This is a genomic window from Acinetobacter zhairuonensis, from assembly GCF_022601715.1.
In the GTDB taxonomy this organism is placed as follows: domain Bacteria; phylum Pseudomonadota; class Gammaproteobacteria; order Pseudomonadales; family Moraxellaceae; genus Acinetobacter.
The window spans coordinates 1-57,671 of record NZ_JAKVIM010000014.1 but is presented as its reverse complement, the minus strand read 5'-3'; the positions used below and the strand labels follow the sequence as shown (position 1 = coordinate 57,671).

The following is a 57,671-nucleotide window of genomic DNA, read 5'->3' as shown; positions in this document are numbered from 1 at the left end:
TAATTGCATACTTATTTTTAGGTTTAGATGCTTTAAGCTCACAGATTGAAGAACCATTTGGACTACAAGACAATGATCTACCTCTCAATTCGATCGTGCGATTAATTGAGCGGGAAATGTCTGAGTCGCTTGAAGTTAAGTTACCACCAGCCATTCAACCAACACATAATAATTTAACTTAATTCTGATTCAGTTAAGCTTTTAATAACCTTACTGAATGTTCTATCAAAAAACTCAGCCATAAAAAAAGCACAATTTTATGTTGTGCTTTTTCTCTATTAGTAGGACTGCATAATTACACAAGCTGTGCCAAAGTCACACGATCATTACCACCATAATCTTTGACGGTTTTTACTTCTTTGAAACCTGCAGATTTAAAGATATTACGTACCGCCTCACCTTGATCATATCCATGTTCAAGTACAATCCAACCCTGTGCAGCTAACCACTTTTTGCCCTGCTGAATAATATGTTCAATATCAGCTAAGCCTTGCTTGTCTGCAACCAAAGCCCGTTCAGGTTCAGAAGCTAAATTCAACATATGCTCATCTTTTGCATCAATATAAGGTGGATTAGAAACTATCACATCAAAATATTGACGATTTAACGCATCAAACCAACTTCCCAAAAAGAACTTAACCTGTGTTAAATCATGCTTTTCTGCATTATGAAGTGCCACTTCTAAAGTCGGCTCGTATATATCCGTCGCAATCACAGACCAGTTCGGACGCTCACTTGCCAGTGATAATGCAATAGCACCCGTGCCTGTTCCCAAATCCACAACGCGAGAGTCTTCAGGCAAATCAAGACGCAAAACCGTTTCAACCAGCACTTCTGTATCTGGTCGTGGGACTAACGTATCTTTAGTCACAGTAAGGTCTAAAGTCCAAAAGGGTTGTGAACCAGTAACATAGGCCAAAGGCTCACCCGCTGCGATACGGGCTAGACCATCCACATATGCGCGCTCTTGCTCATCTGTGAGCTCTTGTGCAGATTTGAGTGACAAATCAAAAGCGTCAATTTTTAGAATATGCTCAAGTAACCAAGCATTTTCTTGACGCTCATAACTCTCAACCTCACCACGTAAGGCTAAAGCCTGTGCAATATTCATTAGCCACCATTTTGCTGTGCAAGCATCGCCAATTGATCCGCTTGATATTCACGATGCAAGCTATCTAGCAACTCATTCAAATCACCTTCCATCACGGCATCTAACTTATACAAAGTTAAGTTAATGCGATGATCAGTCATACGACCTTGTGGATAGTTATAAGTACGAATTCGTTCCGAACGGTCACCAGAACCGACCAAATCACGACGCATTTCCGATGTCGCAGCATCAGCAGCTGCACGTTTTGCATTTTCTAAACGTGAAGCAAGTAACGCCATGGCTTTGGCTTTGTTCTTGTGCTGCGAACGTTCTTCCTGACACTCCACCACGGTACCCGTTGGAATATGGGTAATACGTACGGCTGAATCTGTTTTGTTGACGTGCTGACCACCCGCACCTGATGCGCGGTAAGTATCAATACGTAAATCTGATGGATTAATGTCGACAGTAGTATCTACATCAATCTCAGGTAAAATTGCTACGGTACATGCTGAGGTATGCACACGACCTTGCGACTCAGTTGCAGGGACACGTTGTACACGATGCGCACCACTTTCAAATTTCAAGCGACCGTAAACACCTTCACCATTGACCAAGCAAATCACTTCTTTAAAGCCACCGTGCTCGCCTTCATTTTCTGAAAGCACTTCAATACGCCAACCTTTCGATTCAGCATATTTACTATACATACGGAATAAATCACCCGAGAAAATTGCAGCTTCATCACCACCTGTTCCAGCGCGGATTTCTAAATAGGCAGAATTGGCATCGTTAGGATCTTTAGGAATCATCAGGATATTTAAATCAGCTTCAAGCTGTTCAATGATCGCCTTGTTTTCCTTAATTTCTTCTTGTGCCATTTCTTTAAAATCTGGATCAGGCAACATGGCTTCAGCAGTCTCAATGTCTTCTTCTGCTTGTCTATATTTTAACCAAACTTCTGTAATTTCTGTTAAATCATTATGTTCGCGCGATAATTGACGAAAACGCTTGTTATCTGAAATAACTTCAGCATCTGCTAATAATGCAGTTAACTCTTCATGACGGTCAGAAAGTTGATCTAATCGTAAACGTAACGATTCTTTCATTGTTTAATCTATCTCAATAGCCAAAGCAGCCCAAATCAAGCTGCACAATTTCAAAATTGCGCATAGTTTACCGATTCTGCCCTTTAATTGACATATTTATATGCGGTGAAATCTGGTTTCTATTATTTCTGAATATTGAACTTGAAAGGTCTAAAATTCAGCACAATCATTTGATCTAAATTCAACCAATCAACTCAAAACAAGTCATAAAATAGACGATTTTAATCAAACTTATACAAAGCACTCACTTAACAGTACAACTTGAAGCTCCAATCTCCATATTTACCTAGATGCCTTTTGTTACATTTGCCGCATCAAAAATATATTACGTCCGTAGTTTGGACATGGAGAACACCATGAAACTGAATGTTGTTTTATTGAGTACTGCATTGGCAGCCTCTTCACTCATGACGATCAATGCTCACGCAGACAGCACAACTCGTGTTGCTGCAGCAAGTGCGCTAGGTAGTGTTGCAGGAACAGCAGTTGGTAAAAGCATGGGCGGAAATACAGGTGCAACCATTGGTGCAGCACTAGGTGGTGCTGGTGGTGCTGCTGTTGCAAGTGACCGTCGTAACCGTACCGAATCTGCTATTGGTGGTGCTATCGGTGGTGGTACTGGCTACACAGTAGGTAAAAGTATGGGTGGTACCAGTGGTGGTTATGTCGGTTCTGCCTTAGGTGCTGCTGGCGGTGCTGCTTTAGGGAATAAAATTTCTAAAGATAGAGCTGAAGAAAAAGCCAAATCATCTCGTAAATGGAAAAAGCGCCACCGTCACTACCATTGATTAATCAATAATAATACAAGACTCAAGCACCTTAAGGTGCTTGTTTTGTGTGTGGGTAAATAGTTTGGTTTTAAAAAATCGAAAGGAAAAAGATTGTTGAAATGTAATTATGAATTTTTTATGAAGATCAGACACAAAGCAGTGACAAAACCTTCATTCATAAATACAAAGCCTTTCATTTTAAACCATCACCATTGTTTTAAATTGGACTTAAGCGTAAAGCACTATTAAAAATGGAGTTTGTAATGAAACTTAATCAGTTTATCTATGCCTCTCTTGTTGCCACTACCATGATTGGTACGGCACATGCTGACAATGGCACACGTGTTGCAGCAGCAAGCGCTTTAGGTAGCGTTGCAGGTACCGCAGTGGGTAAAAGCATAGGTGGGACTACAGGTGCCACAATCGGTGCTGCACTTGGTGGTGCAGGTGGTGCTGCTGCTGCTAGTGATCGACGTAATCGTACCGAAGCTGCTATTGGTGGCGGATTAGGTGGTGCAGGTGGATATACTGTAGGTAAAAATGTTGCAGGAACCACAGGTGGTTATGCTGGTGCAGCATTGGGAGCTGCTGGTGGCTCAGCTTTAGGTCGTAAAGTCGCTGAAGATCGTCGTGATGATAACCGTTATGATGATCGCTACGACAATCGTGGCTATCGCTCTGACCGCAATTATCGCTACAACGATGATCGTTATAGTAGCCGCAATTACCGACATGACAATGGTAGACATCTCGGTCATTACAAAAATAAGAAAAAACGTTGGGATGACTAACGTATCAAGATACAAAGCATCTTCGGATGCTTTTATTATATTTAATCTCAATATATCGAAAATTAACGATATACAAAAACTCTATCATATCGTATTATCTCGATATGACATTTTTGAGTTTGGATATGCACACACTTCAGAACACCAAATTTTCAATTCTAGAGCTCGCCCCTGTCCGTGATGATAAGACTATCGCTTTTTCATTACATCATGCATTAGAACTGGCTCAACATGCAGAAAAACTTGGATATGAACGTTTTTGGCTAGCTGAACATCACAATATGGATGGAATTGCCAGTTCAGCGACAGCAGTTTTACTGGGCTATATTCTTGCCAACACTGAAACACTCAAAGTCGGTTCTGGCGGGATTATGCTTCCCAATCATGCCCCACTAGTGGTTGCAGAACAGTTTGGAACCTTAGCGACACTTTACCCGAATCGAATCGAACTTGGCTTAGGACGTGCACCAGGGACAGATCAAGTCACCATGCGTGCTTTACGTCGCGGACGTCAAGAAACAGAAGATCAATTTCCTCAAGATGTCGCCGAAATTTTACAATATTTCAATGATCCTACAGAAAATCAGAAAATCGTCGCAACACCAGGACAATCGACCCATGTACCAGTTTGGCTTTTGGGTTCGAGCCTATTCAGTGCACAATTAGCAGCTCGCTTGGGACTTCCTTACTCTTTCGCATCACACTTTGCGCCAAGAATGCTGGGACAAGCCATTCAACTCTATCGTGATAATTTTCAACCTTCCGAATATCTTGAAAAACCTTATGTTTCTATGGGGGTTCCGACGGTAATCGCGGAAACTGATGATGAGGCGCAATATCTAGCGACAAGCGCATTTCAACGTGTACTGGCATTAATGCGTGGTCATAGCCTAAAACTCAAACCCCCAGTGCAAAGTATGCAAAATTTATGGTCACCTGTAGAGAAAATGTCGGTGAATAATTTCTTTGCATTGGCACAAATCGGTTCTATGCAAACTGTGAAAGAAGGTCTCGAAGATTTACTCAAAACATATCAAGTCGATGAGTTTATTTTCACTTGTGATATTTATGACACTGAAAAACGTTTAGAAAACTTTAGCTACTTAATGGATCTTAAAAACAGCTAACAGTAATTTACTCACTCTTTGATTAACTAAAGCCCAAGTATTCATCTTGGGCTTTTTTATACAACAAATTTTATAACTAAAATGACTCCCGAGTAGCTGAATCAGCTTTACCCCTTGCATGAATTGCGATTCAATTTCAATCCATAAAATCCTGACAATAAAAATGATGAAGGAACAATCATGCAACAGCAGAGTAAGCTCAATATCTCCAGTCACATCTTCCAACATCGCGCCCAAGATTATGCTGCTTTTACTGGGCAACTATTCACCTCTAAACAATTCAGCCCTGAACTTGCTATTGAAAAAAATATCGCAATTATTGGACTGGACCAGAAAATTGTCGCTTCTCTTGAAAAATTAAGAAAAATAGCGAAATCCATTCAGGTTTTTCAAATCCAACCAGCGTTTATCCTGCCTCAGAGTGAAATGAAATATAGTCGCGCTGTACAACATCCCCTATTGATGAAAAATAAACGTCTTTTAAACACTCGCATTAAAAGTATCTTGGCACTGAGATTTTTAGACCATCAAATTCAGGACAACTGGCTCAAACGACAATTGACACCCAATATTGCACTAGAAAATAAAGTATTTCTTAAATCGGATGATTATTATCACGCTTTACAACAAGCTAATTGTCAACTGATCACATGGCCAATCAAAAAAATTACGTCAAACACTATTGAATGTGTTGATGGGTCTATTTTCCCTGTAGATTTGATTATCACTTCTGCGATGCACACAACTTAACATGAGCTTTCATTTAGATTTGATTATTCATAATTCAAACACTAAGCGTTAAAAAAACCTAATCAAATTTCAAGATTAGGTTTTTTGTTTGGAACAATTAAGTGATTAATAAGCTATTGGTTATCCAATTCTGCGTTTCAGACCTGTCATTTGTAAAACGCGAGTAGAAATCTCTTCAATCGACATTTCTGACACATTCAGGTATTTAATCCCCTCTGAAATATAAATCCCTTCAATTGCACGTAGTTCCATTTGGCACTGGCTAAAACTTGCATAGCGACTATTGGCTTTACGCTCAGAACGAATCGCAACAAGACGCTCGGCATCAATCATCAAACCAAACAATTTATGCTTATGTGCTTTTAATACAGAAGGCAAACGATTGTCATCCAGATCTTCTTCAGTCAGTGGATAATTCGCCACACGAATACCGAATTGTAATGACAAATAAATTGAGGTTGGTGTCTTCCCTGAACGAGACACACCAATCAGGATTAAGTCCGCTTTGTCATAATGTCGTGTACGTGCGCCATCATCATTATCCAGCGCAAAATGTACTGCATCAATACGTGCTTTATATGACTCAGAATCGGTGACGGCATGGGTCTGACCCACGAGAGTTGTTGGCGGTGTGCCAAGCTCTTCAGATAGCTTACTAATCAGACCTTCAAACACATCCAAGTTCACTGCATTAGCCGTATTTATGATGTCACGCACATAAGGATCGACCAAGGTATCAAACACCAATGGCTGTTGACCATCACGTTCAGCTCGTTGATTAATTTCAGAAACCACATTCATTGCAGCTTCTTCAGAGGAAATATACGGAATAATATGAATGTCAAAATCTACATTTGGAAACTGAGCCAGCAAAGAGTGTCCAAGTGTTTCTGCTGTAATTGCAGTTCCATCCGAAACAAAAAACACGCTCCGCTTTATTTGTTTACCTTCTGACATTAAAATTCCCCTCGAATATTTGTCTAAGTACTATATAATCATTATAGTAAACTGATCTTACATGACTGTCGCTTAGTAAAATTAAAAAGCTGAGCAGATTTGTCTTAAATTCATGCCAAGATAGTGATTAATACTGCAAAAGTGGAGTAACAACTTTGGAAGCGCGCGTAATTGGTCTAGAAAAATTAGGGAAACACGACGTTGAGCTCGTGGGTGGTAAAAACTCATCTCTTGGCGAGATGATTAGCCACCTAGCAAATGCAGGTGTATCTGTACCTGGGGGCTTTGCTACTACAGCTGCTGCGTATCGTGAATTTCTCGAGCAAAGTGGACTCAACGCTAAAATTAACGCGGAACTTGCAGCATTAAATGTTGATGATGTAATTGCACTGGCTGAAACTGGTGCAAAAATCCGTAAATGGATTGTAGACACGCCGCTCACAGCGGAATTGGAAAAGGAAGTTCGCGACGCTTTCGCTACTCTTTCAAACGGCAACCCTGATATCGCGGTTGCCGTTCGCTCATCTGCAACTGCAGAAGATTTACCAGATGCTTCATTTGCGGGTCAACAAGAAACATTCTTGAACATTCGTGGCATCGACAATGTTCTAATTGCAATCAAAGAAGTATTCGCTTCACTTTATAATGACCGCGCCATTGCTTACCGTGTTCACCAAAACTTTGCTCACGACATCGTTGCCCTCTCTGCAGGTATTCAACGTATGGTGCGCTCTGAGACTGGTGCAGCTGGTGTAATGTTTACGCTTGATACAGAATCCGGCTTCCGTGACGCTGTATTTATTACTGCTTCTTATGGTCTAGGTGAAATGGTCGTACAAGGTGCAGTAAACCCTGACGAATTCTATATTTCAAAGCCATTACTGAAAGCGGGCAAACACGCGATCTTACGCCGCAACCTCGGTTCTAAACACCAAAAAATGGTGTATGGTGAAGAAGGTGCTGCAGGTAAATCTGTTGTCGTGGTTGATGTTGAAAAAGCTGAACGTCAACAATTTGCATTAAATGATCATGAGCTTCAAGAACTTGCTAAACAAGCATTGATTATTGAAGAACACTATCAAGCACCAATGGACATTGAGTGGGCAAAAGATGGTGATGACGGTCAAATTTATATCGTTCAAGCACGTCCTGAAACAGTAAAAAGCCGTGAAAATGTCGGCACCATGGAGCGCTACCTACTTAAGCAAAAAGGTACTGTAATCTGTGAAGGTCGCTCAATCGGTCAACGTATCGGTTCTGGTAAAGTACGTATTGTGACGTCCATTAAAGAAATGGACAAAGTACAAGAAGGTGACGTACTTGTTTCTGACATGACTGACCCAGACTGGGAACCAGTAATGAAACGCGCTGCTGCAATTGTGACTAACCGTGGCGGTCGTACTTGTCACGCGGCAATTATTGCACGTGAGCTTGGTGTTCCAGCGATTGTAGGCTGTGGTAATGCAACAGAAGTTTTAACTGATGGACAAGAAGTCACTGTTTCATGTGCTGAAGGTGACACAGGGTTTATCTATGAAGGTGCGTTAGATTTCGAAATTCAACGCAACTCAATTAATTCTATGCCAAAGCTACCGTTCAAAATTATGATGAACGTAGGCAACCCTGACCGTGCATTTGACTTTGCTCAAATTCCTAACGAAGGTATCGGTCTTGCTCGTTTAGAGTTCATCATCAACCGTATGATTGGTGTACACCCTAAGGCACTGTTGAACATTGATAGCTTACCGCGTGAAACTCGTGCAGCAGTCATGGCACGTACCGCAGGTTATTCTTCTCCTATCGAATTCTACGTTGAAAAGTTAGTTGAAGGTATTTCTACGCTTGCTGCAGCATTTGCAGACAAACCTGTGATTGTTCGTATGTCTGACTTCAAGTCAAACGAATATGCGAATTTGATCGGTGGTAAACTTTACGAGCCAGAAGAAGAAAACCCAATGTTGGGTTTCCGTGGCGCAAGTCGCTATGTTTCTGACAACTTCCGTGACTGCTTCGAATTAGAATGCCGTGCATTGAAGAAAGCTCGTGATGAAATGGGTTTAACCAATATCCAAATCATGATTCCGTTTGTACGTACAGTACATGAAGCGAAACGTGTAATTGAATTACTCGCTCAAAATGGTCTTAAACGCGGTGAAAATGGTCTTAAAGTGATCATGATGTGTGAATTACCAACCAATGCATTATTGGCTGAACAATTCCTTGAGCATTTTGATGGCTTCTCAATTGGTTCAAATGACTTGACTCAGTTAACGCTTGGTCTCGACCGTGACTCAGGCATTGTTTCTCACCTATTTGACGAACGTGATGCGGCAGTTAAAGCATTACTTTCAATGGCTATTCATGCATGCCGTAAAGCGGGCAAATATGTTGGTATTTGTGGTCAAGGTCCTTCTGATCATCCAGACCTTGCAAAATGGTTAATGGAGCAAGGAATTGAGTCAGTTTCACTGAATCCAGACTCAGTTTTAGACACTTGGTTCTTCCTTGCAGAAGAAAAAGCTCAACAAGCTTAAGAAAACATGTTAAAAAAAGACCCATTAGTTGGGTCTTTTTTTCTCTTTTCATTTTTGAGATTTTATTTTTATGCAAATTTACTTGGCACGTAATAATCAACAAGCTGGTCCATATACGTTAGAACAGTTGAATCAAATGCTTGCCAGCCAACAAGTACTCCTTACAGATTTGGCTTGGCATGAAGGTATGACCGAATGGAAAGCTTTAGGTGAATTAACCCAAGGGAAACTTGTATACACTCCAACAGGTTATGTACCACCTGCACATACACCTATACAAAACCCTGCCATTAGCCAAATGAAAGTTGAAAGCAAGGCTCCGCAACAAGAGCTTGCTTCAATTAATATTCGTGCTTTAGCCAAAATTATTGATCTGTTACTCTGGCTCCCTGCTGCTGCCATTCCTTCTTTCTTCTTGAATGCTGATCAGGTGAATGAACTCTCCAGCATTCAACAAAAGATGCAAACTGCAGATTCATCCACTCAAGCCATGCAACTCCAGCATCAGCTTTTCACACTCATCCCTGTTGAAGCTTGGCAAACCATGTTTGCATATATCATTATTATGCTCGCAATTCAGGCTTTCTTTCTCGCCAAATCAGGTCAAAGTATTGGTAAGAAACTGACCCGAATTAAAATTGTAGATGCAGAAAATGGTGAAAAAGTAAATTTAACTCGAATTTTTCTGCTTCGCAGCATCGTATTTATCATCTTAAATATGCTATTTATGCCGTTTATTACCATTGCTGATTATTTATTCGCTTTAGGAAAAAATCGCCAGACATTGCACGATAAACTAGCAAAAACCACTGTGATAAAACAATAACTGTCACTCAAATTAAGGGATGATCCATTCATCCCTTTTTTTATTCATAAGACTGATATTTCAATAAAAAAAATATTCAGAACTCTAATTCCGACCCCCAAAATCAGGTTTTATAACAGCTATTTAAAGCGACTTTATATATAGCTTAGTTGGACGATATCAGGCATAATGCCCTACAACGTAGCGGTGCCACATGATTGAGAAGTTTTTTTTAAGCAAAAAATCAAAATTCTCAATCATGCGACACTTTAATCGCTATCCCATATTATTTATGGAATGGGACTCTTCACCGAGGTTGTAAAATGAGACAAACGATTTTAGCTGTATTGTCTTTATCAACGATTGCTGCGCTCTTAACTGGGTGTGGTGGTGATATGGTACTTCTAAACTCTAAAGGTCCAGTTGCTCAAGGTCAAAGTGACTTGATGATGACTGCGATCTATTTAATGCTATTGGTGGTAATTCCATCAATCTTAATGGCATTATGGTTTGGTTGGAAATATCGCTCGTCTAATAAAGATGCAGACTATAAACCTACTTGGGCACACTCAACTGCTATTGAAATTGTAGTATGGGGTGTTCCAGTTATTATTATTGGTATTTTAGCCTGGTTAACTTGGTGGGGTTCACACAAGTATGACCCGTACCGTCCGATCGATTCCGATAAAGCTCCTTTAACTGTTCAGGTTATTGCTGAACAATTCAAATGGGTATTTATCTACCCTGAACAAGAAATTGCAACAGTTAACGAAATTCGCTTCCCAGAGAAAACTCCTGTGAGCTTGCGTTTAACGTCTAACTTCACAATGAACTCGTTCTTCATTCCTGCACTTTCTGGCCAGATTTATACAATGGCTGGTATGCAAACTCACCTGCATTTGTTAGCAAATGAAACTAGCCCAGCTGAAGGCTACCGCGGTTTCTCTTCTAACTACTCAGGTTACGGCTTCTCGCAAATGCGTTTCCGTGCGCATTCAGTGACTGAAGCTCAGTTTGCTGAATGGGTAGCAGCGGTGAAAGCAGGCAACGGCACTTCAATTAACCCTGAAGCAGTTCAGAAAGGTATTTTAGACCAAGCTGAATTCGCAACCTTGCGTGATGGCAACCGTTCGCATCATCAGATCGAAGTTCTTATCGCTAAAGCGACTACTCCTGAAGAAAAGGCTGCTGCTGAAGCAATGAAGCCTTATCCAACTAAGCCACATCCAGTGACTTACTACTCTTCTGTTGAGAAAGGCTTATTTGAATCAGTGATCAACAAATACATGAGTAACTATCACGGTGCTGATCATTCAGCTACTGCGGGTGCTCACGGGGCTGCTGCTGACGCACATGCCGCAGTTGAACCTGCTTCATCGGCTGTAGGGGAATAAGACATGAGCTTCTTAGGTAAGTTAGGTCCAGACTCGATTCCACACGATCCAATCGTGTTGGTAACGGTTGCATTAATGGTTTTAGGTGGTATTGCTGCAGTAGCAGGTATTACCTACTTCAAAAAATGGGGCTACTTGTGGAACGAATGGTTCACATCTGTAGACCATAAAAAAATTGGTATCATGTATATCTTGGTATCTGTAGTCATGTTACTTCGTGGCTTCGCAGATGCAATCATGATGCGTTTACAACTTTTCCTCGCTCGTGGTGGCGGTGAAGGTTACTTACACCCTGAACACTATGACCAGATCTTCACCGCTCACGGTGTAATCATGATCTTCTTCGTAGCGATGGGTCTTGTTGTCGGCTTAATGAACATCTCTGTACCATTACAGATTGGTGCTCGTGACGTTGCCTTCCCATTATTAAACTCTTTAAGTTTCTGGTTATTTGCTGGTGCTGCGGGCTTAATGATGGTTTCACTTGCTTTAGGTGAATTCGCTGCTACTGGTTGGATGGCTTACCCTCCTCTTTCTGGCATTGAATACTCTCCTGGTGTTGGTGTTGACTACTATATCTGGGCACTTCAGATTTCTGGTCTAGGTACGCTTTTAACTGGTGTTAACTTCTTTGTTACCATCATCAAGATGCGTGCACCTGGCATGAAACTTATGGATATGCCAATTTTCACTTGGACTGCACTTTGTACAGCGGTTCTGATTATTGCTGCATTCCCAGTGTTAACTGCAACAATTGCAATGTTATCTCTAGATCGTTACTTCGGTTTCCACTTCTTTACTAATGAGCTTGGCGGTAGCCCAATGCTTTACGTAAACTTGATTTGGACTTGGGGTCACCCAGAAGTATATATCTTGGTATTACCAGCATTTGGTATTTACTCTGAAGTTGTATCAACTTTTGCACGCAAAACGTTGTTCGGCTACAAATCAATGGTGTATGCAACAGTAGCAATTACAGTATTGTCATTCGTTGTATGGCTTCACCACTTCTTTACCATGGGTGCAGGTGCCAACGTTAACGCGTTCTTCGGTATCATGACTATGGTTATTGCGATCCCGACTGGTGTGAAAATCTTCTCTTGGTTATTCACCATGTACAAAGGTCGCATTACGTACACAACTCCAATGCTATGGACACTTGGCTTCCTTGTGACTTTCGGTATCGGTGGTTTGACTGGTGTATTAATGGCTGTTCCACCTGCGGACTTCCTTGTACACAACTCTTTATTCCTTATCGCTCACTTCCATAACGTAATTATTGGTGGTGTTGTATTCGCTATGTTTGCGGGTATCATTTTCTACTGGCCAAAAATGTTTGGTTGGAAGCTTAATGAAGCTTGGGGTAAAGCAGCATTCTGGTTCTGGTTCTTCGGTTTCTACTTTGCATTCATGCCACTTTATATCCTTGGTTTCATGGGTATGACTCGTCGTTTGAATACATATGACAACCCAGAATGGGATCCGTACATCACAATCGCATTGTTTGGTGCTGTATTAATCGCAATCGGTATTGCATGTTTCTTAATGCAAATCATCGTTGGTTTCTTACAACGTCATGACAACATGGACCTTACAGGCGATCCATGGGATGGTCGTGTACTTGAATGGTCTACATCATCACCTGCTCCGTTCTATAACTTTGCTCACCTTCCAAAAATCAGCGGTATCGATACTTTCTGGAATGACAAAGAGAATGGTGTTGCTTATGCACGTCCAGCGTCTTATGAAGATATTCATATGCCGACAAACCGTGCTGCTGGCTTTGTAATCGCAATGCTCATTACTGTTATGGGCTTCGGTTTAATCTGGCACATTTGGTGGTTAGTTGTCGTAAGCTTTGTTGCTGCAATCATCAGCTTCATCGTAAGCTCTTTCACTAAGGAAGTTGATTACTATGTTCCAGCTGCTGAAGTTGAGCGCATTGAAAACGAACGCTATGCGATTCTTGAAAAACACTTGAAGAAGGACTAGGACAATGGCTGAAGTACTTCATCACGATAACCACGGACACGATGAACATCATCATCACGATGATACAGACATCACTGTCTTTGGTTTCTGGTCATACTTGATGAGTGACTTGATCCTATTCGGTACACTCTTCATTGCTTTCGTTGTATTAAGTGGTCACGTTCCACCAGGTACGCCAAGTGCAAAAGATCTTTTCAGTGAGTCTTTAGGTTTCGTATTAACAGAAACTTTTGCTCTCTTGATTTCTTCTGTGACTTTTGGTTTTGCTGTTCTTGCATCATACAAAAAGAATGTTAGCCAAGTATTATTGTGGTTAGCGATTACTTGGGTATTTGGTGCTGCCTTCATTGGCATGGAACTGTACGAGTTTAATCACCTTGTACACGCTGGTCATGGTCCAAGCACAAGTGCGTTCTTATCTGCGTTCTTTACTTTAGTTGGTACGCACGGTATTCACGTAACTTCTGGTTTGGTATGGATGATCGTGTTAATGGTTCAAATCAAGAAAAATGGTTTGACATTACCGAATACACGTCGTCTTGCTTGCTTGAGCTTGTTCTGGCACTTCCTTGACATCGTTTGGATCTGTGTATTCAGCGTAGTTTATTTGGCGGGAGTTCTCTAATGGGTCATGATAATCATGCTTCTGATGCAGCTCACGGTACCGTGAAGCAATATACCATCGGTTTTATTGTTTCTGTGTTATTAACCATTGTTCCATTCTATATGGCAATGAACCCAGAAAACTTTGGCCGTGGTGCAACGCTTGCAGTAATTGGTATTACTGCTGTTGCTCAGGTTCTTGTACAGTTGATTTTCTTCTTGCACATGAACTCTTCTGCAGAGCAACGTTGGAACGTAATTGCATTCATTTATACAATTCTTACAATTGCCGTTCTTTTGATCGGTTCTGTATGGGTTATGAATTACCTTCACTTCAACATGATGCTCTAAACTGGTTGTCATGTTGAAAAAGTATTTATTCCTGACTAAGCCAGGAATTCTCTTTGGTAACTTCGTTACCACTTTGGGCGGCTTCTTCTTAGCCGCCCAAGGTTCTGTAGATTTCCTTTTACTTCTGATTACGCTTCTGGCTACAACTTTGGTTGTTGCATCAGGATGTGTAGTTAACAATGTCATCGATCAAGACATTGACCAGAAGATGCAACGTACTCAAAACCGCGCACTTGTCAAAAAAACTATTAGTCCAACTGTTGCACTTGTTTTTGCAACTGTATTGGGTCTATTAGGTTTTGGCATGTTATGGTTTTTTGTTAATGCTTATGCTTTTGGTTTTGCTGTCCTTGGTTTTGTTGTTTATGTTGGGTTTTATAGTCTTTGGAGCAAACGCACCACCATTCACCAAACCGTGATTGGCAGTATTTCAGGAGCAAGTCCTCCTGTGATCGGATATACGGCTGTTTCAAATGAATTCGATGTTGCTGCATTGCTGATCTTTTTAGCATATGCACTTTGGCAAATGCCTCATTCATGGGGAATTGCAATTTATCGTTTTGATGACTATAAAAATGCAGGTATTCCAATTTTACCTGTTGCACGTTCAATTTTACGTACCAAGGTCGAAAGCCTGATTTACGTACTTTTGTTTGCCGCAGTTTTAAATGGTTTATATTGCTTTGGTTATACAAACCTATTCTTCTTAATCACTTTTAATGCTTTATGTGCTTATTGGGTATATTTATCTATTATTGGATTTAAGGCTGAAAATGATCAAGTTTGGGCTAAACGTTATTTCTTATATTCAGTGATTCTAATTACTGCATTAAGTTTTAGCTTCAGTTTTAGCTATGTAAGCCCTGCCCCGCATTTACCCCTGTTTTAAAAGATAGAGACCTCCTCTCTATCTTTTAAAGCTGGTCTCAATTTCATTTCTTCATAGAATTACTATTTGTAAGTTCATATCTCCCCCATTTAGATAAATCCCGATATTTTCTTTTCTCTACGCATAAATTTAATATTGCTTGAATTTTGTTGCTAAACCTTCTAAAATTCACCCCTCGCATCTAATGCGACACAACCTAGGTTGTGACTCCTTGCTTCTAACAATTACGTTAGGGGCTGTATAATCCGTAAGGAGCTGACAATGCGTCACTACGAAATCGTACTTCTGGTACACCCAGATCAAAGCGATCAAGTTGTGGGTATGGTAGAACGTTACCTAACTCACATCAAAGAAGCTGAAGGTCAAATCCACCGTCTTGAAGACTGGGGTCGTCGTCAATTGGCTTACCCAATTAACAAGATCCACAAAGCTCACTACATTCTTATGAATGTTGAGTGTGGTCAAACTACTCTTGATGAGTTAGAAGAATTGTTCCGTTATAACGACGCGATCCTTCGTAGCTTAATCATCCGTCGTGAAAACGCAATCACTGAAGAGTCATTATTGGCTAAGAGTGCTGAAGAAAAGCGTGCGCGTAAAGCTCAACGTGAAGAAGCACAACTAGCTGCTCAAGACTCTGCTGAAGCATAAGGAGAACATCAATGGCACGTTTTTACCGTCGTCGCAAGTTCTGCCGCTTTACAGCTGAGAACGTTACGTACATCGACTACAAAGATATCGACACTTTAAAACAGTACATCACTGAAAACGGCAAGATTGTTCCTAGCCGTATTACAGGTACTAAAGCTCGTTACCAACGTCAATTAGCGCTTGCTATTAAACAAGCTCGCTACTTGTCTTTGATCCCTTACACTGACAATCATAAGTGAGGTTGAGCTGTGGATATTATTTTATTACAACGCATTAAAAACCTTGGTAAATTAGGCGATAAAGTTTCAGTTAAAGCTGGTTACGGCCGCAACTACCTTATCCCTCAAGGTCAAGCAGTAGCAGCGACTGAAGCTAACACTGCTGCTTTTGAAGCTCGTCGTGCTGAACTTGAAAAAGCTGAAGCTGATGTTTTAGCTGCTGCTCAAGCACGTGCTGACCAATTAGACGAAGTTAACATCGTAATCACTGCTAAAGCTGGTGACGAAGGTAAACTTTTCGGTTCTATCGGTACGCGTGACATCGCTGACGCTTTAACGAATGCTGGTCTTGTTGTTGACCGTGCAGAAGTTCGTTTACCGAATGGTGCACTTCGTCACACTGGCGAATTCAACATCGCAATCCAATTGCATCATGATGTTGTTGCTGAAGTTCTCGTTACTATCGTATCTGAGTAATTTCTTGCAAGAAAAAGAGCATGCTCAGGCATGCTCTTTTTTTATCTCTGGATTTTCTTGTCTTGGAATTCCAGCTTAAAATGAGTATAAATTTAGGTTCTCATTTTATATCAGAGTGCGTATTATTGATGGAATCATCATGATGCTATGCACTTCAATCTGCATTATACATCCCTGCTTTTATCTTTAGGTTTTTGATATGTCTCAGGCGAATGCCACTGCTACACCAAATGCACCCAAAGCAGACAATAAATCAAATGAGTCTCAACTCAAAGAATTTCGTACACCTCCACATAATTTAGCGATTGAACAAGCAGTACTTGCCGCGCTAATGACAGTAGCTGAGTCATTTGAACAAGTCAGTGATCTACTGAATGAACAAGACTTTTATGCAACACGACATAAATACATTTATCGTGCCATAGAAAAACTTGCGCAAGATAACTCCCCTTATGACGCAGTCTTGGTGAATGACTGGCTGATCAAGCAAAATCTGCTTGAGGCAATTGGTGGAGAAGAATATTTAATGCAACTGATGGCTGACTCGCCATCGAGCTTCTATAACTTAGAAACCTATGCCAATAAAATTAAAGAATTCTCGACTTTACGTAATATGATTAAAGTCAGCTCTGAAATTTTACAAAATGCTTATGACACCAAAGGTCGAAGCGTCAGTGAAATATTAGACCTCGCAGAAACCAATATTTTCTCGATTGCAGAACAACATAATAACAATAAGAAAAATGAAGGTCCTAAAGCCATTAATACTGTTGTTGCTGACGTATTTGATAAATTAAATGAACTTTCGCAACTTGATGGAAACATTACGGGTCTGACCACTGGTTTTGTTGAATTAGACAACAAAACCTCTGGTATGCAAGCAGGCGATATGATTATTGTTGCTGCACGTCCATCCATGGGTAAAACCACTTTTGCCATGAATTTAGTTGAAAGTGTACTGTTTAACTGTGACCTTCCTGCTCTTGTGTTCTCTATGGAAATGCCTGCAGATTCGATTGCAATGCGTCTAATTTCTGCCTATGGCAAAGTACACCAAGGTCATTTACGTTCAGGTAAATTGGATGGTGATGAATGGTCCAAAGTTACAGGGACTATTTTACAACTCCAAGAAAAACATCTATATATTGATGACTCTTCAGCCCTGCCTCCAACCGAATTACGTGCCCGAGCACGTCGAGTTGCCAAACAACATGGCGGTAAGTTAGGCTGTATTATGGTCGACTATTTACAGCTGATGAAAGTTCCTGGCATGGGTGATAACCGTGTGGGTGAGATTGGTGAAATTTCACGGAGCTTAAAAGCATTAGCAAAAGAAATGCAGTGTCCTGTAATTGCCTTATCTCAGCTTAACCGCTCGCTGGAAAACCGCCCGAATAAACGCCCTGTAATGTCTGACTTACGTGAATCGGGTGCGATTGAGCAGGATGCCGACTTAATTATGTTTATTTACCGCGATGAGGTTTATAACAAAGAGTCGAAAGAAGCTGGTACTGCTGAAATTATCATTGGTAAACAGCGTAACGGTCCGATTGGTACCGTTCGACTGGCTTTTGAAGGTCAATATACGCGTTTTAGTAATTTATCCCCTGAGTACTATAGTCAGTACGATGATGAAGAATAAGAAAATGGGCTTAATGCCCATTTTTTTCATTTTAAAGATTAATAATTTAAAATATAAAGTCGATATAAATGCTTTAATCGAACAATCCCTGCAAGCTATACATTTATATGGAATAAAGCCATGAAATTAGATGGGTATTTGCATTTTATAGGTCTACAATATCTAGCATATTTTGTGGTTATGCTTCATGAGCAACTCAAGATCACATTTCCCTCATTCTATGACTTGAAATAAAGCATTTGTTTTAATCTAGCCATTCCCTGTTCCCAAGGAGTTATTCGGGTGCGCCAAGCTACAGTTTGTATTGATCATTCAGCACTTCAATATAATTTAAACCGTGTTAAACAACTTGCCCCAACAGCAAAAATCGTAAGTATGGTCAAAGCCAATGCCTACGGACACGGCGTCAAAGACTGTCTCGCAGCCTTGAAAGAAACAGATGCCTTTGGTGTTGCCTGTTTACAAGAAGCACTCGAAATTCGCGCCTTAGGCAATCAACAGCCAATTACCTTGATTGAAGGTGTTTTTTCTGCTGATGAAATGCTGGCTGTGATTGGGCACAAGTTAGAATGCATTGTTCATCATCAACAGCAAGTCAATTGGTTGCTCGAACATAAAGAACAGTACAATGCGCTTGGACTCAAAGTCTGGGTCAAATTGAATAGCGGCATGAACCGTTTAGGTTTTAAAGTTTCTGAAATTATTGACGTGATTCAGCAACTTAAAGCTGAAGGCTTTACTTGTGTATTAGCCATGCATTTTGCCAATGCAGATGCTGAGCATCCTTTAAATGAGCAGCAAATCGAACAATTTTTACATGTGAAAGAACATTGCTCTCCGATTCTTGCTTCTTGTTGTAATTCAGCAGCCATCTATCGTTGGCCTGAGCTGCATTTTGATTATGTGCGCCCCGGCATTATGCTGTATGGTGCTACTCCTTTTACAGATCGTAACGTTCACGCCTTAGATTTAAAACCTGTGATGACCTTTAGCGCTGAAGTGATTGCACTCAATCACATTCAAACAGGTGAACAAGTCGGCTACGGTTCAACCTTTACCGCAAAACAGCATATGGATTTAGCCATTGTGTCGATTGGCTACGGGGATGGTTACCCACGTGCTTATCTTAAGCAAAATTTTGTTGTAATTGATGGCAATGCTGTACCTGTAGTAGGTCGTGTGGCAATGGACATGATTGCCATTGATGTAACAGGACTAAACATTACCATTGGTACCCCTGTTGAGCTATGGGGCAAACAACGCTTAGTGGATGATGTTGCTGAAGCAAATGGCACTATTGGTTATGAGCTTTTATGTCGCTTAAGTCAACGTCCTATGCGTACGCTTATATAGACTATGACATACCAGATACTACCTCCTTGTGGAATCAGCAGTATCTGGTTCTATCTTCATCAGCTTTTTTGCTTTTATAAAGTCTGTTCAGGAAGATGATAAAGTAATTCTAGAAAATGCTGGAGTGACTGCTGTTGCAACAATAATGGATTAAACTGCTGTGATCCAAGTTGTTCAAAATATTGATGGATCTCAGAATGCCGACCAATAAACTTCATACTCCAATCTTGAAAATGAGGTTCTGAATCAATCTGTTGAGTCAACAATATATTTACTTCATGATGACGCTGGTCATTACTAATTTTTCCCAATAAACCCAATACCGTATCTTGATCACCTTCTAAACATTGAAAAAAGACTCCATCTGCATAGCACAGCACCCCTTTAATCTGGTGTCGCACATTAAAATCCCTAGCCTCAGATAAAATATCTCGTAAATCTTGCAATAAGTTTTCCGGATTTGATTTTATTTGACTGGCATAGCAGAGTTGATACATGGTCTTTCATCCTGATTTTTATGTTTTTAGCTAGTAGTATAGATAAAAGAATAGCGCGATTAATCGCGCTATTCATAGAAATTTTAGGAATAAAACTTACTTAAAATAATCTTCCGAAGGATTGGGCAGTTCTTGCAAGCCATTACGTAAAGTATCTGACCACTGCTTACTGATGCGCATGAAATAAGGATCTTCATCGGTAATGCGTTTACCATCAGGAATATGCAGGCTGTTCTTGGTATAGATCAGTGCATCTAAAGGCATTCCGACTGAAACATTTGAGCGTAAAGTAGAATCAAAAGAAATCAAGCTACAACGTAATGCTTCACTTAAAGGCATGTCATAGGTCAATGCGCGGTCAAGAATTGGTTTGCCATACTTACTTTCACCAATCTGAAAGTAAGGTGTATCACTGGTTGCACAGATAAAATTACCCTGTGGGTAAATATTATACAACTGCATTTCAGCTCCACCGATTTGCCCACCCAACAATAAGCTACAGTAAAAATTACTTTGCTCATGGGTATTTTCAGTGACATCCGAAATTACTTTCTGCAAGGTATGCCCAACCAATTCTGCTACTTCAAACATGGAATCTACACTTAGCAGATTAGGTTCACGTTTTAATTCAATTTGATTCTGCAAATAGCCAATGACAGCTTGAGTTGTGGCTAAATTCCCCGATGTTTGAATGGTAATAAATCGTTCGCCTTCAATCCCGAAAGTATACAATTTTCGAAATACAGAAATATGATCCACGCCTGCATTGGTTCGCGTGTCACTAATAAAGACAAGTCCATCCTTTAATCGTAGCGCACAACAATAAGTCATCTCTTCCCCTTAATAAACTCACATTAACATGCAAGTACCTGAACAATTGAGTGCATCGATTCAATACCGCCCTTTTCACGCACTCCACGAATTGGGGCAACATCCAAATAATCACGACCGACTGCAACATAAACATGCGCATCAGGGCTGAAAAGTTGATTACTGGTATCAAAACAATACCATGAGTTTTCTATAAATACTTCAGCCCAAGCGTGACTGGCAAGGTGTGATGTATTTGGCACAAATAAATAACCCGAAACATAGCGCGCTGGCAAGCCCAAAGCCTTACACATGGCAATAAATACATGACTATGATCCTGACAAACCCCTTGACGATCATGAAATGCCTCAATCGCAGAAGTTTTGACTGAAGTTTGATTCGGCAAATACGGAATATGCTGCAAAATCGCCTCTGATAGTTTCATCAGATTGTGACGAGTCAGTTCAGGTACCAAGCGATGTGCAAACTCCTTCATTTCTGCATTACACATGGTGGTTGGCGTTGGTTGCAAAAAAAGATAAGGATTGAGATGATCTGTTACGTTTAATGCAAACGGCTTAGGTGACAATTCAATAATCCCTTGCGCCATAATGGTCATCTGCTCATATGCAAAACGCTGCGAGCTGGTAATCCATATATTTTTAAATGCATCCTGCTTCACACAACGCTCACCAGGTACACTGACATCCCAGTAATGTACTTTTTGATGTGCGTTGTTAAATGGTGTCATTTTAATATACTGAATGCTATTACACGCTTGTTCAGTATATTGATAATGCGTTTGATGGTTGATCATGAGTTTCATGCATTCACCTCAAACAAATATTGAATTTGATCACTAAAATTATAAAAGCTCATTTGATCTGGCTGAGTTTTGAGTTGCTGCCAAGCTTCATCTAAACTCTCCCATCCCATCTGCTCTAAAACTTCAATAAATCCAGCTATGTGCTGTAAAGTTTGAGTCTGGTCCTGCTTTAAGCGGAGCTGACGATCCAATTGTTCTAGAGTTTGTCCCAAAGAGAAAAATAAGAAGATTTCTTCGGGTTCCGTTTCGAGTACTTCTCGACAATCTGCAATCACATCACAAATACAGGTCGAATTTTCACAGCCATTGCGAATGTATTGGTTCAGTTCAGCATAGGTTTTTGACGAAAATATCCCTCTTAATTCCTGAATATTGTCTTTCGCATATTGGAACTGCTGGATAAATGAATAGGGTTGCTCAGGATCTAACACCAATTCATTTAGTGACGTGGCATCAAAAGCGGGTAAACAAAATGCATGAGCAAATGCCACCGCCTTTTGATCATCTATAAAGGGAAATTGGGTACATAGATATTCAATACGGGTTAAATAGCGACCTAACCAAAAAATATGTTGTGCATTGGTATTCAGTAAAATCATGAAATAGCTCCTCAATCTTTGTGGTTATGGTTTATGAATGTAGATGGTCTACAACCCATGTGTCTTTTATGCCACCACCCTGTGAGGAGTTAACAACCAAAGAGCCTTCCTGCATCGCCATACGCGTTAAACCACCTGGCACAATTTCGGTACGATAAGGTGAACTCAGTATGAAAGGACGTAAATCGATATGACGCTCTGAAAGACCAGAATCTGTCAACATTGGACACACCGACAAGTCTAGAGTTGGTTGTGCGATATAAAGATGTGGTGTTGCCAAAATTTTATCTTTGAAGGTCGCAATTTGTTGTGCAGACGCATGTGGTCCAATCAGCATACCGTAACCACCTGAACCTTGAGCTTCTTTAACAACCAGTTGAGATAAGTTATCCAACACATATTCAAGGTCTTTGCTTTCACGACATTGATAGGTCGGAACATTCTTTAAAACAGGCTGCTCACCCAAATAAAATTGAATCATTTTATCAACATAAGGATAAATGGATTTGTCATCGGCAACACCCGTACCCGGTGCATTTGCAATGACCACATTCTTTTGCAAATAGGCAGACATCAAGCCTGCAACACCTAGCGTACTATCAGGCATAAAACATAATGGATCGAGATACTCATCATCGATACGACGATAAATTACATCAACCCGTTGTTTGCCTCGTACGGTTTTGACATAAACCTTATCGTTTTCGACGTAAAGGTCACGCGATGTTACTAAAGGCACACCCATTTCCCTTGCCAAGAAAGAATGTTCGTAATACGCGCTGTTAAAACGACCAGGCGTTAAAATGACAATAAATGGATTATCGACAAAGGCATTCTCTGCCAAAATTTCTTTGAGTAATAATGGGTAATGTTCAATGCCTTGTAAGTTATTTTGCTGACAGAGTTCAGGCATCAATTCTTGGCTAATCTTACGACTTTCGAGCATGTATGACACGCCTGATGGTGTTCTTAAATTATCTTCCAGTACATAAAACTCACCATGACGATCACGAACAATATCAATCCCGCTTATTTGGCTATAGATTTTGCCTTTTAAACTGTGATTGCACATGTGCGGTTGATAGGCCTCATGTTTAAGTACCTGTAATTCAGGTACGATGCCAGCCTTGAGAATATCTTGTTGATGATAAATATCATGTAGAAACAAGTTCAATGCTTTCACTCGTTGACCACACCCAAGTGATATTTTGTTCCACTGCTTCCTCGCGATCACACGTGGAATTACATCATAAGGAATGGTTCGCTCTGTACCCTCTGCTTCGCCATATACGGTAAAAGTAATGCCCTCATATAAAAAGTGTTCTTTGGCACGCTGATTTAAAGCTTGTAATTCATCTAAAGTATATTGTGAAAGCCATTGTTCTATTTTTGCGCATGCAGTTTCTGAAACTGTATGATCATCCAACATTTCATTAAAAAAAACGGAATTCGTTCTCTCAAAAAGTAATTGTGTTTTCTCCTGTTGTTTTGCTATGCCCTCCACTTGTACTGTCAATTGCTTAGTATTTACATCTAGTGATAAACCGTTTGTATCTGCAATCTCGTTCTCTTTAAGCATATGACCCTCTTTATATTTATAGCACTACATTTTTATATCAAGCAATAAAGATGCCACTCCTTGCATCTCCTACGCTTAGCGCTATTTATTCATGTATTGCTTCTGTACTCAATGTCATTTCTGCTTGATGTTGTGTCTAAACACATTTGGACTTTCTTTACCCTATTGTTTGAGAAACGCTTGCCAATCGGGTCGGGTTTTTTTATTGTGTTGAACACAGTCTTGTAAATTCCAACTGATCTATTTTTTAATTATGTCTGCACAAGAAAAAGAAACATCGAATAGTCTTTATCGACAATGGCAAATCCTGTCGCGCCTTTCTACGGGCAAATGGATGGGTACGCGTGAATTACAAGAACTCTTACAAAGAGAAGGCATTGATATCAGCTTGCGTACTATTCAGCGTGATTTAAACCAAATTTCGCAGCGATTTCCCATCGAAAGCAACAAAACCGTACCGCAAGGCTGGCGCTGGCGTTCTGATGCTCCGATTCAAAGTTTACCGCATATGACCAGTTCGCAAGCGGTTACCTTTATGATGGTCGAAGAGCATTTAAAGCACCTATTACCGCCCAGTTTGTTAGAAGAAATGAACCCTTGGTTTGATCTGGCAAGACGCAGTTTATCGACCCAGAACAATGTGCGCCAATGGATTAATCGGGTACGTATTGTGCCTGCAAATCAGCCTTTAATACCGCCTGTAGTTGACCGAATTGCTCAACAAGCCATTTATGAAGGATTATTACAAGACAAGCAACTCGAATGTGTTTATCAGAAACGACCACAGGCTGAAGAAAGTGTTTATACGCTGAATCCATTGGCTTTGGTGCAAAAAGGTGCAACCATCTATTTAATTTGCACCCGTTATGATAAAACCGACATTCAAACCTTTGCGCTGCACCGTTTTAAGTCAGCTAAAGTGCTTGAATCTCGTGCACTGCATCCTGTGAATTTCGATATTGATGCATATATTGATTCTGGTGCGCTCGGTTTTAGAGTCGACTACAATAAACCGACCGATAATGTGGCATTAAAATTAACAATTCCAGAATGTGAAGCGCACTACTTTGAAGAAAGCCAACTGAGTAAAGATCAAGTGGTTACGCCTTTAGCAGGAAATCTTGTTCAGATTTCAGCAACCGTGCCATTTACCTCCCAACTCACTTGGTGGTTACGTAGCTTTGGCAATAAAATTCAGAAAATTGAACCTGAAGAAGTCGAGCGTGCCGTACAGCAACGTGACTGAAATTTTTGTTTCATCAATTGAAAGGAAAAAAAGTCCCAACAATTGGGACTTTATAATTTTATTCTGTTTGTCTGTTCTAATTTATAATCTTGAATGTTGACGGATTTAGACACTATGTCATTTATCCCCATTTCATAGCGTCTCACTGTTTTGCATTTTATGCTGCACATGGGATAGTTCAGCAAGCAAGTTCTCCTCGATTGTAACGGATCGATTTAATGGTCATTGTTGGATACTCCTCGTTGATTTCAGTTCAATCAATATACTGAATCTTGAACTTCAACTGAAATAAGCAATTGTTCCGATCAAATCATATTTTTTACTTAAATGAATTTCTACAAAGTACCTGAAGCATGTCTTTATAATTACTGTATCCATCTAAGCCATTTTAGCTGTTGTTTAGGAATAGGCTTTCATCTGCTTTTCAATCCAAAGCTCTAGCCCTTCAAACGTCTTAAAATCATCAACTGCCCTGACGGTACAACTTGGATGTCGATCCAACAACATTTTGCTTAAAGCGGTGCCAAGACCAATCTCTAAAACCAAATCAGGTTGATTTTCTTGAATCACAGTTAAGCAAGAATCCCAGTCTATGGCATGATTCATTTGCTCAATGAGCGCATCCACTGCTTCACTTGATTTAAAATATTTTTGCCCACCCGAACCGCTAATAATAGGAACGCTAAGCCGATTCAAGGTCTGTTGATGCAAAACTTGCTGATAAGGTTCTACAGCGCTGTTCATTAAGGGGGTATGTGAAGGAATTGTAACGTTAAGGCGTTTTACCGAACGTACTCCTAACTGTTCAAGCTCTAGCACCAGTTGTTTTAGATTTTCGTCATCACCCCCGACAATAAAACTACTGTCGCTGATTTTAATTGATAGAAAGGTAGTCGTTGTGGCTAAAAGTGGTTCTAGTGCTTTCCAGTTGATTCCCTGCACGGCAATTAATCCACTTGAGGTTTGTGCGGCAGCTGACATTAATAATGCCCGATGCCGCGCTAAATATAAACCTTGTTCAAAACTGAGTTCCGCTGAACAAATCAGCGCACTGAGTTCCCCAAGTGAATAGCCTGAGAAACTAATGATTTCATCTAACTTAAGCTTTAGCTTTTGCCAACGACACCACTGCAAGGCAAAAATAAAAGGCTGAGCGAAGTCATTAGGGTATAAATCAGGTTCAGATAAATCTGGATCAAATAATTGGGGTAAATGTTGTTGCAGTTGTTGGCTCACATTTAACTCAAGGGCTAGGTCTTTTAATTGCTGTACATGGGCTAAATTCTGCAAGCCTTGCCCACTAAATATAATTGCGAAATTCATGTTCCACCTTCAGCAAAAATAAGGTCACACCGAGTAAATCCGCACTCCCCCCCGGACTTAAACGATGTTGCACAAAATAATCTTCGATTTTCTGCACATCTTCAATCCAATGGGTTTGCAAGACTCCACCACGTGTCAAAAATTGCTTTGCCATATCTTGCACAATATATAGAGCAGACAAACCACCGCGCCAAACAATATTGGTGTCTTGCAGATGTGCCATCAAAGCAAACAAGGTTTGAATAGACGCTCTGTTTTGATCTGCTGTTTTTTCATAAATCGCTAAATAGTGTGGCAGCGCGACATCCATAACGGTTTTAAAACCAGAAGCCACTTCTTCAATCGCGCCTGTAATCCCGTATTGACTGCGCATACGCTGTCCATGACTATTCGGGTTGCGTTCTAAATGATGCAGCAATTCATCTTGCCATGTTTGCTTGAGCATTGTACTAACGGCATCTGCATGGATAGGTGTTTCGGCTGCTAAACATTTCCCTACAGCAGCACTGGCAAAACCTAAATTAAAAATCGCACCTTTGTGAGTGTTGATTTGATTCGTGGCTGCCATCATGTCCAATTCAGCTTGAATCCCGCATTGTCGGATGCTGTCAAAACTGGCTGCGTGATAGCCATTTAAACATTGTTCTTGAAAATAATGGGTTAATGACTGGATGCTACGCTTAAACAAGGCGAAATCCATATCTTGATGGCTACCTTGAGTGGTTGGACAGACCAAACCGGGTTTATGTGCCAAGCTCACTTCTTCATACAGCGCTGTTCGAGCCAGAAGATCTAAGCGCATCGCATGCTGCGAAATATCTAATAATAGAGGGTCATGCTTCTGTACAGTTTGCATCTTCAAGATTCCATTCTAATAGTTGTTCTAATTTCAGCATGTCCACACGCTGCAAACCTTTACCGATAATGCTCTGCTTAGCGTCAGGATAAATCATCAGTAATTCATTAAATGAAACATGCCAGTCTGAATAGATTTTGATTTCACCATCTAAACGGACTGCACTTAAAGTTTGAGTCTTTTGAATCAGTTTTAAAATATCTGAGAGTCTGGATATCTCTTGAGGATATAACACCAAATCTAAATCCGATGTAGGACGAACATAGGCTTCTTGAGTCAGATATTCATAAGCATAAGAGCCATAGACATACACTTCGCAGTTGAGTGTGGCTAAAGCTTTTGAAAAATCATTCAATGCTGCATCTTGAAAGCTCTGTGGTCGTTCGATGAATAAGGTATGTAAGGAAAGTGGTCGGGTAATAAGCTGAATTTCATCCGCTTCGACCAAGCAAGCCACACGATATTTACACCCATCAACCAAGCAATTGATCGCCAGCTTAACCTGAGTTGCATCGTCATTGTCCTGCCGACAAATGGTCATCGGCACAGACTGTTGCAGTAACTGGTACACTTTTTGTCTAGCAGGTTCAGGTAAGGAACTATCCAAAAAATGTAGGTCTGCTGCGGGATGCAAATAAGCCAAGTCATGACGATCCATATGCTTCCTCCTTAACTGTGTGCAACTTTCTCGATCACTTGGTTACACAACTGACGACCTTGGCGTTGCTGGCCGACAACACGGCGCTGGTCAGTGATATAGCTTTCGAGCTGTTGTTGCTGATTTAAAAGGGCTTGGCTAATCCAGTCGGACTCTAAATCTGGCCAGATCGCGTTGATCGCGCCCATTTTGTAGAAATTTTCAACACCTGGTGCAAAGATGGCTGAACTTTGCGATAGGTCTTTCAATTTCTCTACAGGAATTTTGGTGACACGCGCCATCGCATTCAGATCCATCACTTTGACTTGTGAATCACTGAGTGCATAAACTTCATTTGCCATTAATCCATAAGACAGGAATCCACCACTAACCGCTTGTCCAAAAATAATGGCTAAATTGGCATGTCCACTGCGACGTAGTAGATCTACACAAGACGCTAAATGCGCAAAAGTTCGGTTTAAGCACAACAACTCATCGGCACGTGAAAGGTCTTGTCCTTGGGTGTCGACAATAAAAACCACTGGTGTTTTGTTTTGCTGTTGAATCAATTGCAGAATTTCGGCTGCGAGTTCAATCGCAATTTCCTGATTGATCGGCGCTGCATTCACCGTACCTAAAATGCGCACAGGACCAGCTGCAGTTTCAGCATTGCCTTTAATCACATAACCATTAATTTGGTAATCTAACTGTTTAGGAAATAATTGTTTTAAGAGTAATTCTGTATTCATCTGCTTATCCTTGCTTTAACAACGTCACTTCATGCGCAGAGAGCATCGTGATTTGTTCTGGATGAGCAATGCCCATTTCATGCCAAATTTGCAATCCATCATTTTTGCCAAACCAGCGCTGCTGTTGCTGTTCAAGTTGTTGTTGCTGTTGCAGTAATTGGTCTAAATCAAGCATTGGAGCAGTTTGATTCAATTGCACCGAAATTGCTTCACGGATATCAGCTACATCATCTTCAACCAAGACTTGGGCATGATTCAGTAAGTAACGATGTTTACCGCCAGTCACTCGCCACACTAAAGCACGGTCTTTCGAGTCAAATTCTTCAACACCTTTTACTGTTTCAATGACTTCTGGACCTGATAAGGCAAGACGCCCTTCTTCGGTCATAATGATGGTGCTGCTTAAGCAAGCACTGATCCCCATACCACCAAATGCGCCACACGTGCCGCCAATCACTGTGATAATTGGAATACCCGCATGTCGGACTTGCAACATAGCACGCATAATTTCTGAAATTGCGATCAGACCCGCATTGGCTTCATGTAAACGCACACCGCCAGAATCAACGAAGAACACAACCGCTTGTGATTGATCCTGAATGGCTTTATGCAACAAACCGACAATCTTCGCCCCATGGATTTCGCCTACAGCCCCCCCCATGAATTGTCCTTCTTGGGCAATAATGTGGATAGGCGTTTGATCAATTGCTGCTGTGCCGATAATCACACCATCATCAAAGCTGCCCGGAATGTCCAAAGCGGATAAATGCGGACTGACTTCAATTTCTGTTGGCTTCAGGATTTCTTTAAAACTGTTGCTATCAACCACTGCCTGAATACGCGCACGTGCCGTTTTTTCATAAAAACTGTTTTTCAACATCACTAAATCCATGTTTTATTCTCCCTTAAACATAGAAATGGCTTGGCTCAGGCGTAAATTCACCACCGCAGGAGTCGCTCCCATATCATTCAACTGGAATTTTAGCCCTGCCACAGCATGACGCTGGGCAAACTCATTTAAAACGGATTGCCAAACATGCTGGAAACCGACTGCAGAAGTGGTGACTTCCACTTGGCACACGTTGGCTTGATCATGTTGAGAAACCAGAACTTCCAAATTTCCAGAACCTACTACCCCACAAATGACAGGGGCTTTTTCGACAGTTAAAGGCACTGACTGTATTTCAAATTTTAACTTTTCCATGTAAATCACCAATTTCTGAAGCGACTTGGAGGACTGTATAAACCGCCCGACCATTTAACTAAATCTTTTACTGATTTTGCTGCCAACAAATCACGGCTCACCTGTGTCGGGTCAATGCCTAAATCTTCTGGACGTTGAATAATGCCACGTTGGCGTAATTCTTCGACTTTGGCAGCATCACGCTTCATACCAACTGGGGTATATCCCGCAACACCACGAATGGCTTGTTCGCGCTCTTCTTCGGTACGACAAAGCAGTAAATTGGCAATGCCTTCTTCCGTCACAATATGGGTCACATCTTCACCATAGATCATGATTGGTGGCAGTTCACTTTCCATTTTGTCTTGGAGTTGCCAAGCATCTAATTCTTCAACGAAAACAGGATGCATATGTTCACGGTAAGTTTCGACCAGTTGTACAACTAACTTTCGACCTTTAATCAGCTTGCCATCGACAGCTTCACGACCAGCTTTGGTGTACGCATAGCTGGCATGACGGCGCCCATGCGGGTCTGAACCCATATTCGGCGCTCCACCAAAACCAGAGATACGATCTACGGTTGCGGTTGAACTGTTGCCTTGCAAATCAATCTGTAAAGTTGAACCAATAAACAAGTCACAGGCATATAAACCCGCAGTTTGGCTAAAGGCACGATTCGAGCGCATGCTGCCATCACTGCCTGTAAAAAACACGTCTGGACGTTCTTTAATATAGTCTTCCATGCCGACTTCTGAACCGAAGCTATGTACAGAGTCGACAAAACCACTTTCAATCGCTGGAATTAGAGTTGGATGCGGATTCAATGCCCAATTGGTACAAATCTGCCCCTTTAGCCCCAAAGACGCCGCATAAGTCGGGAGGAGCAATTCAATCGCAGCGGTATCAAAACCAATGCCGTGGTTCAGGCGCTTAATTTGATACGGTGCGTAGATGCCTTTAATGACCATCATTGCCATTAAAATTTGCACTTCGGTAATTTGAGCAGGATCACGAGTAAAAAGCGGTTCTATGTAGTTGTGCTTGGGACTTTCAATATAAAAGTCGACCCAATCCGCAGGTACATCCACGCGCGGTAATTTATCCACAATTTCATTCACTTGAGCAATTACAATGCCGCTCTTGAAGGCGGTTGCTTCGATAATTGCAGGCGTATCTTCCGTGTTTGGACCCGTATATAAATTGCCTTCACGGTCTGCCGCATGTGCAGTAATCAAACATACATTCGGTGTCAGGTCGATAAAGTAACGACCATATAGCTCTAAATAAGTGTGAATCGAACCAATACTAATTTTTTGCTGCTGAACCAACTGTGCTAAACGCAAACTTTGTGGACCTGCAAAAGAGAAATCGACTTTAGAGGCAATTCCTTTCTCAAATACATCTATATGACTTGGTAAAGCCAAAACAGATTGCACAATGTGTAAGTCATTCACTGCATCCGGATTACATTGACTTAAGCATTTTGAAAGGAAATCTGCTTGTTTCTGGTTATTACCTTCTAAACACACCCGATCACCGCTGGCAATGACCGTTTCTAAAAGTTCAATTGCACGCGCATGTTCAACTTGTTTGCTAAAACCTTTTTGTTGCGCAAGATCAAGCTTCTCTTGTCTACGTGTACGCTGCTTATCCCATAAGCGCTTTTTGACCATTTGGTTCATGTTGACACCTTTATGCTTTGATTAACCGAAAATGGCATTGATTGTGAGGAAAAATACCGATGGAGCGAGTAAACACCCCAAACCTGTATAGAATGTTGCAACTAAAGCACCATAAGGAACTAAGCGTACATCTGTACCTGCCAATCCAGCCGCTGTACCACTGGTTGTGCCTGCCAAACCACCAAACACCATGGCAGAACGAGGGCTTTTTAAATACATGAATTTTGCAAGTAATGGTGTTCCAACCATAAAGAACACTGATTTAATCAGACCGATCGCAATCGACAATGCGATGACTTCTGAGCTTGCACCCACTGCTGTTCCTGTTACTGGACCCACGATATAGGTCATTGCACCTGCACCAATGGTGGTCATAGATGCTGGATCTCTATAGCCCATGACCCAAGCCACCATGGCACCAATCACAAAGGGAATCACACAGCCTAACAGCAGCGCGATCATGCCAACTTTGCCTGCTTTCTTGACTTCTTTGACATCGACTTCAAATGCGGTAGATGCAATCGCCAAGTCACGTAGCATTGCTCCACCGAGTAAGGCAAATCCACCAAAAATTGCGATGTCAGAAATGCCTTTTTCACCTTGAGTGAATACACCAGCAAAGTAAGCCAAGACCAAGCCCATGGTGATGGCAATTGCTGAACTCTGAAGTTTGCCTTTAGTGAAATATTTTGAAAGAAGATGAGAGACATACATCATCAACCCTGTTACTGCCAACGCTGTGACCAGCGCATTTTTTGTCAATACTGTGACTATTTCTTCCATTACGTTTCTTCCTTGTAACCCGACCAACCGTTTTTATTCTGTATCCATGCCTGACTGGCGATTAGACTGCTTTTTCTGCTGTTTCAGTTGCCCATTCATAGGTTGCATAATCACCGCTAGATTTGTTTAACCAGCGAATCACCAGAACCGTACCAATGAGTGAAGCGACAGAGACAATCAGTCCCAACATTCCGCCTGATAAAGCAGCAACTACGTTCTGCCCTGCCGACATGGCAACTACGATTGGAATGTACATCCCTGACCAATACAACACACCGAACTGAGTGACTTGTGGCAAATGTCCGCGTTTTGCTAAAAGCTCCTTCGAAATAATGAGTAAAATCATGGCAATTGCCACACCACCAACATTGGCTTTAACGCCGAGTGCCATACCTAGAATATTTCCAAGATAAACACCGAGTAGATGGCAGACTGCCAGTATGGCTGTTCCGTAAATAATCATCGCTGAATCCTCCCTGGATCATGCTGTGCTTCTAATAATTTGGTATAGTTATAGCTTATCTGTATTCAGTGTACAATGCTTTGTACTCAAATAAACATAAATTGTATACAATTTTTTGGTGATGTATGAACTCTATTGCGGAACTCCCTCTTTCTATTCAAATTAGTAAAAAATTAGAGGACGATATTATTTACGGTTTCTACTTACCGGGAACCAAACTCGATGAACAAGAGCTGTGTGAACGCTATGGCGCTTCTCGCACGCCTATTCGTGAGGCATTAAAACTACTCGCAGCAGAAGGTTTGGTGGAAATTCGCCCGCGTCGTGGTGCAATTATTCCAACCATTAACCCACTGACTTTATGTGAAATGTTTGAAGTGATGGCTGAACTGGAAGCCATGTGCGGTCGTCTAGCTGCACGACGCATTCAGCCTGAAGAAAAGTTAGAATTACAACGCTTGCATCAGCTGTGTCAGGACTATCTCAATCAAAATGACTCAGAAAATTATTATGAAGCGAATCGTTTATTTCACTTTGCGATTTACCAAGCCAGCCATAATGCCTTCTTAATTGAACAAGCTTGTACCTTGCATAAGCGTTTGCATCCGTATCGTCGTTTGCAATTGCGTGTGAATAACCGAATGAACAATTCATTTTCAGAACATAACGCAATTTTAGAAGCCATTTTTGCTGGAGATGAACAACAGGCTGAAGCGCAACTGAAAGCGCATGTGGTGATTCAGGGAGAGAAATTTACCGACTTCATATCAACCATTGAAAGTCTGCAACCTAAATCCTAATTGAATTTTGAGCATCGGGTACAGCGCTCGCTGTCCGATGCTTCTCGTGCTTTAAAATTTAAAAGCACAGCTCTCTAAAGATCACTCATTTTTTATCTAAGCCCAATATTCATGCTGGATAAGAATGTGCTTTAGTGACTTATGATAGACATACAGTTGTTGTTTATACTTTATTGGCTCATCAATCCAATCCTTGCCTACATGACAATAAAGGACATAGCGCGTAAATGAGTATCATCGTTAAAGATGAGGAGGCAAAGCCAATTAACTCATGAGATTGATAATGACCAAATGGCAAAGCTCAACGGAGCCCGAACTACCGATGAGTTTGCCAATTATTTTGGTCAGCAAGATAAACTAAAACAGCTTTTACAATCACCTTAGCCTACAACTTGTGAATTTTGACCATTTATTCTGCACTTACTCAACTCTTGAGATACTTAAGTGAATACGTTTTTCCTGTAACAATGACTAACTTCACGCTGATGACAGAAGATGCGATTTCTCCAGCTTACCGCAGCTAAAGTAATAGTCGTGCATGAAACCAGATCATTGATCGCATCTTTTTACGATCTTTTTTGGGTATCGAAACATTTTAAATTACTGTTAGCATCATTTGCTTGTACCGCTACATTACGTTCTTGATTTTTCTCTAAGAAAATCAAACCACCATCGGCATAACTTAAACTAGTAGTTAGCGCAAATGATAAGACCAAAATAAGTTTGCTTAACATTTTCATTTCAATATACCTACTCTGTTAACTTAATCTTAGAATAGAACTGTGTTGCCAACAGGAGCATGACTTGAAAATTACAATTCCGTTATTTTACTTTTTACATGGCTGAGTTGCGCAAACCGATCCATAAATTGTATGGAGCAATACCTTCAGACTTTATGAAAGTTCAGATTTCAAGAACTAAAAAGACACTAGACGATGTAGAACTCCACATGCATTTTCAGCGTTGACACTATCGAGCATCACAATGTCTCCTAAGCCGCCAATATTCAGGAATGCCAAATAAACTCAATCAGTTGTTACAAACCCCTTAAGGCTCTTACTTGCCAAAATATAGCTGTCCTATTACTACAGCACTATTTATGAAACCGTGGTGATTTTGGGATGATTCAACTCTGCAAAACGCTGAATTTTATCAATGTCCTTTTGAATCGAATTCGATACCACATTCGGAAGTACCTGATTCACTTTAACAAAGATTTTTTCAGGATAGCCCACTTGATAGTACAACTTGTCGTTTTGCATAAATTGATACAGCTCTTCAGCCACAAAAGCAGGACTGTCCATTTTCACACCCAGTTTGGCATTCATTTCTACCACCACCGGACTGTTCATGGCCGTATCGGTTGCCCGTGGCGAGAAATATTTAAACTGAATCGTTGAATTTGAATATTCACGTGCCAAAGCTTCGGTTGCACCGCGTAAGGCAAATTTACTGGCACAGTAACTGACATAACCGGGGTAACCAATGCTGCCAAAAGTCGAGCCCATATTAATAATTTGGCTCGGTGCTGTTTTAGACATCAAAGGAATAATCTGCTGAATCAATTGCAATGGATAAACCACGTTAATCAGCATCATCTGTTCAATGGCTCCACTGGATTGATGGCTGAACAAAGAAAAATCATTCACTCCTGCATTGTTAATATAATAATTGATGCGAATATTTTGCTGCGTTAATGCTTGGATAAATTGCTCACGACTCTCGGCATCGCTCAAATCACAACACAGGCTTTGCAGTTGCAGCTGCGGAAACTGTCTTTTCAGTTCAGTCTGCATGGTCTGCAATGCTTCAGGATTACGTGCTACCAGCACCACATTCACATTGTTTTTACATAAGTTTTCAACGATGGCTTTACCAATACCACCTGTTGCCCCCACAATCACCGCAGTTAAATTTGACATAACCCTATTCCTTCTCATTTTATTCAGACTGAGTGCTTAAAATGTTTCGTTCAATCCTAAACCCATACTGATATAGAGTTTACGCTGCTCAAGTGGCACTAAAATTTCACGTCGACCATGCATCAAACGTTTGTTGTCGATAATCGCCACATCACCATCTTGCCAGTCAATTTCTTGTGTATGCTGTTCGCAAAGTTCCGCCAGTTCAGTAATCAGTTCCTGACTAATTTCACTGCCATCTGCAAAAGTGAATTTGGGTTTTTGATAATTGTAGGATGGTCCTAAAATGGTATTGGCAAATGCAGGCACACCTTTCAAATTATCATGGCGAATCATGTTCATTTGCAGATGATATTCCACCCCGCCCTCATGTGCAGGACAAATCGCTTGTCCTGGGATCATCTGAATAAACTTGTTCAAATCTTCCCAAGTCACGGTATCGGCTTGAACAATATTGAAAGCAGTTGCCACATATTTCTGCCAAATCTGTTTCGGCAAATAACGACTAATGGTCATCGGCGCTGCAAATTTTTGTTTTAACGGCTCAGATAAGCTGTTATATACCGCATGCCCATCACACACTGTGGTTTGTGAACCTTGAGATGCACTGACTTCACTAAAAAAGGCAATAATATCGGGCGGCAAAGGCGTGGTGCCATTTTCAATATGCAGTCCTACTGCCTGAGTGCCTGCATCCACTTTTTGGGATTGTTGCGTGATATTTTCCCGAGCAGGGTCATAAGTCAGCTTTTGGCATAAAGCAGTCATGAACTCACTAAAACGTTGCACGTCATAATCTTGATGTCTGAGAAGAATCCAACCCTGTTCACGCAAGGTATGCTTGATTTCTGCATGATTTGAAACTGGATAGCTGTGGCTATGTTCAAGGTCAAATACGGATTGTTCAATATTCATATCTTTACTCACTATTTAGTGAAATTTTATGCTTTGAAATTAAATCTTCAGGTCTTATTACGACTATCGCTTACGTTGCTGAACGACAGCTTAATGAAGCGATAAATACTGCCCAAAGTGCTTTTTAATTTCGTTGCGTCTCAATTTCCCGTTATCGGTTAGCATCTGATTATTCAGTGAAAATGGCTCGGTAGATCGATACCATTGCTTAATTTGGGCATAGTCAGGCATGCGATCATTGGCTTTTTGTACCGCTTGCTGCAACATGCCATTCGAGACATTGTCTTTGGCATAAATTACGGCAGAAAGATAAGGTTGTGCTTCACCAAAAATCGCAATTTGGTTGATTTCTGGCTCACTAGAACCATTGGATTCCACCCATTCAGGGGAGATATTGCGCCCAAAACTGCTGACAATAATTTGCTTAATCCGCCCCGTAATAAACAGATAACCCTCTTCATCAAAGAAGCCTGCATCCCCTGTATGTATCAGCGGATCAACGGCCTCTTGATTGAGATAGCCTTGCATGGCATTGCCACGAACGACCACTTCACCATTTTCTGCAATTTTCACATCCACATGCGCCAAAGGCTTGCCAACGCTGCCAATTTTTCTGGCATTGGGCAAATTCAGACTGACCACAGAAGCACATTCTGAAAGTCCATAACCTTCATAAACGGGTAAGTTCAACTGTAGTGACTGCAACAGCAAATCGGTTGATACCTTGCCACCGCCAACTGCAATGAACTTCAAACTTGTAAAAGCTTGAGCACCACATTGCTGAATATATTCCACCATTGCTTTGAGCATTTGTGGCAATAAAATCACGCTCTGAATCTGATACTGCTGCACGGTTGCTGCAAAGTGTTCCACCTTAAACTCATGATTTGACACCAGTCCAAACTGGCTGACATTGCCTACTACAATTGAACGTCCCATATTCAACGCAACATAAATGCCTGCAATATTTTCCAGTAAGGTCGCAAATGGAATTAGACATAAATGTCGTCCCAACTGGCTGGACTGTAATGCTGAGCTCAGGGATTCAGTAATCGATTGAATGGTTGCTTCCGCCAAACATACCCCTTTGGGCGTGCCCGTACTGCCTGAGGTATAGGTAATCTTTGCAGGTATTACGGAATCTGTTATCGCGGATGCAGCGACATTTAAACGGATAAACGTGCCTATAGCCTGTTCGGCAGCCAACAACTGTTGAATACGCCCTTGCTCACTCAAGCTATGCAACCATGTATGATTTTGTGCCACACAATCAAGGTGATACGCTGAAATGGTGAGATTGACATCCGCCATAAAAATCGTATCGACCGCACTGTCTTGGAGTAAATGTAAAATCTGTTGCGCACTAAAAAATAAAGGAATTGGGATCACGGTAATCCCTGCCTTTTTAGCGGCTAAATCAATCAACACCCAATCAATACTGTTCATGCCCCAGATCGCGAGTTTCTGCGTCTTTAACTGAACAAGTTCTTTGCTTAAAAGTTCTACCGCATGATCCAGCTCTGCATAAGTGACGCTGCGCGCTTCAGTCACTATCGCTTCACGTTTAGGGCTTTGCTTCGCGTATGCGGCAATGACATTGAACAGTTGATTCATACCCTTCACCCACTGATTGCAGCATGATTAATCTTAAAATCATAATGTTGTTGAGTCACAGCTAAAGCATCTGCAACATTAATCGCCAACACCAAAGGTTTTTGCTGGTAGTAGTTACCCCATTGTTTTTGCGCTTCACCCAGTACTTCAGGGTTTGCTTTCTCAAGAACTTGAAAATGCAGCCCCATTTGCTGTAGCACATAACGCACGGCGATCGTGCCCGTACACACTGCCCACTCCACTTCTGCTACCGTGAGATAGAACACCAAAAATGCCACGATCATTTTGGCGTATTCCATGTTCTGAGAGGCAAGGTTGCCAATTTCAACAATCTTTTCGCGTGCTACATCACGCTGAATCATTTTTTTCAGGGTTTGTTCAATCGGCTGTACCAGATACTGTTCCAAAAATGCCTGATGAGATTTCAGGGTCTCAATACCAATCGCCACTTGAGTTTGATGCTTAAATTCCCCCACAAATAAAGTGGAAGAAAAATGTGACAAGGTGGCTTTGTGCATTTCCTGATACTTGGTACTGATAAAAGCTTCTACCTGTTTGCGCTCGGCTTGATCTTCTTTCGCAGCATGAATGTGCAGCATCATATTTTTTTGATGAGACACAACTCGGTAAGTTTTTTGGTCGTGTACTTCATTCAAATATTCTAGTTTTAATACAGAATTTTCATAAATTTTATGATTTTTATAATAGTTCAGACCACTGAATGTAGTTGAAAAATTTTTCCCAAAGATGAATGTAGTCATAGTCATCTCGCCATAAATTGATTCATTTAAAAATAAGTTTTGAAACTTAAAAATTACTTAAATCTTTATGACAATTTCGTGACAACACCAGTCACAGAAATAAATTATATTATTAATATTTAGATACTTATACAATTTACATCTACTTAAATGAAACTTAAGATACAAAACAATATATTAAAACATAAGATATAAAAATCTAACTGAAAATTGTTATCTTTTAGACTATTGATTATGGAATTCTACTAAGACTTAAATATAGATAAAGGTGATACAAGATAGTTAAAATGCAGACACTTTAAATATTTATATTTTATAAAAATATATAAACTCTAAAACCTTAGATTATTATTTTTTAAATTCATGTAGATGTCATTTATTGCAATGCAGATTCAGCTTTTTTTCATTACCAATACACTACAAAATCTATCAGTAAAACAATGCATTGACCCACAACTGATAATCCAGTCATGAGTCAATTCATAAAGTCAATTAAGCTTGAGCTAATGCATTGGCTAAGTCACCTGTGCCTTTTAATTCCGAGACTTGTCCATCTAGCGGCTGACTAAACTGAATACGCTTAATCTTCGAGGCTTTTTCTTCAGAAAAGACTGGAATTTGGCTCATCGCAAATTCAGATAATGCAGTAATGGTTAAAGATGGGTTCACCCCCAAATTACCTGGCACAATAGAACCATCTAATACACGTAAATTTTGATAACCAAAGACTTGCCCAGTAAAATCCACAACGCCATTCGACTTGTCATTGCCCATCGGGACACCACTCATAATATGCGCTGTCGTTGGCGTTCCCAGTAAAATTTCAGTGAGTGCAGAACCTGGTTCTCCACCCAACTTTTGTGCAATCATTTTAGTGGCTTCTTCAGCCGCTGGGAATGAAACCGTAAGTGGCGTGTCCCCTTCTTTTTGCACGGCAGTAATACTATTTTTGAACAGTCGATACCACTTTCTACGCCATTCAAAATGAATAAATGCTTCCGACTTTTGCATTACCAATAAAATGATAGAGTCTTTGGCTTTCCCCTTATAACGAAGTACTTTAAATGTTTTTAAGGGATGCAACAGTGTATTGAACACAAACTTCATAAAGCGCATAAAGCCCTGACCAGTCACCATAGGCACGTATGGAATATATATCCATGAAGCATCTGCACCTTCAGGAAAACGCGTGACTTCAATATTGGTATCTGCATCAACCGAAATAAAGGAACTGATTGCCACGCCATCATCCAGTTTTTTACCGGTATTGTTTACTGTGGTCAGGGTTTCCGAATTCGTCCGAACTTCCTGTCCCAACAATGAAGAAATATTAGGTAAAGTCTTATGCTGATCCCGCATTTTTAATAGCATTGGCACTGTGCCCATCACCCCTGCGGACAATACCACCCCACGACTGCGCAAACTATATTGACGAACTTGTTTCCCAAGGGTTTCTTTGACAATGATTTCATATCCTTCACTGCCATCTGCATTCAGTGGGGTAATTTTAATTACTTCTGAACTTGGAAGTATTTCAACGCCATTACGCTCCGCAAAATATAAATAGTTTTTCATCAAGGTGTTTTTCGCATTACTACGACACCCCAACATACAGGCACCACAATAAATACAGGAGTTACGATCTGGTCCATCGCCATTAAAATACGGATCTTTCGCTAATTGACCTTCCTGACCAGCTGCTTGCGAAAAGAATACTCCTGTGTTGACCGTTTTAAAGGAGTTTGCATATCCAATGTCACTCGCAACTGCTTTTAAAGTGTCGTCTGCAATATTGGTATACGTATTATTTGCTGTACCTAACATACGCTGAGCGAGACCGTAAAATGGCTTTAAGGTATCTTTCCAGTCTTTACGAATTTTGGTCCACGCCTCGGACTCAAAAACCTCATCAGGTGGAATTAAGTGCACATTAGCATAAATTTGTGAGCCGCCCCCTACGCCTACCCCATGCAAAATGGTGGTTTTACTGGTGAAGGTAAATTGCATCGTGCCTCTGAATCCAAGTTCAGGTCGCCACAAATAGTTTTTGGTATCTAAATTGGTGGTTGGAAAATCCTTATCTTCACGGCGTAAGCCTTTTTCCAAAATCAGGACTTTATAGCCTTTTTCACTTAAGCGTAAAGCACTGACCGATCCACCAAAACCTGAACCAATCACAATCTGATCAAAGTCAAAATGTTGATTACTCATTCTATTAACTCCTTTAATAGCTCTTTTTTCCCTTTTTTAAACATGACTTACCCCCTGAGCTTCAAGTATGACGTTTGAAGCTCTCTGTCATCTTTAAGCATTTAAACTTACAGTTTAAGATTTCATACGTAATAAAAAATTCAGGACCCAAGTGGCGAATTTGCCATATGGTGGTGCCAAAAATTTCAAACTTGAAAACCCTGCCTGATAAAACACAGGACGCATTTTCGAGAATGTTAAAAAGCCTTCATAACCGTGATAGTGCCCCATGCCACTGGCACCCACGCCACCAAATGGCAAATCATGCTGTCCCACATGAAATAACGCATCATTCACCGATACCCCACCCGACATGATGCGGCTGATGTAGAACTCAACTAATTTTTTGTTGTGGCTAAATGGATAAAATGCCAATGGTCGATCACGCTGTACTATGTAATCCACCACCTGTTCTGGGCTTTGATAAGTTTTCACCATTAGAATTGGACCAAAGGTTTCACGGGTATCAATTTCCATTCCATCATGACTATTCAAAACTAAAGTCAACGGAATTTTACGGGTTGCAGCATCAGGCTCTTGTTGATTCAAATTAACCAAAGTTGCCCCTTTCGCTTCAGCATCTGCAAGACTATGAATTAAACGCTGATAAGCACGATCATCAATCACCGAGGTGTAATCTTTACTATTGATATCTGGCACATGTGCTTTGACCCAAGCCGTGGCGGTTTGAATCAGTTCCTCTAACTTCGATTCATGTACGAACAGATAATCGACATTGGTACAAATTTGCCCAGCATTAAACTGCTTTACAAACATAATCCGTTCAACTGCTTTTTCCATCGGATATTCAGGGTCAATCACCGCGGGAGATTTACCACCTAACTCCAAAGTTACAGGGGTTAAGTTCTGCGCTGCGGCTGCCATAACTTTTCGTCCTGTTGCGCCAGAACCTGTAAACATCAAGTGATCAAAGGGTAATTTGGAAAATGCGATCCCCACATCACCTGTTTCATCAAAAATTTGCAGTTTCTCTTTGGCAAAATATTTAGGACAGATTTCAATTAACAGTGCTGCCAAATGTCGTGAATTTTCCGACATTTTGACCATAGCCGTATTCCCCGCGGCAAACACCGCGGACAATTGCGAGAACATCAAATTGATTGGGAAATTCCACGGCACAATGATGCCAATCACGCCTAAAGGTTGTGGAATCAAACGGTTCTTGGCACCGAAGTACATGCTGTGATCGACCTTACGCTTTTGTACCTTGGTCCATTGGTTCAAATGTTTGATGCTGCTATTAATATCATCGGTTGCTGTAATAATTTCTGCCAGTAAAGTTTCATGACGTGAACGATTGCCATAGTCCCGATTTAAGGCTTCAACAATCGCTTCACGATGATTATTAATCATGGCTTTTAAATTGAGTAAATGCTGCTTTCTTTGCGCATTGCTTTCAATTCCTTGTTGATGAAAACTCGTGCGCTGCAATTGGAAGCAGTCTTGTAGGGTCTGTTCGATCATGGTTTGCTCGATATGAGACTGTACTGTAAGTTGCATAGACTTTCCTTTTAACAGCTAAAACGGCAATTCAATAATTCTTTTATGCCTAGATGGGGGGAATCTCTTATCCTACTTTATCAAATTACTTGCATTAAGCTTGACTTTTTAGGACACTAACTTGATCTTTTAGGACAAAAGGAATCTTGTCATGGCAAGTTATATTCGTGCAGCCAGCCTAGGTGGGTTCGAAGAATTGGTGCGTAGCTATGGAATTAATCCTATCGAAATATTAAAACAAGTCGGGATTTTGCCTTCTTTACTGCGTGATCCAGATTCTTTTATTCATTATGACCATTATTTAAGTTTATTAGAAAATGCTGCTATTCGCTGCCAAGAAGAATGTTTTGGTTTAAAACTGGGTGCATCACAAAATATTAGCACGATTGGTTTAATTGGCGTGTATATGTCCCGACAAGCAACCATTTTGGATGCATTAAGCGTGGCGCAAAAATATGTCTATCTACATGCTGAAGGCATTGTTTTTAACGTTTCCCAAGTCAATGCGCAACTGTGTAAACTGACTTTTGTTCGCCTGAGTGAATACAACACCGATGTCCCTCAAAAATCCCAACTGGCCATCTGCCTTGTCGCTAATATCCTTAAAGATTTAATTGGACCTGTCTGGCACGCTGAAAAAATTCGCCTCAAACAACATGCGCCTAAGCAGCCTAGAGTATTTACTGCGCATTTTGGTTGTGAGGTACAGTTCGAAACGGATGAAGATGCACTGTATTTCCCTGCCAGTTTTTTAACCCATAAGCCCTATGCCTTTAATGAAGATCTGGTTGATCAACTGATTGTGCAACAACTTGAAAACCAGAGCAGTACCAAAGGTGATGATGATACCGCTTTAATTGAAAGCTCAGTGCGTATGCTCATGGCAACGGGTGACTGTAGTATCGAAAACATTGCCCTGTGTATGGGTATGCATCCGAAAAAATTACAGCGGCACTTGAAAATGCAAGGGACAACTTACCGAGACTTACTGGAAAATGTTCGAAAAAAAGAAGCGGTTCGCATGATCGATTCGGGCAATGTCAGTTTAACCGATCTGGCGCTACAGCTCGGCTATGCAGAGCTTTCAATTTTCAGTCGTAATTTTAAACATTGGTTCGGGATGAGCCCTTCTGAATGGCGTGAAAAACATAAATCCGCACTGGCCCACTAAACCATGTCTAATCATTTAAAGCGCTTTGCTTGACTTCAATGCCTTGCCAACTGGCATATGTTTGCAATTAGGATATCAAGCTAAATTTGCGCTAAAGCACACGCCTTACCCAACTTAAATTCTTGATATTAAACATGTGCTTGCATCATTGATAACATTTCACAAAAATCAATATATAAAAATATAATATATAGATAAGAAACATGGTAATTTAAAATAAACCCATACAAAAAATAAGGTGATTTACCATGAGCTACACCGAACTTACACAAGAAATTTCTGCCAATATCAAAAGTATGCGTGAGCAATCTCCCGATCTGATCAAGAGTTTTAATGCACTCTCCCAAGCCGCCATGAAAGATGGCATATTAGATGCTAAAACCAAAGAACTGATTGCACTCGCCATTGGCGTTGCCAACCGTTGTGATGGTTGTATTGGTTTTCATGTGCGTACCTTGGTCAAAATGGGGATGAGCTTTGAAGAACTGAATGAAGTGCTGGGTATCGCTGTGTATATGGGTGGTGGACCCTCGCTGATGTATGCTGCCAATGCCGTGACTGCATTTAATGAGTTTAGTCATGCAGAATAACTCCTGCCTGAAATCATTCATCAACGTAAGATGGCAAAGCATCTTACGTTGATGGGGCTGCATACTTACTACTTCTGTGATGAAGCATCTGTCGAAAATTTTCGTTAAATTACCGCTTTTGCCAGCATTGAAATCGCCACCACGATCACAGTGATTGCAAAGATCCTTTGAATGACGCTTGATGATATTAAGTTGGTTGCGTTACGCCCCAATAACATACCAACGATACAGGCAATCACAAAGGTCGCTGAAATACTAATCGGATACTGAAAACCATCCATGACATGAATCGAAATACTCACACCGCCAATTAAAAAGATAATCATCAGCGAAGTTGCCACAATACTGTTCATGTCTAAATCAGTGGCTTTACGTAATGCAGGCACAATCACAAAACCGCCACCGACACCAAGCAGCCCGGTCAACAACCCTGCAACCACACCGATAAAACCCAACACCGAAGCAGTTTTAACATTCCAGATGAGTCGTCCTGTCGATTTGTTCACCTTACAAGGTGGGTTCGCCATATCATTGACTTTGTTAAAAAAGACCCGATATGCCACCACCATCATGATCAGACTAAAAGCAATACTTAACCATACTGGAGAAATCACATTGGACAGTTGTACGCCATACCGTGCCGAAGGAATACTGATCACTGCAATCCAAATCGCTGCACGATAACGCACGATTTTTTTCAATAAGCCCTGAATGGTACCGACGAAAGCCGACAAGGTCACTGCCAATAAGCCTACAGGTGCTGCCTGAGCCACGCTCCAACCTTGACTCGCCATCAGTGCTGGAACTGCTAAAATTCCGCCACCTGCACCCGTCATACCAAGCAAGCATCCTATTGCCAAGCCTTCTAAAACTAACAACCACATGTTGTTTAACCTCATTTAAGCATTGCTGGACCCAATATTGAGATAAAGCGTCCCCGACCTATCTGAAAATTGACAGATAGGTGCCTGTGTTTGAAGGAATCTGTTAAAAATTAGCGTTTCGGTTTAACCAGCCATTCATGCCCTTTCAGCATGCCATCCCAATACATTGGCGGTAAGATTTTCTCTTTCAATAACCACGCCATGCGAGTTGGCTGTTCACCATCCAGTAGCCATTTTGGAAAGCTTGGCAGTAATTTGCCGCCATAACCAAACTCTGCCAGTACAATTTTTCCACGCTCTACGGTAAGTGGACATGAGCCATAACCATCGTATTGCGCAAACTTAGAGCCGCCTTGTAAATACTCCAGTACATTCACAGCTACAATCGGCGCCTGCTTACGCGCTGCCGCTGCTGTTTTGGCATTTGGTGCATTCATGACATCACCCAAAGCAAAAATATGCGGATATTGGGTATGCTGTAAGGTATTTTGATTGACACTGACCCAACCTGCTGAATCGACCAAATTACTCGCTCGAATAAAATCGGGAGCTTGCTGTGGTGGCACCACATGAATCATGTCGAAATCGGTTTCAACAATCTGGCTGTTTTCACCTTCCATTTGCTTAAACCAAGCGCGCTTTTGCGAACCATCAACCTTGATCAATTGATGGTTAAAATGCAAATTTGCCTCATAACGTTTGACGTATTCCATCAAGGCGGGCACATAGGCAGCTACACCAAACAGGACTGCGCCTGTGTTATAAAAATCAATTTGGATGTCTTTCAGTACACCCTGCTTTTGCCAATGATCCGCAGATAAATACAGAGCTTTCTGCGGTGCGCCCGCACATTTAATTGGCATCGGTGGTTGGGTAAAGAGTGCCTTACCTCGTTTCATCTCTCGAACCAACTGCCAAGTATAAGGGGCTAAGTCATAACGATAATTCGAAGTCACGCCATTCTTGCCGAGTGTTTCGACCAAACCCTCAATGCCATGCCAATTTAGTTTTAAACCAGGGCAAACCACCAAAGCATCGTAATTCAGCGGCTTACAGCCTTCTAATAACACCTGCTTGTTGTCTGGATCAAAAGCGGCAACCGCGGCTTTAATCCATTGCACTTGTTTTGGAATTAAGCTCGCCATGGTCCGCACCGTTTTTTCAGGCTTAAAAATCCCACCACCGACCATGGTCCAACCCGGTTGGTAGTAGTGAATTTCAGCAGGATCAATAATGGCAATATCCAAATTGGGTTGCCGTGAAAGTAGGCTCGATGCCACTGAAATACCCGCCGCACCAGCACCGACAATCACCACACTAAACTTAGGAATATGCTCTTGTGCATGGGTCGATTGTTTTAAAATGCGTGGCACCACACCTTGTAAGTCATAGCCTAACGTTTTTGCTGTCAGTAGCATTTGATCCAAAGTCTGATTTGCCACTTGTGACAATGCCCACAGGGTGATGGAACGTGTCCCTGATCGGCAATATGCCAATAACGGCTTTTGTGCCTGTTGATACAGCTGCTTGAACCCTTCAGCTTGTTCATCCGTGACCTTACCGCTGACTACAGGCAGATATTCAATTCGAATCCCATAAGGTTGTAAGGCTTGTTCAATTTCAATCACATTCGGTTGATCAGAACCTTCACCATCGGGACGATTACAGAAAATCGTTTTAATGCCGCGCGCTGCAATCAGTTCAATATCTTGTGCAGTGATTTGATCGGCAACCCAAAACTCAGTATTGACTTGTTTCAATTGCATCTTGGTTCTCCTTTACTGACCACAGGCTTTATTGGCAGGTAATGCGATATCAATTTTTTTCGGATATGGGAGATTTAAATTATTCATGATTTCGACAAATTCAGCTTTGCTTTTGCCTGCACCCAAACGTGAATTGTGCAGACGCTCTTGTCCAACTGTCGATGCTAAACGTCCTTTATAATCATGTCCCGGATAAACAATGGTTGTATCGGGCAACGTGAAAATTTGCGTATGAATGCTGTCATATAAGGTTTCAGCACTGCCTTCCTGAAAGTCGGTACGTCCGCAACCATCAATCAGTAAAGCATCGCCTGTAAATACCATGCCGTCTGCAACATAACTGGTGCAGGCATTGGTGTGTCCCGGGGTATAACGGGCTTCGATGGTAATATCACCAATTCGAATTGCGCTTCGATCTGAGATAAAAATGTCGCCACAATTCACACCTGAATTACGATGCAATACAGTTTTACAGCCAAACTTTTCGCGCAACAAATTGGCAGCTGTCACATGATCGGCATGGACATGGGTATCCAAGCTGTACACCAAGTTTAAGTTATTCGCTTCTAAATACTGGCTATAGACTTCAATTTCAGAAGCAACAGGGTCAATCAGTACTGCTTCACGTGTTTGCTCTGAAGCCAAAAGGTAGGTATAGGTTGAGCTTTCTACTTCAAAAAATTGGTGGAAGATCATCTGGCAACATCCTAAATAATGTGTTTCTTTATTCTTAAATTGCAAACATAATGCCAACTTTTAGCATTTTTATTTATATTAATAAAAAACAATATATTATAAATTAATTTATAAATTTCCAATTTTTTAGTATTCCATCTTTGTTTCATTCTATGTTTCAATAAGAAACAACTGAAACAAATAGTGAAACATCATGCAAATTCTCAGTTTTGCCTTACAAACTCAGTTAGAATTATTTTTAGAACAATTACAGAACCTTATTGATGAAAGTTTGATCTTAATTCTGGAGCAACAGAGCCAAAATTTTATATATGAATATGGCACATCTGAGCTGAATCAAAAATCCATGTCCACATTAAAAGATTCAATTCTGAGTAGCGAACTACATGATGGGATGGTTCAACTCCCTGACTCACCCTCACACTATTTGTTGACCCGAAAAAAACTGAAGGTGCTTGATCAAGCGTTTATTGGTGAAATTTTTCTATTTCAGCCTGTTACTTTAAATACCGTAAAACCAAAAGCTCAAAAACAGTTATCTCTCGCAGAAACCTTTCATAGCCAGTCAAGCTCTATGCAACACATGTTCTCGATTATTGAGCGGGTTGCAATTACCGAATTTCCAGTATTGGTTCGAGGTGAATCAGGCAGTGGTAAAGAACTCGTGGCTCAAGCCATTCATGAATATAGCCACAGAAGCAGGCATCCGTTTATTGCCATTAACTGTGCTGCACTCAATGCCAGCTTATTGGAAAGTGAACTGTTTGGGCATGTGAAAGGTGCATTTACAGGTGCCATTCGTGAACACAAAGGCGTATTTGAACGCGCTGCAGGTGGAACCTTGTTTCTAGATGAAATTGCCGAGATTCCACTGGAATTACAAGCCAAATTGTTACGGGTGCTGGAAATTGGCGAATTCACACCTTTAGGCGGAGAAAAATCGATTAAGTCGAATGTCCGTATTGTTGCTGCGACCCATCGCGCGCTGCGTGAAGAAGCCAAATCAGGTCGTTTCCGACAAGATTTACTTTATCGTTTACGTGTCATCCCCATCTTCGTTCCCCCTTTAAGAGATCGAAAAGAAGATATTCCACTGATTGTTGAGTATCTTTTAAATGAACATCGGACTACACCACAAGCTCCTAGTTTATCCGATGCCGCGATGAATACACTCATGCACTATGATTGGCCTGGCAATGTGCGCGAGCTTAAAAATACCTTGTTGTATGCACTAGCAATGGCAAATGGACGACCCGAGATTACTGTTTCTGATTTACCTGATGAAATCGTTCATGGATTGCAAGATTCTGAATCAGAGCCTGAAACAATTGAACAACCTGCACTACTCAAATCAACAAAACTCGATGCCTATACCTTGCAGCAAACCCTGAAAAAGTATCAATATGATTTGGGACTGGCGGCACAAGCCTTGGGCATCAGCCGAACCAGTTTATGGCGTTACCGCAAAAAGTTTGGTTTATAGCGGTGATTGTGTCTAGGCTTTTTCAACGGTATAGAAGTAAGCATCGAAACCGTCATTTGTATCGAACTAATGCTTTCCCCACGATTACCTGTAGTTAATGACTCCAATACAGCCGCAGTCGTTGCATCAACCCTTGATCTGACTTTTTAAACACGTTGTCATAATCACGCTGAGCCAGTTCCTTCATGAATTCAATCCAGATTTGACGTTGCGCTAAACTCGAACCCCGTACAGGACCTAAATAATGTGTCTTCAATGATCCTACACCACAAAACTTTAATGTCGTATCTTTTAGCTGCCGCGTGCTCGGTTCGCCAAAATACCATTTGTAGGTCCAACCCGCCTGATCTAAGGTGGTAATGATTCTTGCGGTTTTTCCTTTTAAATGTCCGCGAATCCGATTGCTGTTTTCAAGATAACTAAAAGCTTGGCTGGGTAGGAATAAACGATCGATAAAGCCTTTACTGACTGCGGGTAAGCCGCCCCACCATACTGGAAAAACCCAGACCAGATGATCCGCACTGATTATTTTATCCCAAGCGGCTTTTAAATCTGGCTCAAGTTCCAATCGTTGTTCATAACCATATTTTAAGTTGGGTTCAAAATTTAATTTCCCAATTTCAATTACTTCAACCTGTAAATCAGACGGTACTGCTTCAATATAGGCTTGCATTAAAGCGTGATTAAAACTAGTTGATGATGGATGAGCATTAATCACCACGATTTTTCTTTTCAACTCATTATTCATATTCTTCTCTAGGTTTGAACCGATTTAATTTCGGATTTCAACTGCTATCTGAAATACACCTAGCAAAAATAGCGCATACAATCTAAGATATCAAGTGATATCTGAAGTTAGAATTAATCTATGAAACCAGCAAAAATTTCCCGAGATGAAAAACAGATTCAGACAAGAAATCTGTTAATTGAAGCGGGATTTCACCTTATTTCTGAACAAGGTTATAGTGCGGTATCGATTCGGAATATTTCAAAATATGCAGGCTATACCCAAGGTGCTTTTTACTCAAATTTTGAGCACAAAGAAGATTTTTTACTCACCTTACTGAAAATTCAGTTTGAACAAGAAAACCAGCAACTACAAAAAATGATTACGCAAGCCAATCTAGCAAAGCCTGATTTAAAAGCAGCGCTAGAACAATGGTTCGTCGATTTTTTCCAGCATGATGAATGGTTGAAAATCTCCATTGAATTGCAATTATATGCGGCACGTGACCCTGTATTTTCCAACGAGTACCAACAAGTTTGGCAGAATCATCAAGCACAAATTTTAGAAGTTTTACTGCAACTGATTCCAAATTTTTCTTTAGCAGAGTCAAGCCAACGTGAATCCAAACTGCTAGAAATCATTTCTTTAAGCTATGGCTTAGCCCTTCAATATATGATTTTTAAAGATGATATACATAAATATGTCAATATTATGCTACAGCAACTGGACCTGATCATTCCCTCAGCTTAAAGCAGTCTCTTTTCAATTTTATTTGGCAGTAAAATCCCAAATCTAAACACTTTAAAATTAAAGCTGCACGCACTGGATAAACATCTGGAAAAAGTGGATAGAGGCAAGCGCGCAATCGCGTTTCAATCAATCTAAAGCAGATTGACTGAAGGATTGAGCACATGACCTCATCTAATTTACAACAATGGAATGACTTGGTGGATGGATGCATTGACTTTCGTCCTCAAGATGGCGTTTTTCGCGTCGCACGAGATATGTTTACCCAACCAGAACTGTTTGATCTGGAAATGGAGTTCATTTTCGAAAAAGTCTGGATTTATGCCTGCCATGAAAGCGAAATTCCAAACAACCATGATTTTCTCACCGTTCAAATTGGTCGCCAGCCAATCATTGTTAGCCGTGATGGTAATGGTCAGTTGCATGCCATGGTCAATGCCTGTGAACACCGTGGTGCAACGCTAACACGTGTCAGCAAAGGCAATCAATCTACCTTCACTTGCCCGTTCCATGCTTGGTGTTATAAGTCTGATGGTCGCTTAGTCAAAGTGAAAGCGCCGGGCGAATATTGTGAAGATTTCGATAAATCTACACGCGGGCTGAAGCAAGGACGTATTGCAAGCTATCGCGGTTTTGTATTCGTTAGCCTAGACACTCAGGCAACCGATACCTTAGAAGAATTCCTAGGCGATACCAAAATCTTCCTTGATTTGATGGTGAATCAATCTCCTACAGGCGAACTTGAAGTTTTACAAGGCAAATCAACCTACACCTTTGCTGGCAACTGGAAATTGCAAAATGAAAATGGTCTAGATGGTTACCATGTCAGCACCGTGCACTATAACTACGTTTCAACTGTACAGCATCGTCAACAAGTCAATGCAGCCAAAGGTGGAGAATTAGACACCCTTGATTACAGTAAATTGGGTGCAGGTGATGCCGAAACGGATGATGGCTGGTTTAGCTTTAAAAATGGACATACGGTGTTATTCAGCGACATGCCGAATCCAACTGTTCGTCCTGGCTATAGCACCGTAATGCCATATTTGGTGGAAAAATATGGTCAGAAATATGCTGAATGGGCCATGCATCGTTTAAGAAATTTAAACTTATACCCTAGCCTGTTCTTCATGGATCAGATCAGTTCACAATTACGGATTGTACGACCAGTCGCTTGGAATAAAACTGAAGTCATCAGTCAGTGTATTGGTGTGAAAGGTGAATCTGAAGAAGCGCGTCGTAACCGTATTCGCCAGTTTGAAGATTTCTTTAATGTTTCTGGTTTAGGCACACCAGATGACTTGGTTGAATTCCGCGAACAACAAAAAGGCTTCCAAGCACGACTAGAGCGTTGGAGTGATATTTCTCGTGGTTATCACGCTTGGGAATATGGTCCAACCAAAAACTCAATTGATTTAGGTATCGAACCTGTAATTACAGGACGTGAATTTACTCATGAAGGTTTGTATGTCAACCAACATGGTCACTGGCAACGTCTGATGCTCGATGGCTTCCAGAAAAAATCGTTAAAAATGCTCGATATTACTTTTCAAAATAATAGCGTAATGGATGAGGTGTAACCATGTCACAAGATTTACAATTTGAAGTTTCTCAATTTTTGTACAAAAAATCAGAACTTTGCGATAAATACGACTGGGATGCCTATCTTGATCTTTATGATGAAGACAGTGAATATCATATTCCGCAGTGGATTGACGACCATAATTATGTACAAGATCCAAATCAGGGCTTGTCCTATATTTACTATCCAGATCGTGCAGGTTTAGAAGACCGAGTATTCCGTATTCGTACTGGCAAAGCAGCATCTGCGATGCCTTTACCACGTACCTTTCACAGCATTAACAATGTGCAAGTGAATACTCTAGAAGATGGTCTGATAGAAGCCAAAGTTGCTTGGCATACGCTGTATAACCGTCAAGGCTTAGAAGGCTCTTTCTACGGTCATGCCACCTACTTACTGCGTAAAACAGAGCAAAGTTTCAAAATTCGTCGTCAACACAGCATTTTGCTGAATGACAAAATTGATTCTGTTCTCGACTTCTACCACGTCTAAGGAGTAGATCATGGGACATTCTGTTGCTCTAAATTTTGCCGATGGCAAAACCTTTTTTATCTCGGTCAACCAAGATGAATTGCTGCTCGATGCAGCAGTTCGTCAAGGCATCAAATTACCACTGGATTGCCGTGAAGGCGTCTGCGGCACTTGCCAAGGTCAATGCGAAACGGGCATTTACGCTCAAGACTATGTGGATGAAGATGCATTAAGTGAGCGTGATTTGGCGGAACGAAAAATGTTAGCCTGCCAAACCCGTGTGAAATCTGATGCCGCGTTTTATTTTGATCATGACTCTAGCATTTGCAATGCGGGTGAAAGTTTAAAAATTGAAACCAAAGTCACTGCGGTTGAACTGGTTTCTGAAACCACTGCGATTTTACATTTGGATGCGAGCAACTATAGCTCACAACTGCAATATCTTCCTGGACAATATGCTCGCTTGCAAATTCCAGGTACAGATGACTGGCGCTCATATTCTTTTGCCAACCGTCCAAATGGCACTAACCAATTACAGTTTCTGATTCGCCTATTACCCGATGGTGTCATGAGTAATTACTTACGTGATCGTTGTCAGATTGGTCAAACACTGATGATTGAAGCACCTTTAGGTAGTTTCTACTTACGCGAAGTAGAACGTCCACTGGTCTTTGTTGCAGGTGGTACCGGTTTATCGGCATTTTTGGGCATGCTCGACAATTTAGCTGATCAAGCGAATACCCCACCCATTCAACTTTACTATGGGGTCAACACGGAAACCGATTTATGCGAGCAACAACGTCTGCACGCCTATGGTGAACAATTCCCGAACTTTAGCTACCACCCAATTGTGACCAAGGCTTCGGAAGAGTGGCAAGGTAAAGCAGGCTTTATTCATGAACATTTGAATAAGGATCAATTGGCTGAACAAGCATTCGACATGTATTTGTGTGGTCCACCACCGATGATTGAAGCAGTGAAAAGTTGGCTAGACGAGCACGCATTACAAGATTATCGACTGTATAGCGAAAAGTTTTTGCAAAGTAATACCGCACGTGCTTAATTCAAATCGTGAAGGAAAACCAATGAGAAGATGAAGCGGATTTCAGCAACGTAATAACTACAGCTTAATTCGTCTGATTGATTTTGTGGTTTGTACTTTGGACTTCTTTCGTGATTGCTTGCGCCCTCTTTCTCCCTTCATGAGAAAAAACCGACACATCAACACAAGTTTTTTTAATGCCTCATCATTGATGAGGCATTTTCATTTTTTAAAAACTAGAAATTAATCCAAATTTTTAGAGATATTCTCGGTATGGTAAATCTCTTCAATACAATCCAAAATTTTTGGAATATAGGCACTCTGGTCCATATTACGCATCGACAACGAAATTGGGCTATAGGCTTCCAAATCTAAAATATCCAGATACTCCACATTCTTCATGCCAATTTCGCAAGCACTTTCAGGAATAAGGCACACACCCTCTCCAGATGCCACTAAGCCCAAAGCCATATGAATTTCACGCACTTCTGTCCACTTAGTAGGAATTAGACCCAATTGGGTAAACATGGCTTGAATGGTGGTCGAGAAATTGGGTTTTGGCGTATTAGGATAAGAAAAAATAGTTTCATTGACTATTTGCGATAAATACACCCCTTTTTCATGATAATCATTCAAGGGATGTTTTTTAAAAACCGCCAGTTTCAGTTTTTCTTTACGTAACAGTAGTCTTTTAATTGCAGGATCACTGATCGGCAATCGACCAAAACCAATATCGATTTTACCCAGCTTTAACGCCTCGACCTGATCTCGGGTGCTGCACTCAATCAATTCGACTTGAATCTCTGGATTTTTTTGTCGAAATAAATAAATAATTTGAGGCAATAAACCATAAAGCAACGAACTGACATAGCCGATTTTGACACTGGTATTCACCGCATTGATCTTCTTAATCATGGTCGTAGCTTGTGCCGCATGAGTTAAAATCTGCACCGCATGCTGATAAAAATATAAGCCCGCCTCAGTGGCTCTTAAAGGACGCGACCCTTTTTCAAACAGATCAATCCCGAGTTCTTCTTCTAATTTTTTAATTTGGCGAGTTAATGGTGGCTGAGCAATAAACAACTTCTCCGCAGCTTTGGTGATACTTTTCTCTTCGACCACAGTCACAAAATATCTTAAGTGTCTTAATTCCATTAACATACCTTTTTAGTATTTTTAAATACCATTCTATATCTATTTTAGGCGATTACATTCTTCTATGGTATACAAACAAGTTCGTAACAGTTGAAACTTCATGTATAAAAGCATAGAAACTATACTCGTGGATATCCCAACGATCCGCCCGCATCAACTGTCTGTGACGACGATGCGTATTCAAACCTTAGTGCTCGTAAAAATTACAACCACGGATGGTTTTATCGGTTGGGGCGAAGCCACCACTATTGGTGGACTGAACTATGGTGAAGAAAGCCCAGAAAGTGTCAAAGCCAATATTGATACTTACTTTGCACCATTACTGACTTCAGTAAAAGAGTTAAATGTTGCTCAAACCTTAAAACTGATCCGTAAAAATATTAATGGCAATCGTTTTGCCAAATGTGCCATTCAAACTGCTCTGCTAGATATTCAAGCCAAGCATCTAGGCTTACCGATCAGCGAATTACTGGGTGGCCGTTTACGTGACAGCTTACCTGTACTGTGGACACTGGCTTCAGGCGATACCGAAAAAGATATTGCTGAAGCGGAAAAAATGATTGAGCTGAAACGTCACAATACATTCAAACTCAAAATTGGTGCGCGTCCGTTACAGCAAGATGTTGACCATGTGATTGCGATTAAAAAAGCCTTGGGTGCAGACATCAGCGTTCGCGTAGATGTAAACCGTGCTTGGTCAGAACTGGAATGTATCCGTGGTATTCAACAATTGCAAGACGGTGGTATCGACCTGATTGAGCAACCGTGTGCGATTCAAAATACCGAAGCTCTGGCACGTTTAACTCAGCGCTTTGATGTTGCGATTATGGCAGATGAAGCATTAACAGGTCCTGACAGTGCATACCGCATTGCGAAAAGTCATGGTGCAGATGTCTTTGCAGTCAAGATTGAACAATCAGGTGGTCTGCTAGAAGCCTGTGAAGTTGCCAAAATTGCAGGCTTAGCAGGTATCGATCTATATGGCGGCACCATGCTTGAAGGTCCAATTGGTAGTATCGCTTCTGCGCATGCCTTCTCGACTTTTGAAACACTGGCATTTGGTACCGAATTATTTGGTCCATTGCTCCTGACTGAAGAAATTTTAAAAACCCCCCTTCGTTACGAAAATTTTGAACTTCATCTGCCTAAAGGTGCAGGTTTAGGGATTGAAATTGACGAAGACAAAATTGAACAACTACGACGCAAAAATAAGGAAGCTGTAAATGTTATTTCACGTACGCATGGATGTGCATATTCCGCTTGATATGCCGCTTGAAAAAGTCAATGAAGTGAAAGCCATTGAAAAAGCATATTCACAGGAATTACAACGTTCTGGAAAATGGCGACACATCTGGCGTATAACAGGTCAGTACTCCAACATCAGCATTTTTGATGTCGAGAGCAATGAAGAGCTGCACAACATTTTACAAGGATTACCGCTTTATCCATTTATGAACATTGAAGTGATGCCGTTAAATCGTCATCCCTCTTCCATCCGTGAGGATGATTCATAAGGCTTAAAGCTGTAGCACAATAAAACCGAATTTCAATAGCAACAAGGACTGTGGCATTAAAAATACTAGCTAAAACAATAGCCAATAATAATGCCACGCATAATCCACATACTTCAGGAGATATAGTATGAATCGTCAACAAATTGATGCTCTCGTTAAGCAAATGAATGTCGATACGGCACAAGGACCTGTCGATACTCGCATTCAGCAAATTATTGTTCGTCTGCTTGGTGATCTTTTCCAAGCCATTGAAGATTTGGATATTCAACCTTCTGAAGTTTGGAAAGGTTTGGAATATTTCACCGATGCAGGTCAAGCCAATGAACTTGGTCTGTTAGCTGCTGGTTTAGGTTTAGAGCATTATTTAGATTTACGTGCTGATGAAGCAGATGCCAAAGCGGGTGTAACGGGTGGTACGCCGCGTACTATTGAAGGTCCTTTGTATGTTGCTGGTGCGCCTGAAACGGTTGGCTTTGCACGTATGGATGATGGCAGTGAATCAGACAAGATTGATACTTTGATTATTGAAGGTTTGGTTCGCGATGCTGATGGTCAAATCATTGAAAATGCCAAAGTAGAAATGTGGCATGCCAACAGCATGGGCAATTATTCTTTCTTTGATAAGTCTCAGTCTGAGTTTAATTTACGTCGTACGATTTTGACTGATGAAAATGGTCAATATACCGCTTTAACGACGATGCCAGTTGGCTATGGTTGCCCTCCTGAAGGCACTACTCAAGCAGTACTGAATAAGTTAGGTCGTCATGGTAACCGTCCTTCGCATGTGCACTACTTTGTTTCTGCACCTGGCTTCCGTAAGTTAACTACGCAATTCAACATTGAAGGTGACAAATACCTTTGGGATGACTTTGCATTTGCTACCCGTGATGGCTTAGTGGCTACAGCAGTTGATGTAACTGACCCTACTGAAATTCAACGTCGTGGTTTAGACAAACCATTTAAACACATCACCTTTAATATCGAACTCGTTAAAGAGGCGGCTTCTGCCCCTTCAACTGAAGTGGATCGTCGTCGTGCAGTGGCATAACGCTTAAATCGTTCAAACATGAATGAGCTAAGGCATTACTTGGCTCATTCCATTCAGTTTCCAATTCACACCGCAACTTTTTAGTTTCTTACTCCCTTTTTCGACATTTGATATTTGCACGAATGAAGCAGTTCCGAAATCCATGTATAGGTGCTTTACATGATCAATAAATCCTCGACTTCCATTCACGAAGTTTTATCCCAAATCACCGACGGCTCAACCATCATGATTGGTGGTTTTGGCACAGCAGGACAGCCTGCTGAACTGATCGATGG

59 protein-coding genes (1 of these 59 running past the window's edge) are annotated in these 57,671 nt (G+C 41.0%); 30 read left to right on the top strand and 29 right to left on the bottom strand.

The annotated features are described in order from the left end of the window. On the top strand, nt 1-182 hold the final stretch of the coding sequence (locus MKI85_RS12020; protein WP_241627965.1) for a bestrophin family protein. The gene continues 730 nt to the left of window position 1, outside the view; 182 of the gene's 912 nt are visible here — the last part of the coding sequence; its start codon lies off the left edge, out of view; its stop codon occupies nt 180-182. A 113-nt stretch (nt 183-295) separates the two neighbouring features. On the opposite strand, the gene prmC is transcribed toward MKI85_RS12020, so the two are convergent. Continuing rightward, entirely contained in the window at nt 296-1,111 is an 816-nt protein-coding gene (gene prmC, locus MKI85_RS12015) for a peptide chain release factor N(5)-glutamine methyltransferase (protein ID WP_241627964.1), read from the bottom strand. Further along, complete coding sequence (gene prfA / locus MKI85_RS12010) at nt 1,111-2,199, bottom strand: peptide chain release factor 1 (protein WP_241627963.1); 1,089 nt, start codon at nt 2,197-2,199, stop codon at nt 1,111-1,113. Before prfA ends, prmC begins: the two co-directional genes overlap by 1 nt. Before the next feature lie 356 nt (nt 2,200-2,555). Here prfA and MKI85_RS12005 point away from each other — a divergent pair, with 356 nt between their 5' ends. The 4 genes from MKI85_RS12005 (at nt 2,556) to MKI85_RS11990 (ending at nt 5,637) form a co-directional block, all read left to right on the top strand. After that, a complete protein-coding gene (locus MKI85_RS12005) occupies nt 2,556-2,987 on the top strand; it encodes a glycine zipper domain-containing protein (RefSeq protein WP_241627962.1) in 432 nt (143 codons plus the stop codon). A 245-nt stretch (nt 2,988-3,232) separates the two neighbouring features. Next, the gene (locus tag MKI85_RS12000) at nt 3,233-3,760 is read left to right on the top strand and encodes a hypothetical protein (protein WP_241627961.1); all 528 of its coding nucleotides are present in this window, start codon (nt 3,233-3,235) and stop codon (nt 3,758-3,760) included. Nucleotides 3,761-3,885: 125 nt separating this feature from the next. Continuing rightward, nucleotides 3,886-4,887 (top strand): LLM class flavin-dependent oxidoreductase, encoded by a 1,002-nt coding sequence (locus MKI85_RS11995; protein WP_241627960.1) that lies wholly within the window; start codon nt 3,886-3,888, stop codon nt 4,885-4,887. Between the two features lie 180 nt (nt 4,888-5,067). Further along, the gene (locus MKI85_RS11990) at nt 5,068-5,637 is read left to right on the top strand and encodes an NAD(P)/FAD-dependent oxidoreductase (RefSeq protein WP_241627959.1); all 570 of its coding nucleotides are present in this window, start codon (nt 5,068-5,070) and stop codon (nt 5,635-5,637) included. Nucleotides 5,638-5,757: 120 nt separating this feature from the next. Here MKI85_RS11990 and ppsR read toward each other — a convergent pair whose 3' ends face one another. Further along, nucleotides 5,758-6,594, bottom strand: coding sequence for a posphoenolpyruvate synthetase regulatory kinase/phosphorylase PpsR (gene ppsR / locus MKI85_RS11985; RefSeq protein WP_241627958.1), 837 nt, complete (start codon nt 6,592-6,594; stop codon nt 5,758-5,760). 155 nt (nt 6,595-6,749) lie between these two features. Between ppsR and ppsA the strand changes: the two genes are divergently transcribed. The 12 genes from ppsA (at nt 6,750) to alr (ending at nt 19,503) form a co-directional block, all read left to right on the top strand. Further along, nucleotides 6,750-9,128 (top strand): phosphoenolpyruvate synthase, encoded by a 2,379-nt coding sequence (gene ppsA / locus MKI85_RS11980; RefSeq protein WP_241627957.1) that lies wholly within the window; start codon nt 6,750-6,752, stop codon nt 9,126-9,128. Between the two features lie 70 nt (nt 9,129-9,198). Then, on the top strand, nt 9,199-9,954 hold the full coding sequence (locus tag MKI85_RS11975; protein WP_241627956.1) for an RDD family protein: 756 nt from the start codon (nt 9,199-9,201) through the stop codon (nt 9,952-9,954). Between the two features lie 302 nt (nt 9,955-10,256). Next, a complete protein-coding gene (gene cyoA / locus MKI85_RS11970) occupies nt 10,257-11,327 on the top strand; it encodes a ubiquinol oxidase subunit II (RefSeq protein ID WP_241627955.1) in 1,071 nt (356 codons plus the stop codon). Between the two features lie 3 nt (nt 11,328-11,330). Continuing rightward, nucleotides 11,331-13,319 (top strand): cytochrome o ubiquinol oxidase subunit I, encoded by a 1,989-nt coding sequence (gene cyoB / locus MKI85_RS11965; RefSeq protein ID WP_241627954.1) that lies wholly within the window; start codon nt 11,331-11,333, stop codon nt 13,317-13,319. Between the two features lie 4 nt (nt 13,320-13,323). Further along, nucleotides 13,324-13,944 (top strand): cytochrome o ubiquinol oxidase subunit III, encoded by a 621-nt coding sequence (gene cyoC, locus MKI85_RS11960; RefSeq protein WP_241627953.1) that lies wholly within the window; start codon nt 13,324-13,326, stop codon nt 13,942-13,944. Further along, on the top strand, nt 13,944-14,273 hold the full coding sequence (cyoD, locus tag MKI85_RS11955; protein ID WP_100241763.1) for a cytochrome o ubiquinol oxidase subunit IV: 330 nt from the start codon (nt 13,944-13,946) through the stop codon (nt 14,271-14,273). Before cyoC ends, cyoD begins: the two co-directional genes overlap by 1 nt. Nucleotides 14,274-14,283: 10 nt before the next feature. Further along, nucleotides 14,284-15,162: a heme o synthase gene (gene cyoE / locus MKI85_RS11950; protein WP_241627952.1), complete on the top strand. Its 879-nt coding sequence runs from the start codon at nt 14,284-14,286 to the stop codon at nt 15,160-15,162. Nucleotides 15,163-15,423: 261 nt separating this feature from the next. Continuing rightward, entirely contained in the window at nt 15,424-15,813 is a 390-nt protein-coding gene (rpsF, locus tag MKI85_RS11945) for a 30S ribosomal protein S6 (protein WP_016166408.1), read from the top strand. Nucleotides 15,814-15,824: 11 nt separating this feature from the next. Further along, a complete protein-coding gene (gene rpsR, locus MKI85_RS11940; protein ID WP_004278792.1) occupies nt 15,825-16,052 on the top strand; it encodes a 30S ribosomal protein S18 in 228 nt (75 codons plus the stop codon). Between the two features lie 9 nt (nt 16,053-16,061). Further along, complete coding sequence (gene rplI, locus MKI85_RS11935) at nt 16,062-16,508, top strand: 50S ribosomal protein L9 (protein ID WP_241627951.1); 447 nt, start codon at nt 16,062-16,064, stop codon at nt 16,506-16,508. A gap of 199 nt (nt 16,509-16,707) precedes the next feature. Then, nucleotides 16,708-18,150 (top strand): replicative DNA helicase, encoded by a 1,443-nt coding sequence (gene dnaB, locus MKI85_RS11930; protein ID WP_241627950.1) that lies wholly within the window; start codon nt 16,708-16,710, stop codon nt 18,148-18,150. A gap of 282 nt (nt 18,151-18,432) precedes the next feature. Next, nucleotides 18,433-19,503: an alanine racemase gene (alr, locus tag MKI85_RS11925; protein ID WP_241627949.1), complete on the top strand. Its 1,071-nt coding sequence runs from the start codon at nt 18,433-18,435 to the stop codon at nt 19,501-19,503. A 74-nt stretch (nt 19,504-19,577) separates the two neighbouring features. On the opposite strand, the gene MKI85_RS11920 is transcribed toward alr, so the two are convergent. The 5 genes from MKI85_RS11920 to MKI85_RS11900 all read right to left on the bottom strand — a co-directional run bounded on the left by MKI85_RS11920 (nt 19,578) and on the right by MKI85_RS11900 (nt 23,815). After that, the gene (locus tag MKI85_RS11920) at nt 19,578-20,000 is read right to left on the bottom strand and encodes a BLUF domain-containing protein (protein ID WP_241627948.1); all 423 of its coding nucleotides are present in this window, start codon (nt 19,998-20,000) and stop codon (nt 19,578-19,580) included. 96 nt (nt 20,001-20,096) lie between these two features. Beyond that, nucleotides 20,097-20,831, bottom strand: a complete 735-nt coding sequence (locus tag MKI85_RS11915; RefSeq protein ID WP_241627947.1) for a proteasome-type protease — start codon at nt 20,829-20,831, stop codon at nt 20,097-20,099. Between the two features lie 23 nt (nt 20,832-20,854). Continuing rightward, nucleotides 20,855-21,637 carry a transglutaminase family protein gene (locus tag MKI85_RS11910; protein ID WP_241627946.1) on the bottom strand — a complete coding sequence of 261 codons (783 nt, stop codon included), beginning with the start codon at nt 21,635-21,637 and terminating at the stop codon, nt 20,855-20,857. Further along, complete coding sequence (locus MKI85_RS11905; protein WP_241627945.1) at nt 21,634-22,236, bottom strand: alpha-E domain-containing protein; 603 nt, start codon at nt 22,234-22,236, stop codon at nt 21,634-21,636. The genes MKI85_RS11910 and MKI85_RS11905 overlap by 4 nt, the downstream gene beginning before the upstream one ends. A 31-nt stretch (nt 22,237-22,267) precedes the next feature. Further along, nucleotides 22,268-23,815 carry a circularly permuted type 2 ATP-grasp protein gene (locus MKI85_RS11900; protein WP_241627944.1) on the bottom strand — a complete coding sequence of 516 codons (1,548 nt, stop codon included), beginning with the start codon at nt 23,813-23,815 and terminating at the stop codon, nt 22,268-22,270. Between the two features lie 253 nt (nt 23,816-24,068). Here MKI85_RS11900 and MKI85_RS11895 point away from each other — a divergent pair, with 253 nt between their 5' ends. Then, nucleotides 24,069-25,061 (top strand): helix-turn-helix transcriptional regulator, encoded by a 993-nt coding sequence (locus tag MKI85_RS11895; RefSeq protein ID WP_241627943.1) that lies wholly within the window; start codon nt 24,069-24,071, stop codon nt 25,059-25,061. A gap of 399 nt (nt 25,062-25,460) precedes the next feature. Here MKI85_RS11895 and MKI85_RS11890 read toward each other — a convergent pair whose 3' ends face one another. The 9 genes from MKI85_RS11890 to madL form a co-directional block, all read right to left on the bottom strand. Beyond that, nucleotides 25,461-26,384, bottom strand: coding sequence for an ACP S-malonyltransferase (locus tag MKI85_RS11890; RefSeq protein ID WP_241627942.1), 924 nt, complete (start codon nt 26,382-26,384; stop codon nt 25,461-25,463). After that, entirely contained in the window at nt 26,362-27,240 is an 879-nt protein-coding gene (gene mdcB / locus MKI85_RS11885; RefSeq protein ID WP_241627941.1) for a triphosphoribosyl-dephospho-CoA synthase MdcB, read from the bottom strand. Before mdcB ends, MKI85_RS11890 begins: the two co-directional genes overlap by 23 nt. Continuing rightward, a complete protein-coding gene (mdcG, locus tag MKI85_RS11880) occupies nt 27,218-27,898 on the bottom strand; it encodes a malonate decarboxylase holo-[acyl-carrier-protein] synthase (protein ID WP_241627940.1) in 681 nt (226 codons plus the stop codon). Before mdcG ends, mdcB begins: the two co-directional genes overlap by 23 nt. Nucleotides 27,899-27,909: 11 nt before the next feature. Beyond that, nucleotides 27,910-28,626 carry a biotin-independent malonate decarboxylase subunit gamma gene (gene mdcE / locus MKI85_RS11875; RefSeq protein WP_241627939.1) on the bottom strand — a complete coding sequence of 239 codons (717 nt, stop codon included), beginning with the start codon at nt 28,624-28,626 and terminating at the stop codon, nt 27,910-27,912. 4 nt (nt 28,627-28,630) lie between these two features. Continuing rightward, nucleotides 28,631-29,518, bottom strand: a complete 888-nt coding sequence (locus tag MKI85_RS11870; protein ID WP_241627938.1) for a biotin-independent malonate decarboxylase subunit beta — start codon at nt 29,516-29,518, stop codon at nt 28,631-28,633. A gap of 3 nt (nt 29,519-29,521) precedes the next feature. After that, the gene (mdcC, locus tag MKI85_RS11865) at nt 29,522-29,830 is read right to left on the bottom strand and encodes a malonate decarboxylase acyl carrier protein (protein ID WP_241627937.1); all 309 of its coding nucleotides are present in this window, start codon (nt 29,828-29,830) and stop codon (nt 29,522-29,524) included. Nucleotides 29,831-29,835: 5 nt separating this feature from the next. Beyond that, nucleotides 29,836-31,491, bottom strand: a complete 1,656-nt coding sequence (gene mdcA, locus MKI85_RS11860) for a malonate decarboxylase subunit alpha (RefSeq protein WP_241627936.1) — start codon at nt 31,489-31,491, stop codon at nt 29,836-29,838. 21 nt (nt 31,492-31,512) lie between these two features. After that, nucleotides 31,513-32,274 carry a malonate transporter subunit MadM gene (gene madM / locus MKI85_RS11855; RefSeq protein WP_241627935.1) on the bottom strand — a complete coding sequence of 254 codons (762 nt, stop codon included), beginning with the start codon at nt 32,272-32,274 and terminating at the stop codon, nt 31,513-31,515. Between the two features lie 61 nt (nt 32,275-32,335). Then, the gene (gene madL, locus MKI85_RS11850) at nt 32,336-32,737 is read right to left on the bottom strand and encodes a malonate transporter subunit MadL (RefSeq protein WP_241627934.1); all 402 of its coding nucleotides are present in this window, start codon (nt 32,735-32,737) and stop codon (nt 32,336-32,338) included. A 125-nt stretch (nt 32,738-32,862) separates the two neighbouring features. On the opposite strand from madL, the gene MKI85_RS11845 reads away from it, so the two are divergent. Continuing rightward, on the top strand, nt 32,863-33,537 hold the full coding sequence (locus MKI85_RS11845) for a GntR family transcriptional regulator (RefSeq protein ID WP_241627933.1): 675 nt from the start codon (nt 32,863-32,865) through the stop codon (nt 33,535-33,537). Between the two features lie 566 nt (nt 33,538-34,103). On the opposite strand, the gene MKI85_RS11840 is transcribed toward MKI85_RS11845, so the two are convergent. The 7 genes from MKI85_RS11840 to MKI85_RS11810 form a co-directional block, all read right to left on the bottom strand. After that, nucleotides 34,104-34,277, bottom strand: coding sequence for a hypothetical protein (locus MKI85_RS11840; RefSeq protein ID WP_241627932.1), 174 nt, complete (start codon nt 34,275-34,277; stop codon nt 34,104-34,106). A gap of 357 nt (nt 34,278-34,634) precedes the next feature. Continuing rightward, on the bottom strand, nt 34,635-35,459 hold the full coding sequence (locus MKI85_RS11835; protein WP_241627931.1) for an SDR family oxidoreductase: 825 nt from the start codon (nt 35,457-35,459) through the stop codon (nt 34,635-34,637). 36 nt (nt 35,460-35,495) lie between these two features. After that, a complete protein-coding gene (locus tag MKI85_RS11830) occupies nt 35,496-36,374 on the bottom strand; it encodes a TauD/TfdA family dioxygenase (RefSeq protein ID WP_241627930.1) in 879 nt (292 codons plus the stop codon). Between the two features lie 90 nt (nt 36,375-36,464). Then, nucleotides 36,465-37,988 (bottom strand): AMP-binding protein, encoded by a 1,524-nt coding sequence (locus MKI85_RS11825; protein ID WP_241627929.1) that lies wholly within the window; start codon nt 37,986-37,988, stop codon nt 36,465-36,467. A 5-nt stretch (nt 37,989-37,993) separates the two neighbouring features. Beyond that, the gene (locus MKI85_RS11820; RefSeq protein ID WP_241627928.1) at nt 37,994-38,590 is read right to left on the bottom strand and encodes a thermostable hemolysin; all 597 of its coding nucleotides are present in this window, start codon (nt 38,588-38,590) and stop codon (nt 37,994-37,996) included. Between the two features lie 651 nt (nt 38,591-39,241). Beyond that, the gene (locus tag MKI85_RS11815; protein ID WP_241627927.1) at nt 39,242-40,960 is read right to left on the bottom strand and encodes a GMC family oxidoreductase; all 1,719 of its coding nucleotides are present in this window, start codon (nt 40,958-40,960) and stop codon (nt 39,242-39,244) included. A 114-nt stretch (nt 40,961-41,074) separates the two neighbouring features. Then, entirely contained in the window at nt 41,075-42,520 is a 1,446-nt protein-coding gene (locus tag MKI85_RS11810; RefSeq protein WP_241627926.1) for a coniferyl aldehyde dehydrogenase, read from the bottom strand. Nucleotides 42,521-42,671: 151 nt separating this feature from the next. On the opposite strand from MKI85_RS11810, the gene MKI85_RS11805 reads away from it, so the two are divergent. Then, a complete protein-coding gene (locus MKI85_RS11805; RefSeq protein ID WP_241627925.1) occupies nt 42,672-43,691 on the top strand; it encodes an AraC family transcriptional regulator in 1,020 nt (339 codons plus the stop codon). Nucleotides 43,692-43,939: 248 nt separating this feature from the next. Further along, the gene (locus tag MKI85_RS11800; RefSeq protein ID WP_100241793.1) at nt 43,940-44,281 is read left to right on the top strand and encodes a carboxymuconolactone decarboxylase family protein; all 342 of its coding nucleotides are present in this window, start codon (nt 43,940-43,942) and stop codon (nt 44,279-44,281) included. 104 nt (nt 44,282-44,385) lie between these two features. Here the strand turns inward: MKI85_RS11800 and MKI85_RS11795 are convergent, their stop codons facing one another. The 3 genes from MKI85_RS11795 to MKI85_RS11785 form a co-directional block, all read right to left on the bottom strand. Further along, nucleotides 44,386-45,165, bottom strand: a complete 780-nt coding sequence (locus MKI85_RS11795) for a sulfite exporter TauE/SafE family protein (RefSeq protein ID WP_241627924.1) — start codon at nt 45,163-45,165, stop codon at nt 44,386-44,388. A gap of 110 nt (nt 45,166-45,275) precedes the next feature. Further along, complete coding sequence (locus tag MKI85_RS11790; RefSeq protein ID WP_241627923.1) at nt 45,276-46,931, bottom strand: bifunctional protein tyrosine phosphatase family protein/NAD(P)/FAD-dependent oxidoreductase; 1,656 nt, start codon at nt 46,929-46,931, stop codon at nt 45,276-45,278. Nucleotides 46,932-46,943: 12 nt separating this feature from the next. Beyond that, nucleotides 46,944-47,627: an MBL fold metallo-hydrolase gene (locus MKI85_RS11785; RefSeq protein WP_241627922.1), complete on the bottom strand. Its 684-nt coding sequence runs from the start codon at nt 47,625-47,627 to the stop codon at nt 46,944-46,946. Between the two features lie 193 nt (nt 47,628-47,820). Here MKI85_RS11785 and MKI85_RS11780 point away from each other — a divergent pair, with 193 nt between their 5' ends. Next, entirely contained in the window at nt 47,821-49,110 is a 1,290-nt protein-coding gene (locus tag MKI85_RS11780) for a sigma-54 interaction domain-containing protein (protein WP_241627921.1), read from the top strand. A gap of 94 nt (nt 49,111-49,204) precedes the next feature. On the opposite strand, the gene MKI85_RS11775 is transcribed toward MKI85_RS11780, so the two are convergent. Next, nucleotides 49,205-49,858, bottom strand: coding sequence for an NAD(P)H-dependent oxidoreductase (locus MKI85_RS11775; protein WP_241627920.1), 654 nt, complete (start codon nt 49,856-49,858; stop codon nt 49,205-49,207). 120 nt (nt 49,859-49,978) lie between these two features. On the opposite strand from MKI85_RS11775, the gene MKI85_RS11770 reads away from it, so the two are divergent. The 4 genes from MKI85_RS11770 to antC all read left to right on the top strand — a co-directional run bounded on the left by MKI85_RS11770 (nt 49,979) and on the right by antC (nt 53,700). Then, a complete protein-coding gene (locus tag MKI85_RS11770; RefSeq protein WP_241627919.1) occupies nt 49,979-50,587 on the top strand; it encodes a TetR/AcrR family transcriptional regulator in 609 nt (202 codons plus the stop codon). 161 nt (nt 50,588-50,748) lie between these two features. Next, nucleotides 50,749-52,164 (top strand): anthranilate 1,2-dioxygenase large subunit, encoded by a 1,416-nt coding sequence (antA, locus tag MKI85_RS11765; RefSeq protein WP_241627918.1) that lies wholly within the window; start codon nt 50,749-50,751, stop codon nt 52,162-52,164. A 2-nt stretch (nt 52,165-52,166) separates the two neighbouring features. Continuing rightward, nucleotides 52,167-52,658 (top strand): anthranilate 1,2-dioxygenase small subunit, encoded by a 492-nt coding sequence (antB, locus tag MKI85_RS11760; protein ID WP_241627917.1) that lies wholly within the window; start codon nt 52,167-52,169, stop codon nt 52,656-52,658. A 10-nt stretch (nt 52,659-52,668) separates the two neighbouring features. After that, nucleotides 52,669-53,700: an anthranilate 1,2-dioxygenase electron transfer component AntC gene (gene antC, locus MKI85_RS11755; protein WP_241627916.1), complete on the top strand. Its 1,032-nt coding sequence runs from the start codon at nt 52,669-52,671 to the stop codon at nt 53,698-53,700. Between the two features lie 222 nt (nt 53,701-53,922). Here antC and MKI85_RS11750 read toward each other — a convergent pair whose 3' ends face one another. Then, on the bottom strand, nt 53,923-54,834 hold the full coding sequence (locus MKI85_RS11750; protein ID WP_241627915.1) for a LysR family transcriptional regulator: 912 nt from the start codon (nt 54,832-54,834) through the stop codon (nt 53,923-53,925). A gap of 100 nt (nt 54,835-54,934) precedes the next feature. On the opposite strand from MKI85_RS11750, the gene MKI85_RS11745 reads away from it, so the two are divergent. From MKI85_RS11745 to MKI85_RS11730, 4 genes are all read left to right on the top strand, one after another. Continuing rightward, nucleotides 54,935-56,098, top strand: coding sequence for a muconate/chloromuconate family cycloisomerase (locus MKI85_RS11745; RefSeq protein ID WP_241627914.1), 1,164 nt, complete (start codon nt 54,935-54,937; stop codon nt 56,096-56,098). Then, nucleotides 56,058-56,348 (top strand): muconolactone Delta-isomerase, encoded by a 291-nt coding sequence (gene catC, locus MKI85_RS11740; protein ID WP_241627913.1) that lies wholly within the window; start codon nt 56,058-56,060, stop codon nt 56,346-56,348. Before MKI85_RS11745 ends, catC begins: the two co-directional genes overlap by 41 nt. Before the next feature lie 127 nt (nt 56,349-56,475). Next, nucleotides 56,476-57,396 carry a catechol 1,2-dioxygenase gene (gene catA, locus MKI85_RS11735; protein WP_241627912.1) on the top strand — a complete coding sequence of 307 codons (921 nt, stop codon included), beginning with the start codon at nt 56,476-56,478 and terminating at the stop codon, nt 57,394-57,396. 159 nt (nt 57,397-57,555) lie between these two features. Then, nucleotides 57,556-57,671 (top strand): CoA-transferase (locus tag MKI85_RS11730; protein ID WP_281070037.1); only part of this gene is annotated, 116 nt, incomplete at its 3' end.

What these genes read in the sequence shown, in the direction of transcription:
- prmC (WP_241627964.1), bottom strand. Translation starts at nt 1,111, where the DNA reads ATGAATATTGCACAGGCTTTAGCCTTACGTGGTGAGGTTGAGAGTTAT.
- prfA (WP_241627963.1), bottom strand. Translation starts at nt 2,199, where the DNA reads ATGAAAGAATCGTTACGTTTACGATTAGATCAACTTTCTGACCGTCAT.
- MKI85_RS12005 (WP_241627962.1), top strand. Translation starts at nt 2,556, where the DNA reads ATGAAACTGAATGTTGTTTTATTGAGTACTGCATTGGCAGCCTCTTCA.
- MKI85_RS12000 (WP_241627961.1), top strand. Translation starts at nt 3,233, where the DNA reads ATGAAACTTAATCAGTTTATCTATGCCTCTCTTGTTGCCACTACCATG.
- MKI85_RS11995 (WP_241627960.1), top strand. Translation starts at nt 3,886, where the DNA reads ATGCACACACTTCAGAACACCAAATTTTCAATTCTAGAGCTCGCCCCT.
- MKI85_RS11990 (WP_241627959.1), top strand. Translation starts at nt 5,068, where the DNA reads ATGCAACAGCAGAGTAAGCTCAATATCTCCAGTCACATCTTCCAACAT.
- ppsR (WP_241627958.1), bottom strand. Translation starts at nt 6,594, where the DNA reads ATGTCAGAAGGTAAACAAATAAAGCGGAGCGTGTTTTTTGTTTCGGAT.
- MKI85_RS11975 (WP_241627956.1), top strand. Translation starts at nt 9,199, where the DNA reads ATGCAAATTTACTTGGCACGTAATAATCAACAAGCTGGTCCATATACG.
- cyoA (WP_241627955.1), top strand. Translation starts at nt 10,257, where the DNA reads ATGAGACAAACGATTTTAGCTGTATTGTCTTTATCAACGATTGCTGCG.
- cyoB (WP_241627954.1), top strand. Translation starts at nt 11,331, where the DNA reads ATGAGCTTCTTAGGTAAGTTAGGTCCAGACTCGATTCCACACGATCCA.
- cyoC (WP_241627953.1), top strand. Translation starts at nt 13,324, where the DNA reads ATGGCTGAAGTACTTCATCACGATAACCACGGACACGATGAACATCAT.
- cyoD (WP_100241763.1), top strand. Translation starts at nt 13,944, where the DNA reads ATGGGTCATGATAATCATGCTTCTGATGCAGCTCACGGTACCGTGAAG.
- cyoE (WP_241627952.1), top strand. Translation starts at nt 14,284, where the DNA reads ATGTTGAAAAAGTATTTATTCCTGACTAAGCCAGGAATTCTCTTTGGT.
- rpsF (WP_016166408.1), top strand. Translation starts at nt 15,424, where the DNA reads ATGCGTCACTACGAAATCGTACTTCTGGTACACCCAGATCAAAGCGAT.
- rpsR (WP_004278792.1), top strand. Translation starts at nt 15,825, where the DNA reads ATGGCACGTTTTTACCGTCGTCGCAAGTTCTGCCGCTTTACAGCTGAG.
- dnaB (WP_241627950.1), top strand. Translation starts at nt 16,708, where the DNA reads ATGTCTCAGGCGAATGCCACTGCTACACCAAATGCACCCAAAGCAGAC.
- MKI85_RS11920 (WP_241627948.1), bottom strand. Translation starts at nt 20,000, where the DNA reads ATGTATCAACTCTGCTATGCCAGTCAAATAAAATCAAATCCGGAAAAC.
- MKI85_RS11915 (WP_241627947.1), bottom strand. Translation starts at nt 20,831, where the DNA reads ATGACTTATTGTTGTGCGCTACGATTAAAGGATGGACTTGTCTTTATT.
- MKI85_RS11910 (WP_241627946.1), bottom strand. Translation starts at nt 21,637, where the DNA reads ATGAAACTCATGATCAACCATCAAACGCATTATCAATATACTGAACAA.
- MKI85_RS11905 (WP_241627945.1), bottom strand. Translation starts at nt 22,236, where the DNA reads ATGATTTTACTGAATACCAATGCACAACATATTTTTTGGTTAGGTCGC.
- MKI85_RS11900 (WP_241627944.1), bottom strand. Translation starts at nt 23,815, where the DNA reads ATGCTTAAAGAGAACGAGATTGCAGATACAAACGGTTTATCACTAGAT.
- MKI85_RS11895 (WP_241627943.1), top strand. Translation starts at nt 24,069, where the DNA reads ATGTCTGCACAAGAAAAAGAAACATCGAATAGTCTTTATCGACAATGG.
- MKI85_RS11890 (WP_241627942.1), bottom strand. Translation starts at nt 26,384, where the DNA reads ATGAATTTCGCAATTATATTTAGTGGGCAAGGCTTGCAGAATTTAGCC.
- mdcB (WP_241627941.1), bottom strand. Translation starts at nt 27,240, where the DNA reads ATGCAAACTGTACAGAAGCATGACCCTCTATTATTAGATATTTCGCAG.
- mdcG (WP_241627940.1), bottom strand. Translation starts at nt 27,898, where the DNA reads ATGGATCGTCATGACTTGGCTTATTTGCATCCCGCAGCAGACCTACAT.
- mdcE (WP_241627939.1), bottom strand. Translation starts at nt 28,626, where the DNA reads ATGAATACAGAATTACTCTTAAAACAATTATTTCCTAAACAGTTAGAT.
- MKI85_RS11870 (WP_241627938.1), bottom strand. Translation starts at nt 29,518, where the DNA reads ATGGATTTAGTGATGTTGAAAAACAGTTTTTATGAAAAAACGGCACGT.
- mdcC (WP_241627937.1), bottom strand. Translation starts at nt 29,830, where the DNA reads ATGGAAAAGTTAAAATTTGAAATACAGTCAGTGCCTTTAACTGTCGAA.
- mdcA (WP_241627936.1), bottom strand. Translation starts at nt 31,491, where the DNA reads ATGAACCAAATGGTCAAAAAGCGCTTATGGGATAAGCAGCGTACACGT.
- madM (WP_241627935.1), bottom strand. Translation starts at nt 32,274, where the DNA reads ATGGAAGAAATAGTCACAGTATTGACAAAAAATGCGCTGGTCACAGCG.
- madL (WP_241627934.1), bottom strand. Translation starts at nt 32,737, where the DNA reads ATGATTATTTACGGAACAGCCATACTGGCAGTCTGCCATCTACTCGGT.
- MKI85_RS11845 (WP_241627933.1), top strand. Translation starts at nt 32,863, where the DNA reads ATGAACTCTATTGCGGAACTCCCTCTTTCTATTCAAATTAGTAAAAAA.
- MKI85_RS11840 (WP_241627932.1), bottom strand. Translation starts at nt 34,277, where the DNA reads ATGAAAATGTTAAGCAAACTTATTTTGGTCTTATCATTTGCGCTAACT.
- MKI85_RS11835 (WP_241627931.1), bottom strand. Translation starts at nt 35,459, where the DNA reads ATGTCAAATTTAACTGCGGTGATTGTGGGGGCAACAGGTGGTATTGGT.
- MKI85_RS11830 (WP_241627930.1), bottom strand. Translation starts at nt 36,374, where the DNA reads ATGAATATTGAACAATCCGTATTTGACCTTGAACATAGCCACAGCTAT.
- MKI85_RS11825 (WP_241627929.1), bottom strand. Translation starts at nt 37,988, where the DNA reads ATGAATCAACTGTTCAATGTCATTGCCGCATACGCGAAGCAAAGCCCT.
- MKI85_RS11820 (WP_241627928.1), bottom strand. Translation starts at nt 38,590, where the DNA reads ATGATGCTGCACATTCATGCTGCGAAAGAAGATCAAGCCGAGCGCAAA.
- MKI85_RS11815 (WP_241627927.1), bottom strand. Translation starts at nt 40,960, where the DNA reads ATGAGTAATCAACATTTTGACTTTGATCAGATTGTGATTGGTTCAGGT.
- MKI85_RS11810 (WP_241627926.1), bottom strand. Translation starts at nt 42,520, where the DNA reads ATGCAACTTACAGTACAGTCTCATATCGAGCAAACCATGATCGAACAG.
- MKI85_RS11805 (WP_241627925.1), top strand. Translation starts at nt 42,672, where the DNA reads ATGGCAAGTTATATTCGTGCAGCCAGCCTAGGTGGGTTCGAAGAATTG.
- MKI85_RS11800 (WP_100241793.1), top strand. Translation starts at nt 43,940, where the DNA reads ATGAGCTACACCGAACTTACACAAGAAATTTCTGCCAATATCAAAAGT.
- MKI85_RS11795 (WP_241627924.1), bottom strand. Translation starts at nt 45,165, where the DNA reads ATGTGGTTGTTAGTTTTAGAAGGCTTGGCAATAGGATGCTTGCTTGGT.
- MKI85_RS11790 (WP_241627923.1), bottom strand. Translation starts at nt 46,931, where the DNA reads ATGCAATTGAAACAAGTCAATACTGAGTTTTGGGTTGCCGATCAAATC.
- MKI85_RS11785 (WP_241627922.1), bottom strand. Translation starts at nt 47,627, where the DNA reads ATGATCTTCCACCAATTTTTTGAAGTAGAAAGCTCAACCTATACCTAC.
- MKI85_RS11780 (WP_241627921.1), top strand. Translation starts at nt 47,821, where the DNA reads ATGCAAATTCTCAGTTTTGCCTTACAAACTCAGTTAGAATTATTTTTA.
- MKI85_RS11775 (WP_241627920.1), bottom strand. Translation starts at nt 49,858, where the DNA reads ATGAATAATGAGTTGAAAAGAAAAATCGTGGTGATTAATGCTCATCCA.
- MKI85_RS11770 (WP_241627919.1), top strand. Translation starts at nt 49,979, where the DNA reads ATGAAACCAGCAAAAATTTCCCGAGATGAAAAACAGATTCAGACAAGA.
- antA (WP_241627918.1), top strand. Translation starts at nt 50,749, where the DNA reads ATGACCTCATCTAATTTACAACAATGGAATGACTTGGTGGATGGATGC.
- antB (WP_241627917.1), top strand. Translation starts at nt 52,167, where the DNA reads ATGTCACAAGATTTACAATTTGAAGTTTCTCAATTTTTGTACAAAAAA.
- antC (WP_241627916.1), top strand. Translation starts at nt 52,669, where the DNA reads ATGGGACATTCTGTTGCTCTAAATTTTGCCGATGGCAAAACCTTTTTT.
- MKI85_RS11750 (WP_241627915.1), bottom strand. Translation starts at nt 54,834, where the DNA reads ATGGAATTAAGACACTTAAGATATTTTGTGACTGTGGTCGAAGAGAAA.
- MKI85_RS11745 (WP_241627914.1), top strand. Translation starts at nt 54,935, where the DNA reads ATGTATAAAAGCATAGAAACTATACTCGTGGATATCCCAACGATCCGC.
- catC (WP_241627913.1), top strand. Translation starts at nt 56,058, where the DNA reads ATGTTATTTCACGTACGCATGGATGTGCATATTCCGCTTGATATGCCG.
- catA (WP_241627912.1), top strand. Translation starts at nt 56,476, where the DNA reads ATGAATCGTCAACAAATTGATGCTCTCGTTAAGCAAATGAATGTCGAT.